34 protein-coding genes, 1 tRNA gene and 1 pseudogene are annotated in these 41437 nt (G+C 35.8%); 12 read left to right on the forward strand and 24 right to left on the reverse strand.

From position 1 onward, the window contains the following. The first annotated feature begins 97 nt into the window (after window positions 1–97). Complete coding sequence (locus A9G28_RS06460; RefSeq protein ID WP_065580129.1) at window positions 98–1780, forward strand: hypothetical protein; 1683 nt, start codon at window positions 98–100, stop codon at window positions 1778–1780. 270 nt (window positions 1781–2050) lie between these two features. Here the strand turns inward: A9G28_RS06460 and serA are convergent, their stop codons facing one another. Both serA and rpiA read right to left on the reverse strand, forming a co-directional pair. After that, window positions 2051–3292, reverse strand: a complete 1242-nt coding sequence (gene serA, locus A9G28_RS06465; RefSeq protein ID WP_065580130.1) for a phosphoglycerate dehydrogenase — start codon at window positions 3290–3292, stop codon at window positions 2051–2053. An 81-nt stretch (window positions 3293–3373) separates the two neighbouring features. Then, window positions 3374–4030 (reverse strand): ribose-5-phosphate isomerase RpiA, encoded by a 657-nt coding sequence (gene rpiA, locus A9G28_RS06470; protein ID WP_065580131.1) that lies wholly within the window; start codon window positions 4028–4030, stop codon window positions 3374–3376. A 209-nt stretch (window positions 4031–4239) separates the two neighbouring features. Here rpiA and A9G28_RS06475 point away from each other — a divergent pair, with 209 nt between their 5' ends. The 4 genes from A9G28_RS06475 (at window position 4240) to A9G28_RS06490 (ending at window position 7349) form a co-directional block, all read left to right on the forward strand. Continuing rightward, a complete protein-coding gene (locus A9G28_RS06475; protein ID WP_065566208.1) occupies window positions 4240–5133 on the forward strand; it encodes a LysR family transcriptional regulator ArgP in 894 nt (297 codons plus the stop codon). A gap of 108 nt (window positions 5134–5241) precedes the next feature. Beyond that, window positions 5242–6312 (forward strand): uroporphyrinogen decarboxylase, encoded by a 1071-nt coding sequence (hemE, locus tag A9G28_RS06480; RefSeq protein WP_065566207.1) that lies wholly within the window; start codon window positions 5242–5244, stop codon window positions 6310–6312. Further along, window positions 6309–6902 (forward strand): YjaG family protein, encoded by a 594-nt coding sequence (locus tag A9G28_RS06485; protein ID WP_065566206.1) that lies wholly within the window; start codon window positions 6309–6311, stop codon window positions 6900–6902. Before hemE ends, A9G28_RS06485 begins: the two co-directional genes overlap by 4 nt. A gap of 174 nt (window positions 6903–7076) precedes the next feature. Continuing rightward, window positions 7077–7349: an HU family DNA-binding protein gene (locus A9G28_RS06490; RefSeq protein WP_065566205.1), complete on the forward strand. Its 273-nt coding sequence runs from the start codon at window positions 7077–7079 to the stop codon at window positions 7347–7349. 214 nt (window positions 7350–7563) lie between these two features. Here the strand turns inward: A9G28_RS06490 and ybaK are convergent, their stop codons facing one another. The 14 genes and pseudogenes from ybaK to A9G28_RS06565 form a co-directional block, all read right to left on the reverse strand. Continuing rightward, window positions 7564–8058, reverse strand: a complete 495-nt coding sequence (ybaK, locus tag A9G28_RS06495; RefSeq protein WP_065580132.1) for a Cys-tRNA(Pro) deacylase — start codon at window positions 8056–8058, stop codon at window positions 7564–7566. Window positions 8059–8162: 104 nt separating this feature from the next. Next, window positions 8163–8975, reverse strand: a complete 813-nt coding sequence (locus A9G28_RS06500; protein WP_065580133.1) for a hypothetical protein — start codon at window positions 8973–8975, stop codon at window positions 8163–8165. Between the two features lie 73 nt (window positions 8976–9048). Then, window positions 9049–11121, reverse strand: coding sequence for a glycine--tRNA ligase subunit beta (glyS, locus tag A9G28_RS06505; protein WP_065580134.1), 2073 nt, complete (start codon window positions 11119–11121; stop codon window positions 9049–9051). Between the two features lie 10 nt (window positions 11122–11131). Beyond that, on the reverse strand, window positions 11132–12064 hold the full coding sequence (gene glyQ / locus A9G28_RS06510; protein WP_065566201.1) for a glycine--tRNA ligase subunit alpha: 933 nt from the start codon (window positions 12062–12064) through the stop codon (window positions 11132–11134). A gap of 1056 nt (window positions 12065–13120) precedes the next feature. Continuing rightward, window positions 13121–14201: pseudogene (locus tag A9G28_RS06515) on the reverse strand (IS3 family transposase). A gap of 461 nt (window positions 14202–14662) precedes the next feature. Then, window positions 14663–14738: transfer RNA gene (locus tag A9G28_RS06525), tRNA-Ala, on the reverse strand. 125 nt (window positions 14739–14863) lie between these two features. Then, complete coding sequence (secF, locus tag A9G28_RS06530) at window positions 14864–15856, reverse strand: protein translocase subunit SecF (RefSeq protein ID WP_065566199.1); 993 nt, start codon at window positions 15854–15856, stop codon at window positions 14864–14866. Between the two features lie 15 nt (window positions 15857–15871). After that, window positions 15872–17728, reverse strand: coding sequence for a protein translocase subunit SecD (gene secD / locus A9G28_RS06535; protein WP_081297936.1), 1857 nt, complete (start codon window positions 17726–17728; stop codon window positions 15872–15874). 59 nt (window positions 17729–17787) lie between these two features. After that, complete coding sequence (gene yajC / locus A9G28_RS06540) at window positions 17788–18117, reverse strand: preprotein translocase subunit YajC (RefSeq protein WP_065566193.1); 330 nt, start codon at window positions 18115–18117, stop codon at window positions 17788–17790. A 185-nt stretch (window positions 18118–18302) separates the two neighbouring features. Further along, the gene (locus A9G28_RS06545; RefSeq protein WP_065580135.1) at window positions 18303–20009 is read right to left on the reverse strand and encodes an NADH-quinone oxidoreductase subunit N; all 1707 of its coding nucleotides are present in this window, start codon (window positions 20007–20009) and stop codon (window positions 18303–18305) included. A 6-nt stretch (window positions 20010–20015) separates the two neighbouring features. Next, window positions 20016–21560: a complex I subunit 4 family protein gene (locus A9G28_RS06550; protein WP_065566191.1), complete on the reverse strand. Its 1545-nt coding sequence runs from the start codon at window positions 21558–21560 to the stop codon at window positions 20016–20018. Between the two features lie 17 nt (window positions 21561–21577). Then, window positions 21578–23314 carry an NADH-quinone oxidoreductase subunit 5 family protein gene (locus tag A9G28_RS06555; RefSeq protein WP_065566190.1) on the reverse strand — a complete coding sequence of 579 codons (1737 nt, stop codon included), beginning with the start codon at window positions 23312–23314 and terminating at the stop codon, window positions 21578–21580. Window positions 23315–23421: 107 nt separating this feature from the next. After that, window positions 23422–23724, reverse strand: coding sequence for an NADH-quinone oxidoreductase subunit NuoK (gene nuoK / locus A9G28_RS06560; RefSeq protein WP_065580136.1), 303 nt, complete (start codon window positions 23722–23724; stop codon window positions 23422–23424). 1 nt (window position 23725) lies between these two features. Continuing rightward, entirely contained in the window at window positions 23726–24217 is a 492-nt protein-coding gene (locus A9G28_RS06565) for an NADH-quinone oxidoreductase subunit J (protein ID WP_065566188.1), read from the reverse strand. 350 nt (window positions 24218–24567) lie between these two features. On the opposite strand from A9G28_RS06565, the gene ppc reads away from it, so the two are divergent. Beyond that, window positions 24568–27213: a phosphoenolpyruvate carboxylase gene (ppc, locus tag A9G28_RS06570; protein ID WP_065580137.1), complete on the forward strand. Its 2646-nt coding sequence runs from the start codon at window positions 24568–24570 to the stop codon at window positions 27211–27213. A gap of 18 nt (window positions 27214–27231) precedes the next feature. On the opposite strand, the gene A9G28_RS06575 is transcribed toward ppc, so the two are convergent. The 5 genes from A9G28_RS06575 to aspS form a co-directional block, all read right to left on the reverse strand. Continuing rightward, entirely contained in the window at window positions 27232–28296 is a 1065-nt protein-coding gene (locus tag A9G28_RS06575) for an SEL1-like repeat protein (protein WP_065566186.1), read from the reverse strand. Window positions 28297–28675: 379 nt separating this feature from the next. After that, window positions 28676–30139, reverse strand: a complete 1464-nt coding sequence (gene ubiD, locus A9G28_RS06580; RefSeq protein ID WP_065580138.1) for a 4-hydroxy-3-polyprenylbenzoate decarboxylase — start codon at window positions 30137–30139, stop codon at window positions 28676–28678. Window positions 30140–30254: 115 nt separating this feature from the next. After that, window positions 30255–30665 (reverse strand): hypothetical protein, encoded by a 411-nt coding sequence (locus A9G28_RS06585; RefSeq protein ID WP_065566184.1) that lies wholly within the window; start codon window positions 30663–30665, stop codon window positions 30255–30257. A 10-nt stretch (window positions 30666–30675) separates the two neighbouring features. Continuing rightward, complete coding sequence (gene nudB / locus A9G28_RS06590; RefSeq protein ID WP_065580139.1) at window positions 30676–31128, reverse strand: dihydroneopterin triphosphate diphosphatase; 453 nt, start codon at window positions 31126–31128, stop codon at window positions 30676–30678. A 9-nt stretch (window positions 31129–31137) separates the two neighbouring features. Further along, window positions 31138–32895: an aspartate--tRNA ligase gene (gene aspS / locus A9G28_RS06595; RefSeq protein ID WP_065580140.1), complete on the reverse strand. Its 1758-nt coding sequence runs from the start codon at window positions 32893–32895 to the stop codon at window positions 31138–31140. Between the two features lie 284 nt (window positions 32896–33179). Between aspS and A9G28_RS06600 the strand changes: the two genes are divergently transcribed. From A9G28_RS06600 to dusC, 6 genes are all read left to right on the forward strand, one after another. Further along, window positions 33180–33725 carry a cysteine hydrolase family protein gene (locus A9G28_RS06600; protein WP_065580141.1) on the forward strand — a complete coding sequence of 182 codons (546 nt, stop codon included), beginning with the start codon at window positions 33180–33182 and terminating at the stop codon, window positions 33723–33725. Between the two features lie 28 nt (window positions 33726–33753). Next, entirely contained in the window at window positions 33754–34548 is a 795-nt protein-coding gene (locus A9G28_RS06605; RefSeq protein WP_065566180.1) for a DUF3100 domain-containing protein, read from the forward strand. Next, window positions 34548–34997 carry a hypothetical protein gene (locus tag A9G28_RS06610; protein ID WP_065580142.1) on the forward strand — a complete coding sequence of 150 codons (450 nt, stop codon included), beginning with the start codon at window positions 34548–34550 and terminating at the stop codon, window positions 34995–34997. Before A9G28_RS06605 ends, A9G28_RS06610 begins: the two co-directional genes overlap by 1 nt. A 20-nt stretch (window positions 34998–35017) precedes the next feature. Then, window positions 35018–36337 (forward strand): amidohydrolase, encoded by a 1320-nt coding sequence (locus A9G28_RS06615; RefSeq protein ID WP_065580143.1) that lies wholly within the window; start codon window positions 35018–35020, stop codon window positions 36335–36337. 84 nt (window positions 36338–36421) lie between these two features. Beyond that, window positions 36422–37183, forward strand: coding sequence for a molybdopterin-synthase adenylyltransferase MoeB (locus A9G28_RS06620; protein ID WP_065580144.1), 762 nt, complete (start codon window positions 36422–36424; stop codon window positions 37181–37183). A gap of 9 nt (window positions 37184–37192) precedes the next feature. Then, the gene (dusC, locus tag A9G28_RS06625; protein WP_065580145.1) at window positions 37193–38128 is read left to right on the forward strand and encodes a tRNA dihydrouridine(16) synthase DusC; all 936 of its coding nucleotides are present in this window, start codon (window positions 37193–37195) and stop codon (window positions 38126–38128) included. A gap of 370 nt (window positions 38129–38498) precedes the next feature. On the opposite strand, the gene A9G28_RS06630 is transcribed toward dusC, so the two are convergent. The 3 genes from A9G28_RS06630 to murJ form a co-directional block, all read right to left on the reverse strand. After that, the gene (locus A9G28_RS06630) at window positions 38499–39200 is read right to left on the reverse strand and encodes a hypothetical protein (RefSeq protein ID WP_065580146.1); all 702 of its coding nucleotides are present in this window, start codon (window positions 39198–39200) and stop codon (window positions 38499–38501) included. Next, window positions 39190–39876: a hypothetical protein gene (locus tag A9G28_RS06635; protein WP_141674700.1), complete on the reverse strand. Its 687-nt coding sequence runs from the start codon at window positions 39874–39876 to the stop codon at window positions 39190–39192. Before A9G28_RS06635 ends, A9G28_RS06630 begins: the two co-directional genes overlap by 11 nt. A 791-nt stretch (window positions 39877–40667) precedes the next feature. Further along, window positions 40668–41437 (reverse strand): murein biosynthesis integral membrane protein MurJ (gene murJ / locus A9G28_RS06640; RefSeq protein WP_176702100.1); only part of this gene is annotated, 770 nt, incomplete at its 5' end.

The raw sequence follows: 41437 nt of genomic DNA on the forward strand, positions 1-41437 counted from the left end.
AAAAAAGTTGGTTAAATAAGGCTTATTTTTGTTTATAATTGATAATATTTAGAAAAATGGAATTAATAACCAATAAGTTATAACAGGTAATGGTGGAATGAATAGTCATACTAATTTGTCTTTTGTACAAAAAATTAATTTTATAAAAAACGTAAAAACAGATTATCAAAGTACATTGTCGGCGTTGTCCAAATGGAATATTAATCGTTATACGTTATCAATATCAGGTGCTTTATTGGGCTTAATGGTATCAACCAATGCTACAGCATTATCAGCAACAACCTCTAATGTGATACAAGGCAGTGCTCCTTATTTAAGCTTGGATAATGGTGTAACGAAAATAATGAGTGAAGAAGGCTTGCTCAGCATTAAATTACCTGATGGTAGCCTGTATATTGCTCCAGGTGAAAATAGCGAATTATATCCTAATGCCAAAGTTGATAATTCAAGCTACACAAATCCTATAGCATTACCTAGCGAAGTAAAAACATTTGCTGATATTCAAACATTTGTACCATTAACAGATAATACACATTACCCAAGTATTGAGCTAAGTAACTTAATCGGTGAGCCACATAATTATTGGGGCGATGCTGATGGAGATGGTAATGCCAGTGCGACAGGTAAGCTAAAAGTCAAATGGTTAGACGCTGATGATAAAGATATTACTGCCGAAATTAAAGCTAACCCTAATAGATTATTAAACGGCTGTGATGTACCTTACCAACTCACTATGACGGCAACTAATGGTACATTATCAACAGAGTATGGTCTGCCGCAAACCAGTACTTTTAATGAGATTAGTCATACTTATTATTTGGGCACTAAGTCAGATATACCGACAAGCTGTTATGCATGGCCTAATAATGAATTGGATGGTGAATTTTATCCTGAAATGGACGGTCCTAATTGGATACAAGGTTTGGGATTTAAAGTTCACCAAGTCGATAGGTCTATTGAGAACTTTCCAACGACTGGGGCAAATGGGTTACACTTCTTTTTAGTGTTAGTGGGCATAACGCCAGAACAAGTTATTGCCGCAAATGGTACAACTATTAGAGCAGCAAGTGGTCATGGTGTAACCTTATCTCTTTCTTTATCTAAGGTGAATTGGCAGCCTTGGAATGGAAGACCCAGGCCGATAGATTTTAAAAAAGGTTTAAAAATAAAGTTAAATGGGCCAACTCGTGATTCAATAGATAAGAGTTTTTCGCCATCGGTGTTTAACATTTATGCTGATAGTAGTCATACCCGTTTACTTTATAGCTTTAAAATAGCGCGTTGGTATATAAATAATCCTCCCTCTGTAGATACAGCCGGTCAACTAGTCTATGAAGGAGTGACACATGAAGAAGCTACAAGGTTTTGTCAAGAGTTAGGTAGTGGCTATCGTGTCCCTGGTGCGAATGATTTGACAAATTCTAATGACCCATACGTGGGTTGGACCGATGGTATACCAGGGCTTGAATATGGTTTTTATCAACGACGTTTAAGTTTTAAACGTGGAGCTCGTTGGATAGGAGGATTACTTAATGAATGGGGGAATATAACTAGTGAATACAACCCTAATATTAGTCATGATTATGATGAATATGACGATGAAGATGATTATTATGTTGATAAAACATATGATGTTACTTGGTCAACAGCTTCGATAATAAGAGAGCTTTGGACGAGTAGTCAGGTGAAATCTGGGGATTATTTGGTGGTTGATATGCTTTCTGGAGAATTATCTTATGCTGGTGTAAGAGGAGCGCTAGCTGCATGCGTATCCCCTTAAGCTTATTGCCACTACTCGTTGTTAAACGGCGAGTAGTGAATTGTGCAAACTAATTGGGTGAAATAGGCAAACAGCAAAAAACGGGCATAACGGATAATTTGATCATGCTAAGTAATTATCGCCTTTTAGTGCATTATGTTTTAAACCCTTTTTATAAAGTAACATGACTAATCAATAGAACTTAATTAGGATATTAGTGCTCTTTGTTTTTATTGATATCTAATTTATTAGCCGCCTAAAGAAAGATAGGCGGCATTGAGTGCAATTAAATTAAAACAGCAACCTTGCGCGAATAGTGCCTGAGACATTTTTTAGTTTATCAAGCAATTCCTCGGCTTTATCGGGATTGACTCTATCAATATCAATCACAACATAACCAATTTTGGCATCGGTTTGTAAATATTGTGCCGAGATATTAAGCCCTTGTTCAGCAAATAAGGTATTAATCGCGGTTAATACGCCTGGTTGATTACGGTGAATATTAATAAAGCGACTTGCTCCTTTAGCTGGAATAGGCAACGATGCTTCGGGAAAGTTAACCGCAGAAAGTGTTGCACCTGTATTAGAGTATTTTGCGAGTTTAGTGGCGACTTCAATGCCAATATTTTCTTGCGCTTCACTGGTTGAACCGCCAATATGAGGGGTGATAATGACATTGTCAAATTGGCACAATGGCGATTCAAATGGATCGTTGTTGCTAGCCGGTTCTGTTGGAAAGACATCAATTGCTGCACCACTAATTTTATCGGTTTGTAGTGCATGAGTTAATGCATCAAGGTCAATGACTTTACCGCGTGAAGCATTAATTAAAATAGCACCTTGTTTCATGGCGTCTATTTCGCTATCGCTTATCATTTTTATCGTTGTTGAATTTTCGGGTACATGCATTGAAACGATATCGCTTATCGCTAACAGCTCTTTCATTGATGACACTTGTTTAGCGTTGCCTAACGGTAATTTGGTTTCAATATCGTAAAAATAAACATTCATTCCTAACGATTCAGCTAGAATACTTAATTGGCTACCAATGTGTCCATAACCAATAATACCTAAATTCTTACCACGAGCCTCGTGTGAACCAGTAGCTATTTTATTCCATTTACCTCGGTGAGCTTTTGCATTGGCTTCGGGCACTCGGCGCAGTAGCAATACCGCTTCAGCTAAGACTAGCTCGGCAACAGATCGTGTATTAGAAAATGGTGCATTAAATACAGGAATCCCTTTCACCGTTGCCGCATCAAGATCAACCTGATTAGTGCCAATACAAAAGCAACCAATGCCAGCAAGTTTGGGGGCGGCATCAATAATATCTTTGGTTAATTGAGTTCTTGAGCGGATCCCAATAAAACGAGCATCTTTTAATGCCTGCTTAAGTTCTTCGGGCGATAATGCACTTTTATGGTACTCAATATTGGTAAAACCTGCCGATTTTAATATTTCTATGGCACTAGGATGAATACCCTCAAGTAATAAAAATTTGTTTTCATCTTTGGTTGACGTTTGAATAGCCATTATTTCCTCTCATTGCTTTCAGAATATAAATTGAGCCTTATAGTGATATAAAAGCAATAAATTTGATTATGATAAGCAAATTTATTTTAGCTCTTTTACTCCCGAAGGTGTTCCTATAAGCGCAATATTTGCCCCTTTGTTGGCAAATAACCCAACCGTTACCACGCCAGCAATACTATTTATTCGATTTTCTAATTCTATGGGGTTGGCAATGATAAGGTCATGAACGTCTAAAATAACATTACCATTATCCGTTATGACGCCTTGGCGATAAATTGGTTTACCACCTAGTTTGAATAATTCACGAGCAACATAAGAGCGAGCCATTGGGATCACTTCAATGGGTAACGGGAATTTACCTAATACATCAACAACTTTTGATTCATCGGCAATACAAATAAATTGTTTGGCAATGGCTGAAACCACTTTTTCACGTGTTAAAGCAGCGCCTCCGCCTTTAATCATTTGTAACTGGTGATTGATTTCATCAGCACCATCAACATAGATATCCAAACTATCCACTTCATTACAATCAAGCACAGTAATGCCATAGCTCTTTAATTTTTGTGTCGATGCTTCAGAGCTTGATACAGCACCTTTGATCTGATCTTTTATTGTAGCTAATGCATCAATAAAGTGGGATGCTGTCGAACCGGTTCCCACACCAACATAAGAATCAGGTTTAATAAATTTCAATGCTGACCAGCCTACGGCTTTTTTTAATTCGTCTTGTGTCATGGTATCACCTATTTTTGAGGATACTTTTTCTTAAAAAAAATAAAATTTTAAAAGCAAAATTATTGAAGATATGGCATAGTACCCAATTGGAAAGTAAAAATCATTAGGATTTTAAGAAAATATATCAATGTTTGATATGTTTAAAACTTATTGCGATGTTAAAGTAGCTTGAATATTCAAGCAGTGATCAAATCATTAGTAAAGAGATTATGAAGCGTCCAGATTATAGAGCATTACAAGCATTAGATGCAGTGATAAAAGAACGAGGATTTGAGCGAGCAGCTGATAAGCTGTGTATTACACAACCCGCAGTATCGCAACGCATTAAGCAGTTAGAAAGCTTTTTTGGTCAACAACTATTAGTGAGAACCATTCCGCCAAAAGCAACCAAACAAGGCGAGCATCTTTTGGGGTTACTACACCAAGTTGAATTATTAGAACAACAATGGCTAGGTGATAATGAACAAAATACTACACCATTGTCATTGTCGATTGCGATTAATGCTGACTCTTTAGCAACATGGCTTTTACCAGCGTTAAAGCCTGTTTTAGATAAAAATATTTTACGTTTCGATATTCAGGTAAAAGATGAAGAGCATACTTTAGAACTGCTACGCTTAGGCACAGTCGTTGGTGCAATTAGTATTCAAGCTAACCCTTTACCAGGATGTTTGTCTGATTTATTAGGTGCATTAGACTATATTTTTGTTGCCTCTCCTGATTTTGCTAAAAAGTACTTTCCAAATGGTGTCACGCGATCGTCTTTACTTAAAGCGCCAGCGGTTGCATTCGACCATTTAGATGATATGCATCAGGCTTTTTTACAAGAAAATTTTAACCTTACCCCAGGTAGTGTGGTGTGTCATATCACCAGTTCATCAGAGGCGTTTGTGCAATTAGCTAAACAAGGCTCTGCGTGCTGTATGCTACCAAAGTTACAGATTGAACAAGAGCTGAAGAATGGTGAATTGGTTAACTTAACAGAAGGGCTATATCAAAGGCGTATGCTATATTGGCATCGTTTTGCACCTGAAAGCAGTGTCATGCAAAATATTTCTGAAACGTTGATTTGTTATGCAAAAAATACATTATCACAACCTTAGCTTCAAATCACAAATAAATAATAGTTAAGTGAGATGATGTTATATTAAAACGCTGCTTACCTAAAACTTCTTTGACAAAATAAACACTTGATTTAAAGAGCTGAAGATATGAGCCAATTAAAAAACGATCGTTATTTGCGTGCATTGCAATGTTTACCTGTTGATTACACCCCTATTTGGATGATGCGTCAAGCTGGACGCTATCTGCCAGAGTATCGTCAGTTAAGAGCAAAAGTGGGCGATTTTATGACTATGTGCCAAACACCTGAATTAGCTTGTGAAGTGACGCTACAGCCATTAAAACGCTTTGATCTTGATGCTGCTATTATTTTTTCTGATATTTTGACCATTCCTGACGCTATGGGGCTGGGTTTGCACTTTGAAGCGGGTGAAGGTCCTAAATTTGCTAAAACAATATCCTGTTTATCTGATATTGAGCAATTGCCGATCCCTGATCCTGAGCAATCGCTTAAGTATGTAATGGATGCGATTCGTTTAACTAAAAAAGAGCTTAATGGTAAGGTTCCATTAATTGGCTTTTCGGGTAGCCCATGGACATTAGCAACTTACATGGTAGAAGGCGGCAGTAGTAAAGCTTTTACTAAAATTAAACGCTTACTTTATAGCAAACCTAAAGTATTACATTTGCTGCTCGAAAAGCTCGCTGAAAGCGTCGCTTTGTATTTAAACGCCCAAATCGAAGCTGGGGCACAATCGATAATGATATTTGATACGTGGGGTGGTGTATTGAGCCATCAGAGCTATCAAACGTTTTCGCTGCATTATATGCAACTTATCTTATCAAAATTAAAACGAGGTATTAAAACTGACGATATCAGCTCATATGTTCCTGTTACGCTTTTTACAAAAGGGGGAGGGCTGTGGTTAGATAGTATTGCCAACACAGGTTGTGATGCGATTGGTGTTGATTGGAGCGTTAATTTGCGCGATATTCACCAAAAAGGAAAAATTGCTATACAAGGTAATTTGGATCCGTCAGTCCTCTATGCTAGCAAATTAATAATCGAGTCTAATGTTGATGCCGTTCTAAAAGAATTTGGTGCTTATAATGGGCATATTTTTAATTTAGGTCACGGTATTCATCAAGATATTCCTGTAGAACATGTGCAGTATTTGATTGATGCTGTGCATCAACGGTCCCAAAAGGTTTTGTCATGATTAAAAATCCAGTCCAATTAAGATTAGCAAAGTTAGCCCCTTGGCAGCAACGTTTGTTTATGATTTGTTTATGTGAACGTATGTACCCGAATTTGGTTTTTTATTGTCAACAACAACATACCGAAGAAGTCGCTAAAAGTTACAAAAAAATACTGGATTTAGTCTGGGAGTCACTATTAGTTGAAGAGGCAAAAATCAATTTTGATTTACAACTTGAAAAATTAGAAGCTATCATTCCAACGGTAACAGATGACAGTCCTTATATGATTTACCCAGCTATCGATGCTTGTCAGGCGCTTGGTGAGGTTTTACACTCTTATTTGAGTGGTGAAATGGCTGATCATACCGCTAAAGTAAGTAGCATATCGGCAACCACCATTGCTGAATTTGAAATGACTAAAACTAATGTTAATCTTTCACCAGATGCGCAACAAACTTTACCTAGTGTGATTGATGAATTTGATTTACAGTGGGAGATATTACGATTATTACGTGATGAAAATAATGAGATGATTGAGTTGATAAAAGGCTTAAAAGATGAAATTCGAGCATCTGGAGCAAGTAATATTGGTGTTTTTTTGTGCGGTTAAGCGGTTTAAAGTGTAATTTTTTTATTTTTTATTAAATTTTTCTTTAATATTAGATGAATATAGACTACATTTAACCGCAATGTAATCTAAACACTGTTTACAGTAGCGAAGCTAAATTTTAGCTTTGTTTATAATGTTAACTTTAACAATAAAATAATATGTAAGGATATATCCATGAATAAAACAGAACTTGTCGACGCTATTGCTAGCAAAGCTGATATTACTAAAGTAGCTGCTAAAACAGCATTGGAAGCTACGTTAGCTGCTATTACTGAATCATTAAAAGCAGGTGAGCCAGTTCAATTAGTTGGTTTCGGTACATTCAAAGTCAACGAGCGTAAAGCACGTACTGGTCGTAACCCGAAAACAGGTAAAGAAATTAAAATTGAAGCAAGCAAAGTGCCTGCATTTGTATCAGGTAAAAGTTTAAAAGAAGCAATCAAATAAGTTTGCTGCCTTTCTGTCGATTTTATTGATGGGAGTTGTTTTAAGGTCATGAGCATATTCTCATGACCTTGTCGCTTTAATTTGTTATTTCATTATTTTTGTATCAATTAAAAAAATAAAATACGCATATCAAAGAACGTCGATTATTTTCATTTTCTGCTTCATCATCATCTCAACGAATCTACCCTATAAATCTTATTAAATATGAATGTGATCAATTATGTTTAATAGTGATATCAGTCAATTGGGCTTGCAATATATCAGCTAGATCTTGAGGTGCAATTTCAATTTCTAACCCTCTTCTACCGCCTGATATAAACATGGTTTTGTGTTGGTTGGCGCTACTGTCAATGAGTGTAAAAAGTTGTTGTTTTTGACCTAATGGGCTAATTCCACCCACCAAATACCCCGTTACTTTTTGGGCTAAATTAGCATCGGCTAAATCTATTTTTTTACATTTTAGCCTCTGTGCCACTTTTTTTAAATCTAAATGCTCATTAACAGGTAATACGCACACCGCTAATGTTTTATTATTACCATTTAAATTGACAATCAGCGTTTTAAATATTTGTGATGCGGTGACATTTAAACTGGGATCAAGTTTATCAACCGCTTCTTGCCCATAGTTGGTTTGATTTGGATCGTGCTTATATTGATGGATATTAAATTTGATTTTTAACTTTTTAAGTAAATTAATAGCGGGGGTCATAATTGTTATCCAAATGGTTCTTCATTATAACAAATATAATACACAGCGAATTGATATAGCAAGTGAGTTTCCCCACCAATTTAAATTGGTGGGGATGAGAATGATTAAACGATCAAATTATTAGTTTCTTGCTGATCATCTTTTGTTGGAAAGTTTGAGTTAGCATCATTAGTTGCTAACCAATAAAGACGATAGAAAAAGCTCGTCAGGAAGATATCAAAAAACATAGAACAGAACGTACAGATAATATTAACTACGATATTGTTTTCATCGATTATCATAGACAATAGAGTAATAATCATTAAACATGCGATATTAGTTAATAGCATAAGACAAGAAGGTCGCCATTGTGTTTTTGTCAGTTGACAACTTAACGAAAATAACTCAGAGCAACTTTTTTGTTTAGATTCTGCCAATAATCCCAAAAAGAAGTTAGTAAAAATATAGAAAAGTACAGAGGAAATAATTAGCGTTATAAAAATTAATGAAATAATCAAATATTTGGGAAGTAGTAAATTTAAAATTATAAAGATTAAAAATAAAAATAATGCTATAACAACCAAGTGAAAAATTATTACAAAGTAAAAAGCAATAATTTTTAATAGATTTTCTAATGCTCTAGGCAGTAATAATCTGGGGTTAAGTTTATCACTTACATAAAGGTTATAAATTGTTGCAATACTAATTGATTTTATAGTACTAGGGATTGTAAATGCTATAATAATAACTGATACATAGCTAGCGATATCTCCTGATAAATATAACTGTGTATCCATTTCTGGTTTGTAAAGGTAGTAACTTATAACTGAGCACATTAATGCTAGTAATAGACTTACAAACGTAATTGGTATAATACGATTACGAAAAAAATTGCATGTTTGTATAAAAACTAAAGAAAAAGGGATTTGTTTTTGCATTTCTATATAAGTTCCTTATAGGTGGTAACCGATTTAGTTACCACTATTATTTTTAAATGATTCAATTCGAAAATTAAGCTTTCAATAATGAAATATCAGCGACTTTTAAGAATAGGTTTTGTAGCTTTTTCAACAGTGCTAATCGATTAAGTTTAATTTTTTCATCGTCAACCATAACCATGACTGAATCAAAAAATGCGTTTACAGTGTCTTTTAGCGACGATAGTTCAACTAAAGCCTCTTGATAACGACCTTGGTTAAAATAAGGCGCAAGTTTATCGGTTAAAATTGCCAATTTTTTAGCTAATTCTCCTTCGGCTCCCGTTTCTAGTAATGCTGCATTGATCTGCTCTGGAATCGCAATATCTGTTTTTGATAAGATATTTGACACCCGTTTATTCGCTTCCGCTAATGACGAAGCTTCAGGCAACGTTCTAAAGTGAGTCACTGCTTTAACGCGCGCATCAAAATCAGCTGGCTTAGTTGGATTAAGAGCTAGAACTGATTGGATAGTATCAATAGCAAAGCCTTGTTCTTGATACCAAGCTCGAAAACGACCTTGCATAAAATTAACAATATCTTCAACTACATTTTTATTATTTAGCTTATCGCCATATAACGATGTGGCATAATTTGCTAATTCAACAAGATCTAACGGCAATGCCTTCTCAACAATGATGCGTAATATTCCAATAGCCGCTCTGCGTAATGCAAAAGGATCTTTGTCTCCTTTAGGATGCTGACCAATGCCAAAAATACCCGCTAAGGTATCCATTTTTTCAGCAATAGAAACCGCACAAGCAACCGTAGTACTTGGTAACTCATCACCAGCAAAACGTGGTTTATATTGTTCTTCAATTGCAGTTGCTACTTCAATATTTTCGCCGTCTTTAAGCGCTAAATAGCGCCCCATAATACCTTGTGTTTCAGGAAATTCGAAAACAGTATTGGTTACTAAATCGCATTTAGTTAACTTACCTGCTCGTTTCGCTTGTTCAATATTTGCGCCAATTTTTTCAGCAATAAAGCCTGATAGTAGCTCAATGCGAATTGATTTCTCTTTAACTGTTCCAAGCTGTTGTTGGAATAAGACTGTTTCAAGGCGAGGCAAGCGATCTTCTAAACGCTGTTTTAAATCGGTTTGGTAAAAGAATTCAGCATCAGCAAGGCGTGGGCGAACTACTTTTTCGTTCCCCGAAATGACCACTTGTGGATCTTTGGATTCAATGTTAGCGACAAAAATAAAGTTTGGTAATAATTTGCCTTGTTTATCATAAACAGGGAAGTATTTTTGATCGCCTTTCATGGTGTAAACCAGTGATTCAGCCGGTACTTCTAAAAAACGTTCTTCAAATTTAGCCGTTAATACAACAGGCCATTCAACTAAAGATGAGACTTCTTCAAGCAAGCTGTCTGTTAAGTCGGCTTTACCATTAAGTTTAGCAGCTTCGCTTTCAGCTTGTTGTTTAATAATTGCTTTTCGTTTGTCATAATCAGCAATCACTTTGCCTCGTTGTTCTAAAATGTCGGGATATTGATCGGCATTATCGATAGTGAACTCTTGTTCCCCCATAAAACGATGACCACGAATAATTCGGTTTGATTCAATATCTAAAATTGTACCTGCTACAATCTCATCCCCATAAAGCATTGTGACAGTATGGCAGGGGCGAATAAATTCAACTTGGCGAGCTGCCCAGCGCATTGGTTTAGGAATAGGTAACTTGCTTAGTGCTGTTTTAACCATATCGCATAATAAATTAACCACAAGTTGGCCTTGTTGATGTTGAGTATAAGAAAGCCATTCGCCTTTATCGGTTTGTATTCGCTCGGCTTGATCAACTGTAATTCCACAACCTCGGGCCCAGCCTTCGGCCGCTTTAGTTGGTTTGCCATTAGTATCAAATGCAGCACTCACTGCAGGACCACGTTTAACAATTTGGCTATCGGGCTGAGTATCATTCAGATTAATAACTTTTAATGCTAAACGGCGAGGGGATGCATACCACAGTACTTCTCCATGCTCTAAATTCGCATTATCAAGTTGTTGTATAAAATTAGCCGCAAAGCTTTCTGCTAATGTGCGCAGTGATTTTGGTGGTAACTCTTCGGTACCAATTTCCACTAAAAATGTTTTTTGCATAATCTTTTAAATCCTACTTTGATGCGTTTTGCTTAGCGTGTGAATTTTGGCACATAGGAAATCCGAGTGCTTCACGTGATGCGTAATAGGCTTCTGCCACCATTTTAGTTAATGTTCTAATGCGTAAAATATAACGTTGACGTTCAGTAACTGAAATCGCTTTACGTGCGTCAAGTAAATTAAAACAGTGAGCTGCTTTTAATATACGTTCATAAGCAGGTAGTGGCAGAGGTTTTTCTAGCTCAAGTAAATACTTTGCTTCTTTTTCGTGTTGTTCAAAACAATAAAATAAAAACTCAACATTAGCATATTCAAAATTATAAGTGGATTGCTCTACTTCATTTTGATGGAACACATCACCATAAGTGGTTTTTCCAAAAGCGCCATCACTCCAAACTAAATCATAAACGCTATCCACACCTTGGATATACATCGCTAAGCGCTCAAGCCCGTAAGTGATTTCACCTGTAACTGGTTTACATTCAAGACCACCAACTTGTTGAAAGTAAGTAAATTGGGTTACTTCCATACCGTTTAACCAAACTTCCCAACCTAGCCCCCATGCACCAAGCGTTGGGTTTTCCCAGTTATCTTCCACAAAACGGATATCATTAATAGTTGGATCGAGCCCTAGCTCTTTTAATGAACCTAAATAAAGCTCTTGAATATTATCTGGAGATGGTTTTAAGATAACTTGAAATTGGTAATAATGTTGTAACCTATTTGGGTTTTCACCATAGCGACCATCAGTTGGCCTACGTGATGGCTGAACATAAGCTGCATTTATCGGTTCTGGGCCCAATGCACGTAAACAGGTCATAGGGTGAGAAGTCCCCGCACCCACTTCCATATCTAAAGGCTGAATCACTGTACAGCCTTGATTCGCCCAGTAATCTTGTAACGTAAGAATTAACCCCTGAAAGGTTTTGACATTAAACTTTTGCATGATGTTATCTTTATGGTTGAATTGATATTTCGACTATTTAAATAGTGCTATAGTTTATACTTTTTATCAATACTTGTGAAATGCCTAATTTTATTCTATTTGATATTGTTGTGGCCTAATACGTCAAGGCATCCAATTAGATGGCAAACTAACCTCATCAAAATGAAGTAAACAAGGACAACAAGTTGGTAAAAATTTACAGCAGAATTTAAACGTGATAATGCTTCACTGGTGGTTGAGCAAGGGGCACAGTACAAGAATTCAGTAGAGCAATGGAGGTTAGCCAAACAGCAATATGCCGTTGAGCAACAAAACTAAAGTCAGAGTTTGATGGTTATACCTAGATCAAAAAAACACTAGCTCACGAACAAAAAGTGATTCAAGCAATGGAAAAAGATAAAGCGACTTGAACAGGAGACAAAAAGCTAACAAAGGTTCTAGCTTTCTTAATGTCAGGCAAATATAAAATTAGGCGTTGGCCCATCAGTTAAGTGAGTAATGCTTTAAATAAGGGCTGTGTATTATGCGTTGTCTTGAACTGCATCTTATTCGTCGTTTATGCCAGAAAAAAATAAGACGACCGAGCAGGTGATGTGTTGAAGCCATCTTCACACAAAATAGAGGCTTAGCATGACATTGAACGATAACTATAAAACTAAACCAGCAAGATATCAAGATTGGTTGATATAAAGTGAGACAATGAAAGAAACTAAATTAACAGCGTGGCAGAATTAATATGGATAAATCGAACTACTGTCTATGATTCTAGGTTAGGTTTAGTCCAATTGCGTAAATCTTTAACAAACAAAACTTCATCACTTAATGAATCAATCCAATTATCCAAACGTTAAGTTGTTGTTGAAATAATTGTATAAGTTCTTGTATAGAAAAATATTGATAAGTGTTATAAAAATTTTATTATAAAGCGCTAATCGATTCTACTATAGCTAGATATCTGTAATTCGGGTGTTTTTCCTACCAGCGTATTATCATTCCAATATTTAACTAACTTTAGCTGTAAATACCCCAAACTTAGTACACAACTCACGTAGAAAATCATGCTGCTTGTTTTAGTGTTTTATACTCAATCGGTGTCATGTTATTTAATGCCTCATGCGGTCTTTCGGTGTTATAAATCGTTAACCATTCTTCAGTTATTCTCCTTGCTTGTGCTAAGTTGTTAAAAAGATATAAATCGAGTACTTCAGTGCGATAGGTACGGTTAAATCGTTCAATATAGCCATTTTGATAAGGGCTACCGGGCTGGATATAATCAATGGTTATATCATGTAATTTAGCCCAGTTTATAAAGGTTTTTCCTGTAAATTCTGGCCCATTATCGACCCGTATTTTTAATGGATACCCATGATATTCGGCCAGTTTATCTAAGTAACGGGTAATCCTTTCTACTGGTAAGCTTACTGCAATATCAATACCTAACGCCTCACGATTAAAGTCATCGATGACATTGAATGTCCTAAAGCGACGTTGATTACGACTACTGTCACTCATAAAATCCATTGACCAACATTCACCTTGTTTATTGGGGACTAATAACCTTTCTGGGTATCGTGGAGGAATGCGTTTTTTACGCTTTACCCTGAGATTAAGCTTTAATTCACAATACACCCGATATACCCGTTTATGATTCCATTGATAGCCGAGCTTTCTGATACGATGAAAACATTTAGGAAAACCCCAGCGTAAATGCCGGTCTGTGACAGTATTCAACACCGAAATAATCACGGAATCATCCTGAAACTTAGGTTGGTAATAGTAAGCACAACGGCTTAAACCAACAATGGCACAACTCATCGTAATAGTGACTGAATGATTTTTTTGTAGTTGCTGCGCCCACGTTTTACGTACCTTTGTGGGCACTAAAGCTTTTTTATGATTTCTTCCTGAAGCTGGGATTTTAAGCTCAGTTCGGCAAACATCTGCTTAAGCTTGCGGTTTTCCGCTTCGAGTTCTTTTAGACGTTTGATGTCTGAAGTTTCCATACCGCCATATTTTCCCGCCATTTATAAAAAGTTGAATTACCCATGCCATATTTACGGCACAACTCTTTAACGGGAATACCTGCCTCTGCTTCTTTTAAAATAGCTACGATTTGATGTTCAGTCATTTTTTTCATAATTAAATCCCCTTTTCTTTTATCATAGAGAATTTTCTACTTTTTTGCTGTACTATTTTAGGGGATAGTTACATAGCTTGTTCAGCTGATAAGCGATCATTTGCAGGTGTACGATCAATTCCTTCAACTAATACATTTGGGGGGGGTAGTTTACTAAATTCATCAATAAATAATTTTACTGTTTTATTTATCTTGTCGAGTAATGGCTGCTTAATGATATACTTTATTCATCAATTTTTTAGTAAGAATTAAGTTTTAACATCACGTTATTATATATAAAAGTGTAATTAAGTTAATTAAACTTTTAAGGCTTAAGGTTGAAAATATCACTCAAAAAACGTTCAGAAAAGCCATTGATTTTATTAAAATTTTTATTTTTGGATTGTTATTGGAATTGACTTGATTTACCGTCTATCAATAAGGTGGTTATTTTTGCTTTACAATTAACAAAAGAGTTGATTTGGTGGAGCCAAGGGGGATCGAACCCCTGACCTCAACGCTGCCAGCGTTGCGCTCTCCCAGCTGAGCTATGGCCCCAAAAGAAAGGGATAAAACTGTGGTTAATAATATGCAACTAAAGGGTAGGTGTCAATCAATTTGGTATCATTTGTTTTAAAAATAGTCTAATGAAACTCTGCCAATTAATGGCAGAGTTTAAACAATTAGCGTAATATTGAAGGTTGATCAGCTCCTTCTGCTTCAATTTTTGGTGGCATAAAGTGTTCTCTTTTTACGCCTAATTTAAGTGACATATAAGCCGCCACATAAATTGATGAGATGGTACCAAGCACAATACCCACCCCTAATGTTTCAGAAAATCCTTTTAACATTGAACCACCAAAGATATATAGAATAATCACCACAACAAGTGTTGTCCCTGATGTCATTAAAGTACGATGCAACGTTTGCGTTAATGAGATATTAATTACATCATAAGGTTCTGCACGGCGTATCTTTCTAAAATTTTCACGAATTCTATCAAAGACAACAATAGTATCGTTGAGTGAATAACCAATAATGGATAACATTGCAGCAATAATCGTTAAATCTAATTCTCGTTCAAATAGTGATAGATAACCTGCAGTAATGACGACATCATGCGCTAAAGCAACAACCGCTCCAGTACCAAATCGCCACTCAAAACGGAATGCAATATAGATTAAAATACAAACTAATGCGGCACAGATTGCCAAAATACCATCTTGAGCAAGTTCAGCGCCAACAGTTGGACCTACAAATTCAATACGTTTGATTTGAGCATCTGCATCAATATCTTTATGTATTAAATTGGAAATTTTTGTACCTAGCGCATTATCAATAGCCGATGAGGTATTGTCTTCTTGCTTAGCCGAAGGTAACCGAATGATGATATCTTTACTACTACCGTAATATTGTACTATCGGCTCATGATAGCCTGCATCGCGTAAACTATTACGAATATCATCAAGATTAACATTTTTTGTTACGGTAAGCTCGACTGTTGTTCCGCCAGTGAAGTCTTGTCCTAGATTGAATCCTTTAACAAAAATAACGACAAAAGACGCTACAACTAAGAGCATAGAAATAACAAAAGCAACGAAGCCAAATTTTAAAAAGTCGAGGACTCTGCGACCATGATTTAATTCTCTAACATCATGATTTTCTTTTTTATTAATAATCACAATAAACCTCTAAATTGATAACTTATTAACGCGACGACCGCCATAAATAAGATTGGCTAATGCGCGAGTACCAACAATCGATGTAAACATTGATGTAACGATACCGATACCTAACGTAATAGCAAAGCCTTTAATTGAACCAGTACCAACTGCATAAAGAATAACCGCAGTAATTAAAGTAGTAAGATTGGCATCAAAAATACTGCTCCAAGCTCCTGCATATCCTTCATTAATTGCATGTTGCACACTTCGACCATTACTCAGCTCTTCTTTTATTCTTTCGTTAATCAGTACATTAGCATCAACAGCCATACCTACGGTCAATACAATACCAGCAATACCCGGCATGCTTAGCGTTGCCCCAGGAAGTAAAGACATTGCACCAACAATTAAAATTAAGTTTGCAACTAATGCAAGGCTAGCAAACACACCAAATAGGCGATACATTACTAACATAAAAATAACTGAAACCGCCAAACCCCATACACAAGATTCTAAGCCTTGGGTGATATTTTCTTGCCCCATGGATGGCCCAACAGTTCGTTCCTCAATAATTTGGATCGGTGCAATTAATGCCCCTGCACGTAATAATAGTGATAAATTTTTAGCTTCATCAATACTACCTATACCCGTTACTTGGAAACGATCACTAAAAATACCTTGAATAGTCGCGACGTTAATAACTCGTTCTTGTTTTTCAAGAATCGGCTTGTCGTTTTCATCGCGTTTTCCTGTATCTTTGTATTCAACAAATAAGGTTGCCATCGATTTATGAAGATTTTTTTGAGTAAAATCAAACATTTTTTTACCGCCTGTGCCATCAAGCGTAATAGCAACTTCAGGTAATCCATATGGATTAACACGATATGAAGAATCAGTAATATGATTTCCTGTTAATACAATACGTTTATAAAGTAATACAGGACGTCCATTTTCCATATACTGAATTTCTGAACCATAAGGAACGCGCATATCACCATTGATAATGGCCGGTAAATTTGGTGTGCTTTCTTCGTTAACTTGTCTAAACTCAAGCGTCGCTGTTGCCCCTAAAATACGCTTAGCTAACGCGGTGTCTTGAATACCTGGTAATTCAACTACAATACGATCAGCACCTTGGCGTTGAACAATAGGTTCGGCAACGCCTAGTTGATTAACACGATTACGTAAAATAGTGGTATTTTGTTGCACAGCATCATTTTTAGTTTGTTGTAAACGTTGTTCACTGATATCGACAACAATACTGCTGTCTGTTTGAGAAGCTACTTTGTAATCTCGCAATCCATTAATTTTAGTAATACCTTTATTGCGATCATCCGTATTATCAAATTGTAATACAATTTGTTGATTACTATTTTTGCTGATTTTTTTATAATTTAATTTGCTATTTGTGAATTCAGTTTTTATGTTTTCAATAGATTGTTCAGTGAGTTTACTTAATGCGGTTGTCATATCGACTTCCATTAAAAAGTGAACGCCACCACGTAAATCAAGACCGAGTTTCATAGGCTCAGCACCTAATGCTGTCAGCCACGTTGGTGTTGCGGGTGCTAAGTTCAATGCAACGATATATTCTTCACCTAATGCTTCTGATATGAGCTCTTTTGCTTTAAGCTGTGTATCATTATCACCAACGCGAATTAAAATTGACTTATTTTCATAAATTAATGATTTAGTCTCGATGTGATTATCAGCTAAAAGTTTTCTGATTTTATCTTGCGTAGCAACATTAATTTCAGCAGTATTTGAGCCTGAAATCTGTATAGCAGGATCTTCACCATAAATATTTGGAAGTGCATAAAGAAGGCCGAGGCAAATTACAACGACCAACATAATGTACTTCCACAAAGGATAGCGGTTTAACACGACATATTCTCTTGTGGAATTAGATAATCAATACAATGAACAATAATAGATGATCCCTATTATAGTGATTTCATTGTCCCTTTTGGTAAAACTGATGTGATAAAGTCACGCTTGATCACAACTTCAGTAGTATCATTTAATTCTAGCGCTATGTAGCCATTTTCGTTGACTTTTGATACACGACCAATAAGTCCGCCATTGGTTAATACTTCATCGCCTTTGGAGATAGAAGCCATAAGATCGCGATGTGCCTTTGCGCGTTTTTGTTGTGGACGCATGATCATAAAATAGAAAAATAAACCAAACACAACTAACATAATTGGCATGAAAAAATCGCCACCGGGTTGGCTACCATCTGCGGCATAAGCATTAGAGATTAAAAAGTCCATACTGGTCCTCTTGATTAAAATAAATTTTTAAAGGTCAGAATTATAACATAATAAATAAATCTGTTATTAACTATTTCTTGTCAAAAAGCCTTAGGAAAACATATGCTTTAGGATAAAATGCTGGTTTTATTTATTTTAGTTAATATGACTCCACTATTGAATTAAAGGAAGCTGATACAGGCTCATTATGTGGTTAAATATTGAGCCATGCTAACTAAGTTAAATAACCATTTAGGGTAAATTCCGCAAAGCATCGTCAATAAGGCACATAATACGATGATTAATTCGCTTATTCTAATATTAGTCCATTTTAACTTAATCGAGGCTCCACTTAACATTTTTCCATTACAGTTAATTGGTTTTATATAAAGATTGATAATTAAGCGAGCATAAAAATAAAGTCCTAATGCACTACCAATCACTACAGCAGCAACTAACCACCATAATTCTGCTGTAACACCTAATAGCACCAGTAAAAATCGACCGACAAAACCTGCGGTTAATGGTGTACCAGCTAAAGATAAAAACCCAATCCCCATAGCTAGCGCAAGAATTGGTCTTCGCCAAAATAGACCTGAAAGATCGATCTCATTTTCATGATCTTGTAGTTCATCTGAATGGGAATCTAAGCTGATTGTGCCTAAAATACAGATATTAGCTAAAATATAGCCAATGAGATAAACGCCAATAGTTTCTAATGCAAGTACTTGATATTGCACAGCAATTAACGCTGTAAATAAATAGCCAAAATGTGCAATTGAGGAGTAAGCAAGTACTCGCTTTAAGCTACTTTGCATCAATGCCAATAGATTGCCCCATAAAATAGAACAAAAAGCCATAATAACTAAAATAATACGGATTGTTTCATTGTTCACAATCGGTGCCAATAAAAACAGCCTAGCAATGGCACAAAAAACTGCTACCTTTCCAACTGTTGATAATAATAAAGCAACAACCGTTGGTGCGCCTTGATAAACATCGGGTAGCCAAAGTTGGAATGGAACGAGAGATAATTTAAAACCAATACCAACTAACATCAAACAAACACCCATCAGTAATAATGTACTTGGGTAAGTCATCGTTGAGAGTTGATAACTTAGCCCACTGAATGTTAGCTCACCAGTAGTTGCATAATAAAATGCAATCCCTATCAATAAAAATACACTGGCAATAGCAGATAAAATCATGTATTTAACTGCTGCTTCTAATGAATGAGTCTGTGTATATTGATAGCCAATTAACCCTACAAATGGAATAGATAACAGTTCAATCCCAATAAAAAATGCAATGAGATGGCTTGCGTATAAGAGTGTTACTCCACCTAATGTCATGAAAAGTAGGATTAAATAAAATAGTCCGTGATGAATCTTTTCTTGCCGGAACCAACGATAAGCAAAACAGGCTACAGCAATAGATATCATTAAAATCAAACTGGTATAAAGCAACCCATAACCATCACAAGTAAAAAGTGCAGTGATATGGTGCGCTTTCCACTCATCTATTGAACTATTATCAGTGTTTGAATTAGCATCAATATTTGTCTTATCAATCTTACTGTTGTTGACGTTGTCATCAATGTTTTCATTTTGTTTGTCCACATCATCAGTAGACACAGTATCAATTGCTATCGTTTCTTCAGTTGATGGAGTTAGTTCTTTATTGGCGTCTGAAACTGATACCGATAATTGCATATTATCACTACTGATATCTGCAATAGCTTGTGCATTAAATGAAATTTTATAGCCAACTACCGCGGAACAAGCTAACGCACATGTTAATCCACAAATAGTTAAAATAGTACATCCTTTAGTGCTTATTTTAAAAACAAATAATGAAAATAACACAACAATGATGGCAATGCTTAGTACAAAAATAGACGATAAAGCTATCATAGATTATTACTCTCCCACTCGTTCTGTGGTTATGTATTGTTGTGTTTGATTCATGATAGAATAAGACATATCTAAAATCAGTTGTGGATACAAACCAATAAAAATAAGGACAATTAAGATGCTTGATAATAACAAAATATCTTTTTTACTAAGTAGATGTTTTGTGGAAGCCTCTTTATCTGCGGCGCCATAGAATATTGGCTGCATACGCACGATAAATGAAATAGACAATAATAATAAGCCAATTACTAGCAAAATGGTATAAAAAGAAAATGTGTTATAACTACCAAGTAACATCATATAATTACCAACAAAATTAGCTGTACCTGGAATACCTAACACAGCTAATATAAAATATAAAGTTAACGAAGATAGATAAGGCACTCGTCCTTTTAACCCAGTGAACTGGTTTATATTCCGAGTGGAATAACATTCAACCAATAACCCACTAATTATAAACATACCAACGATTGCTAAATTGATGGCTATCATCTGGATAACTACACCTTGATAAGCAATAATAGAACCGCTATAGATTATTGCAGTAACAAATCCCATTAAAGCGATATGAATATAAGCAACAAGTTTTTTAATATCGGTTTGATTGAATGCAAGCAATGCTGCATAAACAACAGTAGCCAGTGCACAAGCTAACATCAATGGCATAATCATGATTGAAGCATTAGGAAATAGTGGTATAACAAAACGTAATAAACCAAATGCTGCTGTATTGAGTAATAATCCACTAATCATCATTGAGCCAGTTGTTGAAGATTCAATATGGGCTTCAACAAGCCAACCATGAAAGGGAACAAAAGGAATGCGTACTATCAAAGCAGCTAAAAAGCCTAACATCAGTAAAAATTCAGTATGGCTTGATATTGGTGTTTTTATTAATTCCTGAGAATCAAATGTCCAATGACCTGTTAAGTTCCAGTTAATTAGTGCCAATGAAACGATTGAAATTAGCATCAGCAAACTGCTTAATTGGGTATAAATCAAAAATTTGCTTGCCCCATTAAAGCGCAATTGCGAGCTCGAATCTCGGCGCCCCCATAAGGAGATCAAAAAATAGACCGGTATTGCCACAGCTTCCCACAGAAAGAACATTAAAAATAAGTCAGTGGCGACAAACAACATCATAATGGTTGATGTCATAAATAATAGGCATAGGTAAAATAAACCAAGATTGTTTAAATTTTCTTTACTAGAATAAACAATAGTCAATAATACAATAAATAGTGTTGCGGTAATAACAACCATTGATAAGCCATCTAAAACAAGGTGAAAACGGATGCCTAGTAATGGGATCCACTCCAGATTAATTTCCTTTCCCCAGTTTGCGCCTTGCTTTAGTGTTTCAGCGGCATCTATCCATAATACGATCGCTATCGATAATGTAATACAAATTGTGGTAAATGCGACAATTATGGGTAATTTTGACCAACGCTTTTGTACGTTGATGGAAACTACCCCTCTTTGTAAACATGCATGGCATAACCAACCAACAAATCCGCCTATTACAGGTAAAAAAACAAGCCATAACAACATGAATGATTACACCTTTATTAAATGAAAATCAGTAACATTAATATAATAATACTGCCTATAACCATCGAAACCATATACCATCTAATTTGCCCATTTTCTAGGTCAACGATAAATGCGTTTATTTTTTTTATGCCCAACATTATCCAATTATCCCATAAAGCAATAGGATCTTTTTTTAATAATTTAGCTAGATAGATATAAGGTTTAACAAATAAGCAATTTAATAAATAATCATAACGCCAATCACTATTACACAAACGTAAAAATAATTTAATCATTGGTGTATTAAGTACTTCTCGCACTTCGCTATTAGGGCGCACATATAAAATGTAGGCAATAAGAAAGCTCAAACCTGTCACTGCGGCTAATAGTAGTTGAAAAGGCAATTGCCCATTAGTATCTAACTTGCCTAATGGAATAATGCCATGAATCGGTAACGGAAAATGAATAAATAAAGCGGTAGTAAATACCAATAAGATAAAAATTGGGCTATAGCTTATCCATTTAATTTTTGTAAAATCATACCATTTTTGTTTATGATAAAATACCATTGAAATTAAACGCCAAATGCCTAAGCTAGAAAATAAAATACCTATCAAACCAATCGTTCCAGATATTAATCTACCCTGCGCCATTACTCCCCAAATGATATCTCCTTTGATATAAAATGATGCCGAAATCCAAGGAATAGCACTGAGTGAAAGCATAATTAACAAAAATACAATATACAGCGTTGGAAAAGATTTAATTAAACCGCCTAATTTGTTTATATCACGCTCACCTTGGCATTTTTTAATTACAATAGATGAGGCTAAAATTAACAATGTGCTTGTTACGGAGTAATTAATTAAGCAATTCAAAGACAAATTCCAACTTTGTGTTGAAAAAGCATAAAAAAGGTAACTAATTTGCGCTAAATTGATATACGTGATAATTCGTTTAATATCGTACTGCACTAATGCAATAGTACTAGCAAATAATATCGTTAATGATGAAATCATCGATATAATAGCTAAAACATCGCTCGACATCATAAACAAATTACTTAATCTTAAAACTAAATATACCCCAGCTAAAATAACTGTTGATGACTGTAACAAAGCTACCGCAGGCATTGGCGCTAATGTTGTTTCGGCAAACCATGAATGCATGGGAAACAGTGCAGATTTACTCATTGCTCCAAGGAATAACATTAAAGTTATCCAGAATATAATGTCTGAATCAACCGCTAAATTATCATGTGCTTGCACCAAAACATCATGAATATTTAATGTGTTTAAAGTCTGATAAAGTAAAAATATACCAATGATTAAAAATATATCCGTTAAATGCATAACGATAAATGCTTTCACTGCAGCATAGCCATTACGCGCTTGTTGATAGTAAATACCAATAAGTAAGTAAGTACTTATGCTCACACCTTCCCAACCAATTAGCATAACAAATAAATTATCAACTAATATAATAGTTAACATGCTAGCAATTAATAAGTTACTGTAAGCATAAAAAGTATAAATATCCTTTCTTAACGTCAAATAACAAGCTGCAAAAAAATAGATCAAGAAACCAAAAAATGAGATTAGCACTAAAAAAGTTAGTGATAAACCATCTAGTGTCAAAGATAAAGGTATAACGAAATCACCAACAGAAATCCAATTCCATAATAGCCTAGTATAGATTAGCGTCATGTCGGGCACTGTATTTGAATAAAAATCAATACATGAAAATACCGTAATTAATGCAATGATGAGCATAGTACTGATGCCTATAATTATTACATTAATTGAGCGTATATGCCTCCCTAGGCAAATTAATCCAAAAAAAGAAAGCAAGGGAACAATGATAGTTAAATAAAGTAGATTCATCCTTTCATCTCACTCAGTGAGTCAATATTTAAGGTTTTTCGGCGGTAGAATAGTTTCATCATTAATGCTAGCCCAACACAAATCTCTGCTAGGGCTGTTATTACCGCGAGTATTGCAAGTACTTGTCCATCAGATTGTTGCCAATAACTACTTGCCGAAAACAACGCAACGATTGCACCATTATTCATAATCATCAGGCTAAGCAACAGAAAATAGAGATTGCGTCGAATCATTACCCCTAATAAGCCGATCACAAATAAAATAGAAGCAAAGATAAGACAATGCATAAGTGGGATCATATTATTTCTCCGACAACAGCCGATGCATAAAATGATAAGCAATCACAGCTGCACCTAATAATAAAAATATAGCTAATTCAGCCATTAAAATGTATGCATATACAGACATTTCATGCATTAATTCATGAGACTCTTTCAGCTCCGAATAGTTGGCCGTTACTACACCATAAATAAGCGCGACTAACAAAATAAAAGCTAAAATTAATGGCCCTAACCAAATTTTTGGGCTAATGCCTTGTTTTTTTGTTTCTATATTATCAACACGAATTGCCAAAATTGAAGCGACAACATAAAAAAGAGCCGTTGTTCCACCAATAAACAATAATATATATATAACAGCAGAAAAATAGGTATTAAGTAGAATAAATATCGACGCTGAAGCAAACAGCGAAATAATAAGGTACAAAATTGCCTTATCAACTCGCAAGCTACTAATCACTTTTATACTAGCAATAACAGCAATAATCGACGCGATATAAAAAACAGCGATCATCTAATTATCCAATACATATTCATAATATTGTTAGTATATACCCAAATGATATTAATATACAGTTTGCAACACTGTGTTCACTGAAAAATAAACCAGCTAAATACTATTTAGACGAACATTTCAAAATTAAAGAAATATTTTTACTTATTAATATTTTGAAGTAAATATAATTAAAACAATTAAAAACAATAAAAACCATAAAATTTTATTATTTAAATTCAAAGCAACATTGTTATAAAGTATATATCTTAAGCAAGTTAACCAACAATTATACCGATGTCATTAAACTGCCATTTTTTTCATGCATTTTAAAGGATCTTAGGCATAATAAAATCAAAAACGAGAAAATCATGAATAACCAATACTCCTCAATGCGAAGTAATGTCAATATGCTGGGTACTTTACTAGGCAATGCGATTAAACGTGCCACAGGCAATGAAACATTCGATTTAGTCGAAAAAATAAGACAATTATCAAAATCAGCTCAACAAGGAAACGTTCAAGCACATAATGAGCTACTCAAATTAATTGAAAATCTGAATGATGATGATCTATTGCATGTTGCACGCGCATTTAACCAATTTTTGAACTTAGTTAACACTGCTGCTGAGTATTATGGTATTTCACCGCATGGGGAAGCTTCTAGTAGCCCTAAAAAAATGACTGAATTATTTAGTACTCTAAAAAAACTTAATTTTTCAAATGAAACCATTACCAAAGCAATTAATGATTTATCAATTGAATTAGTATTAACCGCTCATCCAACTGAAATCAATCGTAGAACCATGATAAACACCTATACCGCAATTAATAGCTGTTTATCTCAGCTTGATCATGATGATTTAGCTGATTATGAGATAGAACGGATTATGCGACGCTTGAAACAGTTAGTTTGCCAAGCTTGGTATACCGATGAAATCCGAAAAAAACGCCCAAGCCCAATCGATGAAGCTAAATGGGGATTTTCTGTCATTGAAGATAGTTTATGGCAAGGCGTGCCTTTATTCTTACGTGAACTTAATGACCAGTTGGTTGATACTTTTGATGAACAACTCTCCGTTGAACATGTTCCCATAAAATTTACTTCATGGATGGGCGGTGATCGTGACGGAAATCCAAATGTGACAGCAAAAGTGACAGAAAAAGTAATGTTACAAGCTAGATTAAAGTCAATTGAATTATTTTTATCTGATATTCAAATACTTGTCCGTGAACTTTCAATGACAGAATGTAGCCAATCTGTTATCGATCTATTAGATGAAAAGAACAAAACCGTTTCTGAGCCCTATCGAGCCGTAATGAAACAGTTACGCACTCGTTTAATAAAAACTCACAATTATATTGAAGCTTTACTGAATAATGAACAAGTACTACCACCTAGAGATATTTTAATTAAAAACGAACAGTTATGGGCGCCACTTTATACCTGTTATGAATCATTAATTGATAATGGCATGTCAACAATTGCCCATGGTCCATTACTTGATACTTTACGGCGGATAAAAAGCTTTGGTTTACAGTTGGTTAGATTAGATATTCGCCAAGATAGTTCCGTACATATTCAGGCACTTGATGCGTTGACCCAAGAACTGAATTTAGGTAGCTATGCAAAATGGTCAGAGGAAGAAAAACAAGTATTTTTATTAACAGAGTTGCAATCTAACCGACCATTACTACCTTATAACTGGCAACCAGATGAAACGGTTCAAGAAGTATTAGATACTTGTCGAGTTATCAAAAAAGCAGGCGAAGAATCAATTGCTTCTTACGTAATATCAATGGCTAAGGCGCCTTCAGATATTTTAGCTGTTTACTTATTATTGAAAATCGTTGATTGTCAAAAGTATATCCCTGTTGCGCCATTATTTGAAACATTAGAAGACTTAAATAACGCTAAATCGGTTATGCAAAAGCTGCTGGATATACCTTGGTATCGTGACAAAATCCAAGGTAAGCAAATGGTGATGATAGGTTATTCTGATTCGGCTAAAGATGCAGGTACACTTGCCGCATCTTGGGCACAGTATCGATCGCAAGAAGAATTAGTTAGCTTATTTGAAACATATAATATTAATTTAGTATTATTCCATGGTCGAGGTGGCTCAATTGGTCGTGGTGGTGCGCCTGCTCATGCAGCTCTACTTTCTCAACCACCTGGATCGTTAAAAAGTGGGCTTAGAGTTACCGAACAAGGTGAAATGATTCGTTTTAAACTTGGTTTACCAGAAGTTGCTCTCAGTAGCCTAATGCTTTATACCTCAGCGATTTTACAAGCCAATTTATTGCCCCCACCAGCACCAAAACAAGCATGGCGCCATATTATGGATGAAATGTCGGAACTTTCCTGTAATTGCTATCGCAGTTATGTACGCGAACGAGCTGATTTTGTTGATTATTTTAGAGCGGTAACGCCAGAGGTTGAATTAGGCAGATTACCACTAGGCTCCAGACCACAAAAACGTCGAACGGGAGGGGGGATTGAAAGCTTACGTGCTATTCCATGGATTTTTGCCTGGACACAAAACCGATTAATGCTACCATCTTGGCTTGGAGCCGGTAACGCACTGAGATCTGTCATCGAGGAGGGAAAAAAAGAGCTTCTTAAAGAAATGTATCACAAGTGGCCTTTTTTTAATGCTCGATTAGGCATGCTTGAAATGGTTTACGCCAAATCGGCGCCTGATATCCACGAATATTATGAGCAACGTTTGGTCGATCCTGCTTTATGGCTACTAGGCGAAGAATTAAGAAATTTGTTAACCCAAGATATCAATACTGTGCTAACGATCACCGATGATGTTAGTTTAATGGCTGATTTGCCTTGGATCGCACAATCTGTAGCCTTGCGTAATACCTATATTGAGCCATTAAACTTATTACAAGTAGAGTTATTAAGCCGTTCACGGAAACACTGCGGCGATGACAATATTATAGTAGAACAAGGGCTCATGATCACCATTTCTGGCATTGCAGCTGGTATGCGAAATTCTGGATAAAGCAAAAATACAGCACTTTTATTTTTTAGGTAATAAGTGTTCTAAATAGGTTTTAGCGTCTTGGTCTCCTTGTTCGCTAGCTTTAGTAAACCAATAAATGGCACGATCGTTATCTTGATCTGTGCCTTTACCTTCTAGATATTTAATGCCTAAATTATATTGTGCATCAACACTGCCTTGCTCTGCCGCTTTTAGATACCACTCAACGGCTTTCTTATCGTCTTTAGAAACACCACCACCTACATCATACATTACACCAATATTATATTGAGCATCAGCATTGCCAGCTTCGGCAGCTTTAGTAAACCAATATGCTGCTTGCGTATTATCAGGTTTAGCTCCGGTACCTGTTGCGTACATAATAGCTAAATTATACATAGCAAGTACGTGCCCCCGTTCTGCTGCTTGTGTATAAAAATAACTAGCAGCCATATAATCTTGGGTTAAACCATCTCCTTTTTCTGACATTAGTCCTAAATAATATTGCGCTTCTGGCATATTTTCTTTAGCTGCTTTACTAAACCAATCAGCCGCAATCATACGATCTTCTTTTATGCCATCACCAAAAAAATACATAATTCCAAGATTTAAATAAGCGTCATAAATCCCGCTATCACCTGCTTGTGTAAAATAATCAATTGCGGTCAATGTGTTTTTTTCAACACCTTCACCTTGTTGATACATTAAAGCTAAATTGTATTTAGCCAATGCATAATTTTGATCTGCTGCTAATTTGAAATATTTAACGGCTTCATTGAAATCGCGATTAGTACCCAAGCCACTTTGATACATTAATGCTAGATTATTTTGTGCTTTAGCTAGCCCCTGTTCTGCTGCTTTTTTATACCAGAAAAAAGCACGAACATCACTAACTTCAACGCCCAAGCCTTGTTTATAAACACTTCCTAACGAATATTGTGCTTCTGCATTACCTTTTTCTGCAGATAAACGCAAAGCGGGAAGCAATAAATCTGATTCTTTAAGCTTTAATTGAGTATCATCTGGCTGTGCCTTATAACTGGTGGCCTGTACACAATAAGAAATGGATAATAACAATACAAATAATAGCTTGATTTTTTTCATTTTTTCTAATTTTTATGAGGTTACCTATAATTATACATAAATGCATCTAAAAGGAATAGTTTTTGTTTAAGACTTATTTGGGTTATTTTATTTATACTATTTTTAAAATAAAACATTATTAATCAATAAAGTTGAATCATCATGCCACATAAGGTCGATAACAAAAAATTTGATTAAGATTGAACAACGATATCAATATTATTGCCATCTTTAAAAAGAAAATTATTTAGCGCATTATTTTTATCTTCAATATACTGTTTATTCATTTATAGGAATAAATTCTTTAATGCGCATTTTGTCTTTTGCAATTCTATTCTTCTGTATCACACCTAATGAGTTTTTTAACTTTACCATAATAAAAAATGCGATAACGATAATACTATAAACCAAGTTCATTCCAGATTTCGTCAATTCGAGCAATAACTTTAGGATCTTTTTTAATGATTTTACCCCACTCTCGATTTGTTTCACCAGACCATTTATTCGTGGCATCCAATCCCATTTTAGAGCCTAATCCAGAAACTGGTGAAGCAAAGTCTAAGTAATCGATCGGTGTATTATCGATAAAAGTCGTATCACGCTGTGGATCCATGCGAGTAGAAATCGCCCACATCACATCTTTCCAGTCTCGGGCATTAATGTCATCATCACAGACAATCACAAATTTAGTGTACATAAATTGTCGCAGATAAGACCACACTCCCATCATGATTCTTTTAGCATGGCCAGGATATTGTTTTTTAATTGTCACAATCGCAATACGATATGAACATCCTTCAGGCGGTAGATAAAAATCAACAATTTCAGGAAACTGTTTTTGTAAAATTGGAATAAAGACTTCATTTAACGCCAGTCCCATTATCGCCGGCTCATCTGGTGGCCTGCCTGTATAAGTTGAATGATAAATGGCGTCTTTACGGTGAGTTAAATGCGTCACCGTAAAGACAGCAAATTGTTCTACCTCATTATAATAACCCGTGTGATCGCCATAGGGCCCTTCTGATGCTAGCTCATTAGGATCAATATAACCTTCAAGAATTATCTCGGCACTGGCAGGAACGTCTAAATCACTTGATAACGATTTGACGACCTCTGTTCGACTACCGCGCAATAATCCTGAAAAAGCATATTCGGGTAACGTGTCTGGCACTGGTGTCACTGCACCTAAAATAGTTGCGGGATCAGCACCAATAGCGACACTAACAGGAAATCTCTCGTTAGGATGCGCTTGTTGCCACTCAGCAAAATCAAGTGCACCGCCACGATGTGAAAGCCAGCGCATAATTAATTTATTTTTACCTAATAATTGCAAACGGTAAATTCCCACATTTTGCCGTTCTTTATAAGGACCTTTGGTAATAGTTAATCCCCAAGACAGCAATGGTGCCACATCATCAGGCCAACAATGCATAATAGGTAAACGGGTCAAATCCACATCATCATCTTTAAAAACCATCTCTTGGCATGGCGCCGATGAACGACGTTTAACAGGCATATTTAGTACTTGTTTATATTTAGGCAAGACATTAAAAAATTGCCGTATCCCTTTTGGTGGATCGGGCTCACGCAAAAATGCCAATAGCTCACCAATTTCACGCAAAGCTGAAGTATCTTTGCGCCCCATTCCCATCGCAACACGTTTAGCTGTGCCAAACAAATTACATAAAACAGGCATATCATAACCAATTGGGTTTTCGAATAATAAAGCTGGGCCTTCACTACGTAAAACGCGATCAGCAATTTCGGTCATTTCAAGATAAGGGTTAACAGGGAACGAAATCCGCTTTAACTCACCGTGTTGCTCAAGATAATCTAAAAAATCCCGAAAATTTGAAAAATTCATTTATTATGACTCTCTATTACTAACTAACCTTGAGTTAACTAAACCCAGAATATTTTTAATCCTTAATACTCACTTATTTATCAGTCTAACTACATAACCTAACTATATAGCCTAACTACGGCAAAACCTTCCTATATATAGGCGTTTGTTTATCTTGATTACATTCAATAATTTTAGATGATAAAGCGTCAAATTGTTTTTCATCGATATCAATAAATTGATTCTGATCAACTTGGTAAAGGAGATATTGTTCAAATTTATCATCAAATAAAAAAGAAGCGATCCAATCATTGCGATCATCGTGATTTTCATTAGCAAATATCTTAATAATAATATATTCGTGTTTTTCTGATTGATCATGTAATTTATAATCAATGATTTTTTTAGCGATTTTATCATCATCATCATTAAAAATAACATGATCATTTTGATTAGGTTGACATTTTTTTATGTCTATATCTGCATGGCTAGTTGATACAAAAAAGTATAAAAAGGATAACACAATAGCATATAGATTCGATTTCATTTCCTACCTCTTAATTCGATTCAATCAAACGATGAATGTTACCGATAGCTTCACTGTTATTGGGAGATAAAGTAAGATTGGCGGCATCATCAATCTTAAGCCATTGATAAGCTAAATGTTCGGTAAGTATTGGCGTTATCTCGTCAATAAGAGGAAGATAAAACCAATGTTCTTTATTTACCGTAACATCTGGCGCATATCGATGCCTGAATTGTGGAAAAATTTCAAATTCAACGATATGCTCTACATCAATTAGCTCAAGATTTTGACCAAGAATATCAATACCTGTTTCTTCTAAAACTTCACGAATTGCTGTTTCTTGTGGCGATTCATGAGCCTCCATACTACCTGTTACTGATTGCCAAAAATGAGGATCATCTTGGCGTTGTAACATAAGGCAACGTTTTGTTGTCTGGCAGAAAATGACTACCAGAACAGATTCAGGATTTTTAAATTTTTGCATCAAATATGACTATTTTTTACTTACTTCAATACCCAGTTCAGTCAAAGCTGCTGCATTTGCTGGGCTTGGCGCATCGGTAAGTAAACAAGTTGCCGCAGTTGTTTTAGGAAATGCTATCACATCGCGAATATTATCCGTTCCGGCTAATAACATACTTAACCTATCTAAACCGAAGGCTAATCCTGCATGTGGTGGCGTACCGTATTTCAATGCATCAAGTAAAAACCCAAATTTCTCACGTTGATCATGTTCGTTAATACCTAAAATTGAAAAAACGGCTTGTTGCATTTCACTACGGTGAATACGGACAGATCCCCCTCCAACTTCATAACCATTAATGACCATATCATAGGCATTAGCAACCGCATTCTCAGGATTTTTAATAAGATCTTCTGGTGAATAATCTTTTGGTGACGTAAATGGATGATGCATCGCACTTAACCCTTCATCGGTTTCTTCAAACATCGGGAAATCAACCACCCAAAGTACAGCCCATTTATTTTCATCGGTTAACGCTAAATCTTTACCGACTTTCAAACGTAATGCCCCTAGTGCATCGCTCACCACTTTATAGCTATCAGCACCAAATAATAAAATATCACCATCTTTAGCATTGGCACGATTAAGTAATGCTTCCATTTGCGATTCATTAAAGAATTTTGCCACAGGGCTTTGTACACCATCTAACCCCTTACTACGTTCATTAATCTTAATCCATGCCATACCTTTAGCACCATAAACCGAAATGAATTGTGTATATTCATCAAGTTGTTTACGTGTTAATTGCGCACCATTTGGTACACAAAGTAAAGCTACACGCCCTTTAGGATCATTAGCTGGTGTTGAAAACACTTTAAAATCGACATCTTTAACCAAATCAGCCACATCAATAATTTCAAGGGGATTACGTAAATCGGGTTTATCACTACCATAACGACGCATTGCTTCAGCAAAAGTCATAATAGGGAACTTTCCTAAATCCACATTTTTTACATGCAACCAAAGTTCACGGATCATCTGTTCCATAACATCACGCACTTGTTCTGCTGTCATAAACGATGTTTCAACGTCAATTTGGGTAAATTCAGGTTGACGATCGGCACGTAAGTCTTCATCACGAAAACATTTTACAATTTGATAATATCGATCAAATCCTGACATCATTAATAATTGCTTAAATAGTTGTGGTGATTGCGGTAGTGCGTAAAACTCACCTTTATGAATTCTGCTTGGCACCAAATAATCACGAGCGCCTTCAGGTGTTGCTTTAGTCAACATCGGTGTTTCGATATCTAAAAAGCCATGTTCATTCATAAATGAGCGAACAAAAGCGGTAATTTTTGCCCGAGTTTTAAAAATCGTTGCCATTTCAGGGCGACGCAAATCAATATAACGATATTTTAAACGTTGTTCTTCGCTGTTGTTTTGATTGAAATCAAGCGGTAAAACATCACTACGGTTAAATATAGTCAACTCGGTGGCTAAAATTTCAACCTCACCTGTCGCCATATCTTTATTAATTTGCCCTTCTGGTCTTGCTCTTACCTTGCCTTTAATTTGGATACAAAATTCATTACGTAACTCGCCAGCTAATTGATAGGCTTGTTGATAATCAGGATCAAAAAAAACTTGCACAATTCCTTCACGATCACGCATATCAATAAAAATCATTCCACCTAAATCACGGCGTTTATTGACCCATCCACATAATGTGACGTCTTGATTAATATAATTTGCGTTTAGTTGTCCGCAATAAATTGTTCTCATTAAATATATCCTGTGTGCAATTGTCAAAAATAGCAATTATTATAGAGCAATTTATCAGGGGATAAAGCCTATGTTTTAAAATAATCACTATTTAATTTATTTATACTCGGTTGATGATAATAATTTTACTTTATAGGTAATTTTACAAATTATTTTAAATTCAATAGGATAACAAAATTAAATTCCTTTTTTCTTGATGAAATCGGAAAATGATTCATTTAAAACTTGTCATATCAAATATTTATTACTAAGCTTTAGTATGATTTAGATATTATTAACTTGATATGAAAGCTTTAATTTCAATTGACTACACTAATGACTTCATTGCTGACGATGGTGCGTTAACTACTGGTTCTGTGGGTCAACAAATTGAGCCCGAAATATTAAATATAACTGAATCATTTATTAAAAATAATCAGTTTGTCGTTTTTGCTATTGATGCCCATGAACCTTCAGATACATATCATCCTGAAAATTCACTCTTCCCACCTCATAATATTGTCGGAACAGTTGGACAACAATTATTCGGTAATTTACAGCAAATCTATCAAAAACAGCGAAATTCAACCAATATTTATTGGATCAACAAACGCCACTACTCAGCATTTTGTGGCACAGATCTCGATCTTCGCTTACGCGAAAGACATATAACTGAAATTCATTTAATTGGTGTTTGTACTGATATTTGCATTTTACACACGGCTGTTGATGCTTATAACTTAGGTTATAAAATAGTTATTCATAAAAACGCCGTCGCAAGCTTTGATCCTATCGGCCATCAATGGGCTTTAAAGCATTTTCAAAATACCTTAGGGGCGACCCTAGTATAAAATAGATAAAAATAAAAAAGGAGCAGGAATGGAAATTTTAAAAGACTACAAAGTGCATTTACTCGCAATGATAGTCGTTTTATTCTGTGAGTTTATTGGCAAACAATCTATTTGGATTATCACATTATACCCCATGTTATATGCCATGATTATTGGCGGCATAATCAGCCTACCCAAATTTAAAATATTAAATCTAAAAAATATGAATCATGCTAGCGCCATCATGATGGTAACGTTAATGCTACTTATCGCCAAACTGGGGCTTTCTGTGGGACCAAAAATAGAAATGATTCTAGAAGATGCAAAATCGGCATTAATCTTTCAAGAGTTAGGTCATTTTGCTGGCACCATTTTACTTGGTTTACCACTAGCAATGATGCTAGGTATGAAACGCGAAGCAGTTGGAGCAACCTACTCTGTTGCCCGTGAACCCAATATCGCAATTGTTGCCGATAAATACGGATTGGACTCTGCCGAAGGTCGAGGTGTTATGGCAATGTATATTTGTGGCACACTTTATGGTGCTATATGGATGAGTATACTAGCCAGTGTGATGGCAAAATTAGATATTCTCCACCCTTACGCCTTAGCCATGGGCGCAGGCGTTGGAAGTGGTAGTATGATGGCTGCATCACTGGCACCAATAAGTGATCTTTATCCAGAAATAAGTGAAGATATTAAAGCCTATGCCACGACAGCGAACTTAATGTCTAGCATTGTTGGTATTTATATTTATACATTATTTTCATTACCTTTTGCCTCTTTCTTGTATAACACTTTTAGCCGTTTACGTCGTAATCGTCATAAAGAAGGAGCACTATAATGAAGTTTTTAGAAACAGTTTTTTTATTGATCTTAGTTGCCATTATTATGGCAGCCGGTAATACTGTTGGCTATAAAATTGACTTTATGCAGTCAATAGAAGCATTATCAATTTTAGTTGCCATATCAATTGTTGGATATATTATTAGCAAGATTCCTTTATGCAACAAACTGCCTGTCATATTATGGGTATCGGTCGTTGCAGCAACCGCTTCATCACCTATTTTCCCTTTTCATGAGCAGATTGTTTCAATTACTGACAAGGTTTCTTTATTGGCTGTTTGTACTCCGGTACTTGCTTATGCAGGGCTTGCTATTGGCAAAGATTTAGCATTATTTAAAAATATCTCGTGGCGAATCATTCCGGTTTCTTTAGCGGTGTTTTCAGGTACCTTTATTTTTGCAGCAATCATTGCGCAAATCACCTTACATTGGGAAGGTGTTATCTAATTTGGATTAGGATTTAATTTATGACAAAAGAAGAACTTAAAAAGAAGGTTTGTATTGCTATTGCAAATCGTAAGGCCGATATCAAGGCGGTCGCCGAATCAATTTGGGCAGAGCCTGAACTTGGTTACAAAGAACACAAGACGGCCAAAAAAGTTGAAGAAAGCTTTGAAAAACTGGGCGTACCATTTAAAAATAAATTAGCAATAACGGGAGTAAAAGGCCGCTTAAAAGGGGGCAAAGGCAGTAAGTATAGCATTGCTGTTATAGGGGAGCTTGATGCCATTATTTGCGCTGATCATCCTGCTGCTGATGAAATATCTGGCGCGGCACACTGCTGTGGTCATAATGCTCAAATTGCCAATATGATGGCTGTGACCATGGGGCTAATAGATTCTGGCGCCATGCAATTTTTAGCGGGGGATGTGGTACCTTTTGCGGTTCCAGCTGAAGAATATGTTGAAATCACATATCGTAATCGCCTTATTGAGGAAGGTAAAATCAAATATATTGGCGGTAAACCAGAGCTAATCTCGCGCGGTGAATTTGATGATATCGATATGGCACTACAAATACACTTAACTAGCGTACCCAATGACCGCCAAGATGGTTTTATTGAAATATCAACAACCAGTAATGGTTTTATCGGCAAACTGATTAAATATAAAGGCGAAGCGTCGCACGCAGCAGCAGCGCCACATGCTGGAGTAAATGCCTTAAATGCCGCTATGATGGGAATGATGGGCGTACATGCCATACGCGAAACCTTTCAAGAAAAAGACTATATTCGATTTCACCCCATCATTACTCAAGGTGGCGACTTAGTCAATGTGGTACCAAGTGATGTAAGAATGGAAAGCTATGTACGGGCAGGCAATGTTCCAGCTATGATCGACGCTAATGAACGAATTAATCGCGCCTTAAAAGCTGGTGCAATGGCTGTTGGTGCAACCTGTGAAATTAAAGATTTGCCTGGTTATCTACCATTAAATAATAATCCAACACTTAACGAGCTTTTAAAACATAATGCTGAAGCATTAATTGGTGAAGAAAATGTTTCTATTGCCCCTCATATGACAGGAAGCACGGATACAGGCGATCTATCCCACATTATGCCAGTTAGCCACCCGTGGATTGGTTCAGTTAGAGGTGTGCTACATGGTAAAGATTACACCGTATTTGATGAAGAGATGGCTTATATTCGTCCTGCACAGATGATGGCTTGTACCATTATCGATTTACTTTATGATGATGCTAAACCAGCACAAAAACTAATATCAGAGTATAAACCATTAATGACTAAGGACGAATATTTAAAATTCTTATCTAGCTTTGATAAATAATCTTAATTACTCTTGGCACTTTGTTGTGCCAAGTTTCTGCTATAATTATAATATAGTTTTCAACACTAACAACACAAATACCATATGCAACAGCTTACCAATCAAGAGTTATTTCGTTATGACCGGCAAATAACCCTACGAGGCTTTGATATTGATAAGCAACAAATCTTAAAAAATAGCTCAGCACTTATTATTGGTTTAGGCGGTTTAGGTTGTGCTGCTTCACTTTATTTAACGGCTGCTGGTGTTGGTAAATTAACCTTAGCTGATTTTGATACCGTATCAAAATCTAACTTAAATCGACAGATTTTATATACTGACAAATCGATTAATCAATACAAAGTAGAAGTAGCTCAACAAACATTACACAAGCTCAATACAAATATTATTATTGATACAGTAAATCAAAAGCTCGATGATAACCATTTAATTTCACTAATAAAACAACATGATATTGTCATTGACTGTACAGATAATTTAATTACCCGCCAGCAAATTAATCGTTGCTGTTTTCAAATAAAAAAACCGCTAGTTTCTGGCGCTGCGATCCGTATGGAGGGATTATTAAGCGTATTTACTTATCAGCCTAATGAACCTTGTTATCACTGTTTGAGCCGTTTATTTGGTAAAGATCAGTTAACTTGTATTGAAACTGGCGTCATGGCACCGCTGGTTGGCATGTTCGGCTCAATGCAAGCCTTAGAAGCGATAAAAGTACTAACCCAATATGGAAAACCATTAATTGGACGTGTATTAATGATTGATACCATGACTATGGAATTTAACCAAATTAAACTCACCAAACAACTAAATTGTCGTATTTGTGGCAATGATAAAACCAACTAGGTTTCCCCAATGAAAATTAAACGAATAATTTTAGCCCCCATGGAAGGCGTACTTGATTATCAAGTAAGGCAACTTTTAACCAATATCAACCAATTTGATTATTGTGTGACGGAATTTATCAGAGTGACACATCACAAATTATCTAATCGGACTTTTTACCGCCTATGCCCCGAACTTTACAATAATGGTAAAACTAAATCAGGCACGCCAGTTCGCATCCAAATTCTTGGGCAATCACCAGAATGGATGGCTGAAAATGCCGTTAAAGCCATTGAGTTAGGCTCTTATGGAATAGATATCAATTTTGGTTGCCCCGCCAAAACGGTGGTTGGCAGTCACGGAGGCGCTTATTTATTACAATATCCCGAACAGATATTTAATATTGTCAGCCAAGTCAGGCAAACAATAGGGGCAACAAATCAATTATCAGTCAAAATTCGCTTAGGGTGGGATAATAAATCACATTGCAACGAAATCGCCAGCGCCATTGAACTTGCCGGTGCCAATGAAATTGCTATTCATGGCAGAACCAAAGAAGATGGTTATAAAGCCGAAAAAATAGATTGGCAAACAATAGGCCAAATCAAGCAACAGCTAAATATTCCTGTTATTGCCAATGGTGAAATTTTCTCTATTGAGGATGCAAAAAATTGCATAAATCAAAGCCAAACTAACGATATTATGCTAGGCCGTGGTATTTTAACGATTCCGAACTTAGCCAATATGATTAGAACTGAACAATCAGCATTCAGTTGGCAACAAGTGATGGAAATATTAATCCTTTATGCGACATCCTCCATTGATGACGTTAAACCACTTTATCATTCTGCACGCATCAAACAGTGGCTTACTTACTTAAAACAGCACTATGCTCAAGCAGCAGACGTCCTACAAAATATTAGAACACTCAAATCACAGCAAGAAATCTGTGATTTCTTAACGTAGAACCGCCCAAATAACTTCCTTAGATAATAACAAAATAGCAATTGATGTTCATTTATTATAACGATGTAGGGGGATAGGGGAGTATAAAAATCGGTCAGAAAAGCCATTGATTTTATTGAAGTTTTTAATAAGCCATTTCATTAAAAAACCTCAATAAATCAATACTTTTTTGTGATTACAATTGATTGGGGGCAGTGGTTTCGGACGTATTAGCTTTGTTGAACAAAATAAACTTCGAATTTAAACCATAACAAACGTACTCTCAATAAAGCGCCCCAACTACGCTAGGGCGCTGTTCTTTAATAAATTATCCTCTGTTTGCACCATCTCCCTCTCCATGACCTAAGGGTTAAGGGCTAAGAAATAAAAGCTAAGGTGTGGTGCAATAAATGTAATCGCGGTGCGACCCATCATCGAGGAAGACAGTACCGCGACCGACACTAAAGATGACACCGTTATCTGTAACGTCGCTTGTCCAGGTTGAACTTCTGAAGCTCATCTCGTAGTTCATTTCATCGAAATAAAGTTCTACGTTGTCCCACTCCGTGAAAAATCCTGCGCCTATATAACTCGTGTGATACCGTGTATTTGACGACGGCGTGGCACCATCTATGCCATCATAACATGGAAACCGATCATCTGAACCACACTTCGCGTTAGTTAACTCCTTGAGCTTTGGCGCACGATAACCCAAACGACCACACCAAGATATTTGGTTAGACCAATAATCCCATTTATCACCCCGATGGACAAACCACTGCCTCAACACAAATCCATACTTCACCTCATTCCCACTACTATCTCTACCCACCAACTCAAATGTCTGTGGCAAAGATGGTATGGTTAAAGGGCTAGGATTATCTGACTGCATTTGAGCATCACTTGCCCTAGGTCCCGTTAAAGTTACTCGCGTTACATAACTGGATCTATCTTCATCATGAATCCACGCATCTTCTTCGCCGCCTTGTTTTGGCAGTCTCCAACTCACCGTAGCTGTTATCCCTCCACGCGAGACTGAAGACCATGTCAACTGACTCGCATCAACCCCAGCTATGAGTAAATCAAAATACAAACGATCCCCCCCCCGTTGTTGGAAAATTAAGGCCATAAGATGACGAACTTGTTGACTGAACTAAAAATCCCTTATCAGGAACCATGCCAGAGGGTTCGAAGGAGGAAGAATGAGTACTCGGCCTGACAAAACAAATACGAGGACCACTATACGGAGTAATATAATACGTCACTGTTTGACTACTAAAATTTCTTGTATTAGGTAACCCGTACTTTGTTTGTAAATCCCCTCCTGTACTACTTAATGTCATCTTATAAGGCGCCTTACAAATATCTAATGCATCACTACGACTTACAGTATTATTATCCGCATCAGTAAAACTCACCGATACACTCCCCATCGCAGTAACACCATTAGTACCCTGACCATCCCCATCGTCATCTCCCCAATTACCTTGAGTAATTAAGTCATTTAAACTGACTGTATTTACCGATAATGGCACCACCATGTGTATATCATTAAAAGTAGCTCCATTAACTAGCTGTATCGGATTTTTCGAACTTGATGTGTTAGTTGATGGCTTGAGGGTTGTACCATCCGGCAACTCAATAGCTAATAGATTATCTGTCGAAGTCACCTTAGTTCGCCCATCATCAAACGTTAAATACGGTGCCTTACCCTCAATTTCCCTTGATGTATGCGCCGTTAATGCCTGAGAACCCTGCGTATATGACAATAAAAGCAGTGGCGCAAAAAACAGCGAGAACTTAGTTAATTTAAATAATTTATGTGATTTAGGTAACCTAAATAAATTAGATAGGTTAAAGAAGAAAAATGAAAAAGGTAAAAAACGCAACCTCCACAAAAAAAACACCGATATATCCGACAACTTTATTAAGCGTGATGATTTCGATAACTTCGGTGATAAAAATAAGAAATGAGTCTGATTTTGACTATAGTGAAAATAAAAAAGATTTTGGGCGTAGATTTGGCAGACCATAGCCCAGTCATGATAACGTATTCCGATTATCCTATCAATTAATTTTATGTTATCATTTAATTTTTAAAAATCACTCAATTAATGAGTATTCCTTTGCTTTAAAGCACTTGAATCATAACCTATTGATTAATAGTACGCTACTTTTTTGTTGAAGAAATACAGCAATTATCGAAAATATCATCATTATGTAAATCAATAGCATTATATTTTATTAACCATATGAACATTAGCGTAATGAAGAACAAGCAACAACACGCCAAAAACCCATAATGTATCTACAAATTTATTTTGATAAAAATAAATTGAAGTATCAAAATCTAGTGACCAAAATACGTCTAAAAAAGTTTGGTAATGGTATTGCAAAAATGCGAAATACATCGAAAAAAACAACTCAATAAAAATAAACTACACCATCAATAATGGGGAGAGTAAAAAAGACACTTTATTCATCTTATTTGCTTATTAATTTTTACTTAAACGTTCCTGTTACCTAAAATTTTTAACAAAATTTTAATTATTGATTGTTGTTAATCAATTCGTTTAATAAAGTGTTTAATCTTAAATCCCATAGCAATCAATGATGCAAAATAAACAACGATGCCAACAATTACCAATAAAAATAATCGCCCTATACGAACCCACATTGAACCCGTTGACCAATCAGGTAATAGCTGTGAGCCAGACCATAACACTGTGGACATTAATATTACGGCAATAATGACTTTAATTAAAAAGAGATACCAACCAGGTTGGGGTTGATAAAGTTGTTTTTTACGCAGTTGCCAATACAATAATCCAGCATTAAAGCAAGCGGCTAAACCAATGGATAGTGAAAGGCCTGCATGCTGTAATGGCCCAATAAAAACAAGATTCATTAGCTGTGTTAAAATTAACGTAACAATTGCAATTTTGACGGGAGTTTTAATATCCTGACGCGAATAAAATGCGGGTGCTAACACTTTAATTAAAATCAATCCAAGTAGACCGATAGAATAAGCCACTAAGGCTCGCTGTGTCATTAAGGTATCATTTAGGGTAAATTGCCCATACTCAAATAATGTTGATATAAGAGGACGAGAAATAACGCCTAATGCCACGGTACTTGGCAAAGCCAGTAAAAAACAAAGTCGCAATCCCCAATCTAATACCTCAGAATATTGCTTATGATCACCTTTAGAAAAACTTTTCGCTAACGAGGGTAATAAAATCGTACCTAATGCTACGCCAAGCACGCCAGCAGGAAATTCCATTAAGCGGTCTGCATAATACATCCATGAGACCGATCCTGAAACTAGAA

The sequence above is a fragment of the Gilliamella sp. Fer1-1 genome (assembly GCF_001690825.1).
Lineage (GTDB): Bacteria > Pseudomonadota > Gammaproteobacteria > Enterobacterales > Orbaceae > Gilliamella > Gilliamella apicola_C.

What these genes read in the sequence shown, in the direction of transcription:
- A9G28_RS06460 (WP_065580129.1), top strand. Translation starts at nt 98, where the DNA reads ATGAATAGTCATACTAATTTGTCTTTTGTACAAAAAATTAATTTTATA.
- serA (WP_065580130.1), bottom strand. Translation starts at nt 3,292, where the DNA reads ATGGCTATTCAAACGTCAACCAAAGATGAAAACAAATTTTTATTACTT.
- rpiA (WP_065580131.1), bottom strand. Translation starts at nt 4,030, where the DNA reads ATGACACAAGACGAATTAAAAAAAGCCGTAGGCTGGTCAGCATTGAAA.
- A9G28_RS06475 (WP_065566208.1), top strand. Translation starts at nt 4,240, where the DNA reads ATGAAGCGTCCAGATTATAGAGCATTACAAGCATTAGATGCAGTGATA.
- hemE (WP_065566207.1), top strand. Translation starts at nt 5,242, where the DNA reads ATGAGCCAATTAAAAAACGATCGTTATTTGCGTGCATTGCAATGTTTA.
- A9G28_RS06485 (WP_065566206.1), top strand. Translation starts at nt 6,309, where the DNA reads ATGATTAAAAATCCAGTCCAATTAAGATTAGCAAAGTTAGCCCCTTGG.
- A9G28_RS06490 (WP_065566205.1), top strand. Translation starts at nt 7,077, where the DNA reads ATGAATAAAACAGAACTTGTCGACGCTATTGCTAGCAAAGCTGATATT.
- ybaK (WP_065580132.1), bottom strand. Translation starts at nt 8,058, where the DNA reads ATGACCCCCGCTATTAATTTACTTAAAAAGTTAAAAATCAAATTTAAT.
- A9G28_RS06500 (WP_065580133.1), bottom strand. Translation starts at nt 8,975, where the DNA reads ATGCAAAAACAAATCCCTTTTTCTTTAGTTTTTATACAAACATGCAAT.
- glyQ (WP_065566201.1), bottom strand. Translation starts at nt 12,064, where the DNA reads ATGCAAAAGTTTAATGTCAAAACCTTTCAGGGGTTAATTCTTACGTTA.
- yajC (WP_065566193.1), bottom strand. Translation starts at nt 18,117, where the DNA reads ATGGACTTTTTAATCTCTAATGCTTATGCCGCAGATGGTAGCCAACCC.
- A9G28_RS06545 (WP_065580135.1), bottom strand. Translation starts at nt 20,009, where the DNA reads ATGATAGCTTTATCGTCTATTTTTGTACTAAGCATTGCCATCATTGTT.
- A9G28_RS06550 (WP_065566191.1), bottom strand. Translation starts at nt 21,560, where the DNA reads ATGTTGTTATGGCTTGTTTTTTTACCTGTAATAGGCGGATTTGTTGGT.
- A9G28_RS06555 (WP_065566190.1), bottom strand. Translation starts at nt 23,314, where the DNA reads ATGCTCATCATTGCATTAATTACGGTATTTTCATGTATTGATTTTTAT.
- nuoK (WP_065580136.1), bottom strand. Translation starts at nt 23,724, where the DNA reads ATGATCCCACTTATGCATTGTCTTATCTTTGCTTCTATTTTATTTGTG.
- A9G28_RS06565 (WP_065566188.1), bottom strand. Translation starts at nt 24,217, where the DNA reads ATGATCGCTGTTTTTTATATCGCGTCGATTATTGCTGTTATTGCTAGT.
- ppc (WP_065580137.1), top strand. Translation starts at nt 24,568, where the DNA reads ATGAATAACCAATACTCCTCAATGCGAAGTAATGTCAATATGCTGGGT.
- A9G28_RS06575 (WP_065566186.1), bottom strand. Translation starts at nt 28,296, where the DNA reads ATGAAAAAAATCAAGCTATTATTTGTATTGTTATTATCCATTTCTTAT.
- ubiD (WP_065580138.1), bottom strand. Translation starts at nt 30,139, where the DNA reads ATGAATTTTTCAAATTTTCGGGATTTTTTAGATTATCTTGAGCAACAC.
- A9G28_RS06585 (WP_065566184.1), bottom strand. Translation starts at nt 30,665, where the DNA reads ATGAAATCGAATCTATATGCTATTGTGTTATCCTTTTTATACTTTTTT.
- nudB (WP_065580139.1), bottom strand. Translation starts at nt 31,128, where the DNA reads ATGCAAAAATTTAAAAATCCTGAATCTGTTCTGGTAGTCATTTTCTGC.
- aspS (WP_065580140.1), bottom strand. Translation starts at nt 32,895, where the DNA reads ATGAGAACAATTTATTGCGGACAACTAAACGCAAATTATATTAATCAA.
- A9G28_RS06600 (WP_065580141.1), top strand. Translation starts at nt 33,180, where the DNA reads ATGAAAGCTTTAATTTCAATTGACTACACTAATGACTTCATTGCTGAC.
- A9G28_RS06605 (WP_065566180.1), top strand. Translation starts at nt 33,754, where the DNA reads ATGGAAATTTTAAAAGACTACAAAGTGCATTTACTCGCAATGATAGTC.
- A9G28_RS06610 (WP_065580142.1), top strand. Translation starts at nt 34,548, where the DNA reads ATGAAGTTTTTAGAAACAGTTTTTTTATTGATCTTAGTTGCCATTATT.
- A9G28_RS06615 (WP_065580143.1), top strand. Translation starts at nt 35,018, where the DNA reads ATGACAAAAGAAGAACTTAAAAAGAAGGTTTGTATTGCTATTGCAAAT.
- A9G28_RS06620 (WP_065580144.1), top strand. Translation starts at nt 36,422, where the DNA reads ATGCAACAGCTTACCAATCAAGAGTTATTTCGTTATGACCGGCAAATA.
- dusC (WP_065580145.1), top strand. Translation starts at nt 37,193, where the DNA reads ATGAAAATTAAACGAATAATTTTAGCCCCCATGGAAGGCGTACTTGAT.